Origin of the sequence: Gottfriedia sp. S16(2024), from assembly GCF_050473765.1 — a bacterium.
Classification (GTDB): Bacteria; Bacillota; Bacilli; order Bacillales; family Bacillaceae_G; genus Gottfriedia.
In genome coordinates, this window is the sequence record NZ_JBFLUO010000001.1 from 2,533,944 (window position 1) to 2,591,614 (window position 57,671).

General features: G+C 32.0%; 58 protein-coding genes, 1 tRNA gene and 1 other annotated feature (1 of these 60 only partly in view). Of the genes, 39 read left to right on the forward strand and 20 right to left on the reverse strand.

From position 1 onward, the window contains the following. Positions 1–721, forward strand: the 3' portion of a protein-coding gene (locus AB1282_RS11860; RefSeq protein ID WP_056473606.1) for a YitT family protein. It extends 131 nt beyond the left edge of the window; only the last 721 of its 852 coding nucleotides appear in the window; its start codon lies beyond the left edge, outside the window; its stop codon occupies positions 719–721. Positions 722–1,967: 1,246 nt separating this feature from the next. Here the strand turns inward: AB1282_RS11860 and AB1282_RS11865 are convergent. Further along, positions 1,968–2,096: a DUF3941 domain-containing protein gene (locus AB1282_RS11865; protein WP_082459548.1), complete on the reverse strand. Its 129-nt coding sequence runs from the start codon at positions 2,094–2,096 to the stop codon at positions 1,968–1,970. Positions 2,097–2,309: 213 nt separating this feature from the next. Between AB1282_RS11865 and AB1282_RS11870 the strand changes: the two genes are divergently transcribed. Next, a complete protein-coding gene (locus tag AB1282_RS11870) occupies positions 2,310–3,119 on the forward strand; it encodes a YitT family protein (RefSeq protein ID WP_056474230.1) in 810 nt (269 codons plus the stop codon). A gap of 59 nt (positions 3,120–3,178) precedes the next feature. Here AB1282_RS11870 and AB1282_RS11875 read toward each other — a convergent pair whose 3' ends face one another. Further along, positions 3,179–3,769 (reverse strand): DUF421 domain-containing protein, encoded by a 591-nt coding sequence (locus AB1282_RS11875; protein WP_429901129.1) that lies wholly within the window; start codon positions 3,767–3,769, stop codon positions 3,179–3,181. A gap of 241 nt (positions 3,770–4,010) precedes the next feature. Here AB1282_RS11875 and AB1282_RS11880 point away from each other — a divergent pair, with 241 nt between their 5' ends. Then, the gene (locus tag AB1282_RS11880) at positions 4,011–4,514 is read left to right on the forward strand and encodes a BsuPI-related putative proteinase inhibitor (RefSeq protein WP_056473608.1); all 504 of its coding nucleotides are present in this window, start codon (positions 4,011–4,013) and stop codon (positions 4,512–4,514) included. 101 nt (positions 4,515–4,615) lie between these two features. Here the strand turns inward: AB1282_RS11880 and AB1282_RS11885 are convergent, their stop codons facing one another. After that, on the reverse strand, positions 4,616–4,759 hold the full coding sequence (locus AB1282_RS11885) for a hypothetical protein (protein WP_165347023.1): 144 nt from the start codon (positions 4,757–4,759) through the stop codon (positions 4,616–4,618). Positions 4,760–4,949: 190 nt separating this feature from the next. Beyond that, positions 4,950–5,765, reverse strand: a complete 816-nt coding sequence (locus AB1282_RS11890) for a Cof-type HAD-IIB family hydrolase (protein WP_429899155.1) — start codon at positions 5,763–5,765, stop codon at positions 4,950–4,952. Positions 5,766–5,917: 152 nt separating this feature from the next. On the opposite strand from AB1282_RS11890, the gene AB1282_RS11895 reads away from it, so the two are divergent. After that, complete coding sequence (locus AB1282_RS11895) at positions 5,918–6,100, forward strand: YjzC family protein (protein ID WP_056473610.1); 183 nt, start codon at positions 5,918–5,920, stop codon at positions 6,098–6,100. A 231-nt stretch (positions 6,101–6,331) separates the two neighbouring features. Here AB1282_RS11895 and AB1282_RS11900 read toward each other — a convergent pair whose 3' ends face one another. Further along, positions 6,332–6,520: a YjzD family protein gene (locus AB1282_RS11900; RefSeq protein WP_056473612.1), complete on the reverse strand. Its 189-nt coding sequence runs from the start codon at positions 6,518–6,520 to the stop codon at positions 6,332–6,334. A 164-nt stretch (positions 6,521–6,684) separates the two neighbouring features. On the opposite strand from AB1282_RS11900, the gene AB1282_RS11905 reads away from it, so the two are divergent. From AB1282_RS11905 to AB1282_RS11930, 6 genes are all read left to right on the forward strand, one after another. Next, positions 6,685–7,410 (forward strand): hypothetical protein, encoded by a 726-nt coding sequence (locus AB1282_RS11905; RefSeq protein WP_056473614.1) that lies wholly within the window; start codon positions 6,685–6,687, stop codon positions 7,408–7,410. A 47-nt stretch (positions 7,411–7,457) separates the two neighbouring features. Then, positions 7,458–8,264, forward strand: coding sequence for a hypothetical protein (locus AB1282_RS11910; protein ID WP_429899156.1), 807 nt, complete (start codon positions 7,458–7,460; stop codon positions 8,262–8,264). A gap of 318 nt (positions 8,265–8,582) precedes the next feature. Further along, positions 8,583–9,518, forward strand: a complete 936-nt coding sequence (locus AB1282_RS11915) for a beta-ketoacyl-ACP synthase III (RefSeq protein WP_056473618.1) — start codon at positions 8,583–8,585, stop codon at positions 9,516–9,518. 26 nt (positions 9,519–9,544) lie between these two features. After that, positions 9,545–10,783 (forward strand): beta-ketoacyl-ACP synthase II, encoded by a 1,239-nt coding sequence (gene fabF, locus AB1282_RS11920; protein WP_056473619.1) that lies wholly within the window; start codon positions 9,545–9,547, stop codon positions 10,781–10,783. 188 nt (positions 10,784–10,971) lie between these two features. Next, on the forward strand, positions 10,972–11,709 hold the full coding sequence (locus AB1282_RS11925) for a DUF2268 domain-containing protein (RefSeq protein WP_429899157.1): 738 nt from the start codon (positions 10,972–10,974) through the stop codon (positions 11,707–11,709). Between the two features lie 215 nt (positions 11,710–11,924). After that, a complete protein-coding gene (locus tag AB1282_RS11930; protein ID WP_056473623.1) occupies positions 11,925–12,677 on the forward strand; it encodes a YjbA family protein in 753 nt (250 codons plus the stop codon). Positions 12,678–12,875: 198 nt separating this feature from the next. Here AB1282_RS11930 and trpS read toward each other — a convergent pair whose 3' ends face one another. Together trpS and AB1282_RS11940 are read right to left on the reverse strand one after the other, a co-directional pair. After that, the gene (trpS, locus tag AB1282_RS11935; RefSeq protein ID WP_429899158.1) at positions 12,876–13,874 is read right to left on the reverse strand and encodes a tryptophan--tRNA ligase; all 999 of its coding nucleotides are present in this window, start codon (positions 13,872–13,874) and stop codon (positions 12,876–12,878) included. Between the two features lie 62 nt (positions 13,875–13,936). After that, positions 13,937–14,166: a binding site (T-box leader), on the reverse strand. 58 nt (positions 14,167–14,224) lie between these two features. Further along, positions 14,225–14,599, reverse strand: coding sequence for a DUF3899 domain-containing protein (locus AB1282_RS11940; RefSeq protein WP_429899159.1), 375 nt, complete (start codon positions 14,597–14,599; stop codon positions 14,225–14,227). An 815-nt stretch (positions 14,600–15,414) separates the two neighbouring features. Between AB1282_RS11940 and opp3b the strand changes: the two genes are divergently transcribed. Genes opp3b through AB1282_RS11960 form a run of 4 tightly spaced genes read left to right on the forward strand, consistent with a single transcriptional unit; the run spans position 15,415 to position 19,360 of the window. Next, positions 15,415–16,341, forward strand: a complete 927-nt coding sequence (opp3b, locus tag AB1282_RS11945) for an oligopeptide ABC transporter permease (protein WP_056473628.1) — start codon at positions 15,415–15,417, stop codon at positions 16,339–16,341. Positions 16,342–16,344: 3 nt separating this feature from the next. Next, positions 16,345–17,364: an oligopeptide ABC transporter permease gene (gene opp3C, locus AB1282_RS11950; RefSeq protein ID WP_056473631.1), complete on the forward strand. Its 1,020-nt coding sequence runs from the start codon at positions 16,345–16,347 to the stop codon at positions 17,362–17,364. Positions 17,365–17,385: 21 nt separating this feature from the next. Continuing rightward, on the forward strand, positions 17,386–18,435 hold the full coding sequence (locus AB1282_RS11955) for an ABC transporter ATP-binding protein (RefSeq protein WP_056473632.1): 1,050 nt from the start codon (positions 17,386–17,388) through the stop codon (positions 18,433–18,435). Then, positions 18,425–19,360, forward strand: coding sequence for an ABC transporter ATP-binding protein (locus AB1282_RS11960; protein ID WP_056473634.1), 936 nt, complete (start codon positions 18,425–18,427; stop codon positions 19,358–19,360). Before AB1282_RS11955 ends, AB1282_RS11960 begins: the two co-directional genes overlap by 11 nt. Positions 19,361–20,310: 950 nt before the next feature. On the opposite strand, the gene AB1282_RS11965 is transcribed toward AB1282_RS11960, so the two are convergent. Further along, complete coding sequence (locus AB1282_RS11965; protein ID WP_429899160.1) at positions 20,311–20,514, reverse strand: hypothetical protein; 204 nt, start codon at positions 20,512–20,514, stop codon at positions 20,311–20,313. A gap of 528 nt (positions 20,515–21,042) precedes the next feature. Here AB1282_RS11965 and spxA point away from each other — a divergent pair. Next, positions 21,043–21,441: a transcriptional regulator SpxA gene (spxA, locus tag AB1282_RS11970; protein ID WP_056473638.1), complete on the forward strand. Its 399-nt coding sequence runs from the start codon at positions 21,043–21,045 to the stop codon at positions 21,439–21,441. A gap of 135 nt (positions 21,442–21,576) precedes the next feature. Here the strand turns inward: spxA and AB1282_RS11975 are convergent, their stop codons facing one another. After that, entirely contained in the window at positions 21,577–22,248 is a 672-nt protein-coding gene (locus AB1282_RS11975) for a TerC family protein (RefSeq protein WP_056474234.1), read from the reverse strand. Between the two features lie 319 nt (positions 22,249–22,567). Here AB1282_RS11975 and mecA point away from each other — a divergent pair, with 319 nt between their 5' ends. The 4 genes from mecA to pepF all read left to right on the forward strand — a co-directional run bounded on the left by mecA (position 22,568) and on the right by pepF (position 28,097). Further along, on the forward strand, positions 22,568–23,239 hold the full coding sequence (gene mecA / locus AB1282_RS11980) for an adaptor protein MecA (RefSeq protein ID WP_429899161.1): 672 nt from the start codon (positions 22,568–22,570) through the stop codon (positions 23,237–23,239). Positions 23,240–23,289: 50 nt separating this feature from the next. Then, positions 23,290–24,837 (forward strand): cardiolipin synthase, encoded by a 1,548-nt coding sequence (cls, locus tag AB1282_RS11985; protein ID WP_056473642.1) that lies wholly within the window; start codon positions 23,290–23,292, stop codon positions 24,835–24,837. Between the two features lie 180 nt (positions 24,838–25,017). Continuing rightward, positions 25,018–26,223, forward strand: coding sequence for a competence protein CoiA (locus AB1282_RS11990; RefSeq protein WP_429899162.1), 1,206 nt, complete (start codon positions 25,018–25,020; stop codon positions 26,221–26,223). Positions 26,224–26,276: 53 nt separating this feature from the next. Next, complete coding sequence (gene pepF, locus AB1282_RS11995; protein WP_056473646.1) at positions 26,277–28,097, forward strand: oligoendopeptidase F; 1,821 nt, start codon at positions 26,277–26,279, stop codon at positions 28,095–28,097. A 275-nt stretch (positions 28,098–28,372) separates the two neighbouring features. Here the strand turns inward: pepF and AB1282_RS12000 are convergent, their stop codons facing one another. Continuing rightward, complete coding sequence (locus tag AB1282_RS12000; RefSeq protein WP_056473648.1) at positions 28,373–29,245, reverse strand: DsbA family protein; 873 nt, start codon at positions 29,243–29,245, stop codon at positions 28,373–28,375. A 390-nt stretch (positions 29,246–29,635) separates the two neighbouring features. Beyond that, on the reverse strand, positions 29,636–30,226 hold the full coding sequence (locus AB1282_RS12005) for a CYTH domain-containing protein (protein ID WP_429899163.1): 591 nt from the start codon (positions 30,224–30,226) through the stop codon (positions 29,636–29,638). Positions 30,227–30,361: 135 nt separating this feature from the next. Here AB1282_RS12005 and AB1282_RS12010 point away from each other — a divergent pair, with 135 nt between their 5' ends. From AB1282_RS12010 to AB1282_RS12025, 4 genes are read left to right on the forward strand one after another with little or no spacing between them, the layout of a single operon-like run. Continuing rightward, positions 30,362–30,742, forward strand: a complete 381-nt coding sequence (locus AB1282_RS12010; RefSeq protein WP_390311021.1) for a hypothetical protein — start codon at positions 30,362–30,364, stop codon at positions 30,740–30,742. Between the two features lie 15 nt (positions 30,743–30,757). Next, positions 30,758–31,381, forward strand: coding sequence for a GTP pyrophosphokinase (locus tag AB1282_RS12015; RefSeq protein WP_056473653.1), 624 nt, complete (start codon positions 30,758–30,760; stop codon positions 31,379–31,381). 15 nt (positions 31,382–31,396) lie between these two features. Then, positions 31,397–32,188, forward strand: coding sequence for an NAD kinase (locus AB1282_RS12020; RefSeq protein WP_056473654.1), 792 nt, complete (start codon positions 31,397–31,399; stop codon positions 32,186–32,188). Positions 32,189–32,202: 14 nt separating this feature from the next. Beyond that, positions 32,203–33,090 (forward strand): RluA family pseudouridine synthase, encoded by an 888-nt coding sequence (locus tag AB1282_RS12025; protein WP_429899164.1) that lies wholly within the window; start codon positions 32,203–32,205, stop codon positions 33,088–33,090. Positions 33,091–33,318: 228 nt separating this feature from the next. Here AB1282_RS12025 and prpE read toward each other — a convergent pair whose 3' ends face one another. Next, positions 33,319–34,077: a bis(5'-nucleosyl)-tetraphosphatase PrpE gene (prpE, locus tag AB1282_RS12030; RefSeq protein ID WP_056473656.1), complete on the reverse strand. Its 759-nt coding sequence runs from the start codon at positions 34,075–34,077 to the stop codon at positions 33,319–33,321. A 166-nt stretch (positions 34,078–34,243) separates the two neighbouring features. Continuing rightward, complete coding sequence (locus AB1282_RS12035; RefSeq protein ID WP_056473658.1) at positions 34,244–35,404, reverse strand: FtsW/RodA/SpoVE family cell cycle protein; 1,161 nt, start codon at positions 35,402–35,404, stop codon at positions 34,244–34,246. 379 nt (positions 35,405–35,783) lie between these two features. Here AB1282_RS12035 and fabI point away from each other — a divergent pair, with 379 nt between their 5' ends. Continuing rightward, complete coding sequence (gene fabI, locus AB1282_RS12040; RefSeq protein ID WP_056473660.1) at positions 35,784–36,554, forward strand: enoyl-ACP reductase FabI; 771 nt, start codon at positions 35,784–35,786, stop codon at positions 36,552–36,554. A 595-nt stretch (positions 36,555–37,149) separates the two neighbouring features. Here fabI and AB1282_RS12045 read toward each other — a convergent pair. Continuing rightward, positions 37,150–37,815: a hypothetical protein gene (locus AB1282_RS12045; RefSeq protein ID WP_056473661.1), complete on the reverse strand. Its 666-nt coding sequence runs from the start codon at positions 37,813–37,815 to the stop codon at positions 37,150–37,152. 379 nt (positions 37,816–38,194) lie between these two features. Further along, the gene (locus AB1282_RS12050; protein ID WP_056473663.1) at positions 38,195–38,668 is read right to left on the reverse strand and encodes a hypothetical protein; all 474 of its coding nucleotides are present in this window, start codon (positions 38,666–38,668) and stop codon (positions 38,195–38,197) included. Positions 38,669–38,910: 242 nt separating this feature from the next. Here AB1282_RS12050 and AB1282_RS12055 point away from each other — a divergent pair, with 242 nt between their 5' ends. Beyond that, positions 38,911–39,417 carry a CotO family spore coat protein gene (locus AB1282_RS12055; protein WP_056473665.1) on the forward strand — a complete coding sequence of 169 codons (507 nt, stop codon included), beginning with the start codon at positions 38,911–38,913 and terminating at the stop codon, positions 39,415–39,417. 61 nt (positions 39,418–39,478) lie between these two features. On the opposite strand, the gene AB1282_RS12060 is transcribed toward AB1282_RS12055, so the two are convergent. Continuing rightward, the gene (locus tag AB1282_RS12060; RefSeq protein ID WP_056473666.1) at positions 39,479–40,024 is read right to left on the reverse strand and encodes a CotY/CotZ family spore coat protein; all 546 of its coding nucleotides are present in this window, start codon (positions 40,022–40,024) and stop codon (positions 39,479–39,481) included. A 293-nt stretch (positions 40,025–40,317) separates the two neighbouring features. Between AB1282_RS12060 and AB1282_RS12065 the strand changes: the two genes are divergently transcribed. Both AB1282_RS12065 and AB1282_RS12070 read left to right on the forward strand, forming a co-directional pair. Beyond that, positions 40,318–40,668 carry a DUF1360 domain-containing protein gene (locus tag AB1282_RS12065; protein WP_056474236.1) on the forward strand — a complete coding sequence of 117 codons (351 nt, stop codon included), beginning with the start codon at positions 40,318–40,320 and terminating at the stop codon, positions 40,666–40,668. A gap of 68 nt (positions 40,669–40,736) precedes the next feature. Then, complete coding sequence (locus AB1282_RS12070) at positions 40,737–40,943, forward strand: hypothetical protein (RefSeq protein ID WP_056473669.1); 207 nt, start codon at positions 40,737–40,739, stop codon at positions 40,941–40,943. Between the two features lie 69 nt (positions 40,944–41,012). Here the strand turns inward: AB1282_RS12070 and AB1282_RS12075 are convergent, their stop codons facing one another. From AB1282_RS12075 to AB1282_RS12090, 4 genes are all read right to left on the reverse strand, one after another. Next, the gene (locus AB1282_RS12075) at positions 41,013–43,307 is read right to left on the reverse strand and encodes an ATP-dependent helicase (RefSeq protein ID WP_056473670.1); all 2,295 of its coding nucleotides are present in this window, start codon (positions 43,305–43,307) and stop codon (positions 41,013–41,015) included. A gap of 211 nt (positions 43,308–43,518) precedes the next feature. Continuing rightward, positions 43,519–43,950: a GNAT family N-acetyltransferase gene (locus AB1282_RS12080; RefSeq protein ID WP_056473672.1), complete on the reverse strand. Its 432-nt coding sequence runs from the start codon at positions 43,948–43,950 to the stop codon at positions 43,519–43,521. Further along, complete coding sequence (locus tag AB1282_RS12085) at positions 43,947–44,462, reverse strand: YjcG family protein (protein WP_056473673.1); 516 nt, start codon at positions 44,460–44,462, stop codon at positions 43,947–43,949. Before AB1282_RS12085 ends, AB1282_RS12080 begins: the two co-directional genes overlap by 4 nt. Before the next feature lie 113 nt (positions 44,463–44,575). Further along, on the reverse strand, positions 44,576–45,304 hold the full coding sequence (locus tag AB1282_RS12090) for an alpha/beta hydrolase (RefSeq protein ID WP_056473676.1): 729 nt from the start codon (positions 45,302–45,304) through the stop codon (positions 44,576–44,578). A gap of 117 nt (positions 45,305–45,421) precedes the next feature. Between AB1282_RS12090 and AB1282_RS12095 the strand changes: the two genes are divergently transcribed. The 12 genes from AB1282_RS12095 to AB1282_RS12150 all read left to right on the forward strand — a co-directional run bounded on the left by AB1282_RS12095 (position 45,422) and on the right by AB1282_RS12150 (position 57,585). Next, complete coding sequence (locus AB1282_RS12095; RefSeq protein ID WP_429899165.1) at positions 45,422–46,336, forward strand: DMT family transporter; 915 nt, start codon at positions 45,422–45,424, stop codon at positions 46,334–46,336. 177 nt (positions 46,337–46,513) lie between these two features. Further along, positions 46,514–47,830 (forward strand): TrkH family potassium uptake protein, encoded by a 1,317-nt coding sequence (locus tag AB1282_RS12100; RefSeq protein WP_429899166.1) that lies wholly within the window; start codon positions 46,514–46,516, stop codon positions 47,828–47,830. Positions 47,831–47,844: 14 nt separating this feature from the next. Continuing rightward, positions 47,845–48,501, forward strand: coding sequence for a potassium channel family protein (locus tag AB1282_RS12105; protein WP_056473680.1), 657 nt, complete (start codon positions 47,845–47,847; stop codon positions 48,499–48,501). 99 nt (positions 48,502–48,600) lie between these two features. Then, entirely contained in the window at positions 48,601–49,824 is a 1,224-nt protein-coding gene (locus AB1282_RS12110) for a DUF6944 family repetitive protein (RefSeq protein WP_429899167.1), read from the forward strand. Between the two features lie 317 nt (positions 49,825–50,141). Continuing rightward, positions 50,142–50,336, forward strand: coding sequence for a hypothetical protein (locus AB1282_RS12115; protein ID WP_056473683.1), 195 nt, complete (start codon positions 50,142–50,144; stop codon positions 50,334–50,336). A gap of 132 nt (positions 50,337–50,468) precedes the next feature. Continuing rightward, positions 50,469–50,541 (forward strand) — tRNA-Val (locus AB1282_RS12120). Between the two features lie 602 nt (positions 50,542–51,143). After that, positions 51,144–52,190 carry an FUSC family protein gene (locus tag AB1282_RS12125; RefSeq protein WP_429899168.1) on the forward strand — a complete coding sequence of 349 codons (1,047 nt, stop codon included), beginning with the start codon at positions 51,144–51,146 and terminating at the stop codon, positions 52,188–52,190. 122 nt (positions 52,191–52,312) lie between these two features. Continuing rightward, entirely contained in the window at positions 52,313–52,441 is a 129-nt protein-coding gene (locus tag AB1282_RS12130) for a hypothetical protein (protein ID WP_286131746.1), read from the forward strand. Positions 52,442–52,684: 243 nt separating this feature from the next. Further along, complete coding sequence (locus tag AB1282_RS12135; RefSeq protein ID WP_056473719.1) at positions 52,685–53,389, forward strand: aspartate/glutamate racemase family protein; 705 nt, start codon at positions 52,685–52,687, stop codon at positions 53,387–53,389. Positions 53,390–53,504: 115 nt separating this feature from the next. Continuing rightward, positions 53,505–54,377, forward strand: coding sequence for a LysR family transcriptional regulator (locus tag AB1282_RS12140; RefSeq protein ID WP_429899169.1), 873 nt, complete (start codon positions 53,505–53,507; stop codon positions 54,375–54,377). A gap of 179 nt (positions 54,378–54,556) precedes the next feature. Next, entirely contained in the window at positions 54,557–55,129 is a 573-nt protein-coding gene (locus AB1282_RS12145) for a TetR/AcrR family transcriptional regulator (RefSeq protein ID WP_429899170.1), read from the forward strand. A 77-nt stretch (positions 55,130–55,206) separates the two neighbouring features. Then, entirely contained in the window at positions 55,207–57,585 is a 2,379-nt protein-coding gene (locus AB1282_RS12150) for a YhgE/Pip family protein (protein WP_429899171.1), read from the forward strand. Positions 57,586–57,671: the final 86 nt, after the last annotated feature.

Genomic DNA, 57,671 nt, shown 5'->3' on the forward strand with positions numbered 1-57,671 from the left:
GTTACTTACTAATTTATTAAATGATTTTACACCTTTTAGGGCTTCTACTGGTATCTTACTTGCAATATTAAATATTCCTGTAATCATTTTAGCATGGAAAAAAATAGGTCGATCTTTTACGTATTTTACGATTTTAAGCGTTGGAATAACTACGCTATTTTTAGAAGTAATTCCAGTAACGCCTCTATTCTCAAAAGATATTTTACTAAACGCAGTATTTGGTGGATTAATTGTTGCGGTTGGGATTGGATATACTTTAAAGTTTGGTGCTTCAACAGGTGGGTTAGATATAGTTGCTCTAGTATTATCACGTTCGAAAGGAAAACCCGTTGGTACATACTTCTTCCTGTTTAACGCGTTAATTATATTAACAGCAGGCTATATTTATGGAATGGAAAAAGCACTTTATACATTAATTAACCTATATGTAACGTCTAGATTCATTGATGCAATTCATACAAGTCATATTAAAGTAACTGCCTTTATTGTAACGACAAAAGGTGATGAACTGCGTAAAGAAATTCATTCGAAGCTAGTGCGCGGAATTACTGCAATCAATGCAAAAGGTGCCTTTACGAATCAAGATAAACAAATTTTAATGATGGTACTATCACGTTATGAGCTATATCATTTATCGAAAGTCATTAAATCAGTTGATGAAAAGGCGTTTACAAATATCGTTCAAACAATTGATGTGTTTGGAGAATTTAGGAAGTTTTAAGAGTGAAAATAACCGCCCAAAAATTAAATATTTACACTCTCCGAATGCTAGAAAAGACTCTTTTTTTAGTTCTTTAAATGAGTGACTGTAAGTAAAGTGACATGTAGGCACGATACATCTAAAATTAGATATTAATAATGGTATCGATCAAGAGAAAACTAAAGTAGGTGTCAATGCGTTTCAAGAGAATAATGATTTAGTTGTTGATGTAGTTGTGTGAATTAGAACTGGAGTTAGTTGTTTTAAGATATTTAGGAGAAGTCAAAAAATAGCGTGACTTCTCCTAAAGAAATTTAATTAATTATTTTATTCAGTAGCATTGAAATATCTTTTTTAAAAATTGATATTAGAGTTAATAAACAGATAGAAGTTATGAATAAAAAATATCTATCAAAATAATGATCTGTATGGATAACAATGCTTCCAAATATAAATAAAACTATTGCTCCTAGGAAGTACTTCGAGCTATTTGGAAAGAATTTTGTTAAATAATAGAATCCTAGAAGGAGAATTAGGAAAAGAATAACTTGTGCTAGCATTGAACTCAAGATATATCACCTCATTATCTTATCTTTGCATATACTGATGGTGGTGCCCATTTTAATACTAGAATTGAACATTTGGAACTTGTGTTATCTCTTAACTCTTTATAAATATAGTAATTACCAGCTGCCATTATTAACAGTAGCTTGTTTAAATAAATTTTTCATGTAATACTTCCAACTTATAATTTTTTGTATAGATTATCCAATGAAAACATTACTATATTATTTGAGGTATCGTGAGCCTTTATTTGATATATTGCATTTCAAATAAGGACAGTACATGTTGATTAATACTTGATATTATTAATGTGTTGTTGCAGAGGCTTTTTATATGATTCATTAAAACTCAAAGTAAAAAAACCATTCCAGTAATGCTGGAATGGTCCTTTTTTTCATTTGTTTAGATTTTGTATTGTTTCTATTATTATGCAAAAATTATTCCTCAAAAACCTCACCCAATTTGTGTAGGGTAGTTATCTTTTGTTTGGCAAATTTTTAAATTTGTTAAAACCTCTAAAAACACTTATATAATAGTGTTTCTAGAGGTTTTTTTAAAATATTTACATCGGTTAAATATTCTTAATAATAAGGCTTTTTCAAGTTTAGAAAGTTCTTATTGTCTTTCAGAAAGATTTAAATATACTTAAACTATTAGATGAAATTTTACATGTTTTTTATTCAATTAAACCGTTTTAAAAATATTAAAGATGATCGACACTTTTAGAAAAAGATTTCTTACCAGCCTGTGCATTTTTACTTTCTTGTGCATTTTTCTTTTCTCTTACAGCGTTATTATCTTTTGCTTTTTTGTCATTATCACTAGTAGGCATATTTAAGCTCCTTTATAAGAAATGATAATGTTAGGTTTGCCTTTATCACTTTAATTATGTATGAGTGTTCGTTTTTACATTTGGCTTTTGTTAAACAAGTATGATGTTTTTACAGAGGCAATTTTTAATTTAGAGAGAAGTTTTATTTTTTTTGAGGAGGAAGCAGAGTTGGTGGAAAGAAATAAAGAGCTTTTATTTAAGCTGGTTGTAGTAATGATTGGTGGTTTCTTAAATGCGTTTGCAATGAATTGTTTTTTAATCCCTGCTAATGTTTATTCAAGTGGTTTCGCAGGTTTAGCGCAGTTACTTTCAAATATTATAACTGACTACACTCCGTTTACAGCAACGACGGGGATTCTTTTAGCGTTATTAAATGTTCCTGTTATCGTCTTAGCATGGAAAAAAGTTGGACGTTCTTTTACGTATTTTAGTTTCTTTAGTGTAGGGGTAATGACGTTATTTTTAGAAATCTTACCTGTTAAACCGATTTTTTCAGATGATATTCTTCTTAATGCAGTTTTTGGTGGTTTAATTGCTGCGATCGGTATTGGAATGACATTAAAATTTGGTGGGTCTACAGGTGGATTGGATATTATCGCCTTAGTTCTTTCAAAATCAAAAGGGAAACCGGTTGGAACGTATTTCTTTTTGTTTAATGCAATTATTATTATTACAGCTGGCCAGTTATATGGAATGGAAAAAGCTCTTTATACTTTAATCAATTTATATGTTACTACTCGTGTGATTGATAGTGTTCATACAAGTCATGTTAAGCTAACAGCAATGATTGTCACTACAAAAGGTGAAGAGCTTAGAAAAGAAATTCATGCGAAACTTGTGCGAGGAATTACACAAATGAATGCTACTGGAGCATTTACTAAGCAAGATAAAGATATCTTAATGATTGTATTATCTCGTTATGAATTATACGATTTGGAAAGAATTATAAAAAGGGTAGATCCTAAAGCTTTTACGAATGTGGTACAAACCGTTGATGTATTAGGGGAATTTAGAAAGATATAAATAGATAAAGACTAGCAAAAAGCTGAAATTTGCTAGTCTTTTTTTGTTAATGGATCGATTTATTTAAATTTAGGATTTTCAGGTTTTTGTTTTCCTTTTAATTCATTAAAAATTGAAGCAGAACTTTGAGTATTCTCGCTTAAATGATTATTTTTAAGATGAAATCCGTACGAATCCATAAGCGTTTTAAACTCTCCAATTGTTAATGGTTTCGCATCCTCGGCTAATTGGAATCCTAATAAGCCATTTGGTTCAATTGTAGCAAACTTAATATCATCAAATTTATTAATTCCTTCATTTCGAATACGCATTTCTAATTGATCAACCGTTAACCGTAGCTTTTTTAAATTTTTAACATTCAACTTCCCGTTTTCTACTACAATTTTTGATTTTCCTGTAAAAAATTTTTCAAGAGTATTCGATTTCATCTGCAAATATTCTAATACAAGTAGAGTTAATACAAAAACTGTGGCAGCAACAATTGTTTTAGTTAAGCCTTTTTCAATAATTGGAGTAACGATAATTGTACCAATCGAAATCATAACAATTGTTTGGGGCAATGTCATTTGTGAAATTGATTTTCTTCCAGCTATTCTTAATAGTAAAATGCCAGCTAAAATTAATATGAATGAATGAAAAATAGTATGCATCATGTTAATTCCCCTTTCAAATATGGGTAAGGAGTACATATATATTTGATAAAGCTTAATTATTTTTTATAGACAATTAGATAAATACTTAATTAATTTTTCTTTTAATTTTAAGATTTATGCATTTGTTTCTAAATGAACAATGCTACTAATCACAACAATATTTCGCTGGAATTTTAAAGTAATTTCTCAGCTTTTTGGTATAATTTAGGATAAGGATACTAAAAAGGTGGGGATTATTTTGAAAAAGGGAACGATTCTCTTATTAGCTTGTTCGCTACTTCTTTCTGGTTGTGGTGCAAAGAGCGACAAGGAAATAAAACAAACACCAAGTACAAAACAAACTGTAGGTCAAATTAATGAGATCGACGTTGAAAAGCTTTCACCAACACTTGAGATTACAGAAGCTAACGGGATTGTGAAGATGAAATATTCAATACGTAATGATAATAAAATCCCTGTGAATTTTACATTCCCTTCATCGCAAACAGTTGATTTTACAATTAAAGATGAGAGTGGACAAGTAGTTTATCAGTCATCTCGAGAAATGGCGTATGCACAGGTCATTACAAATGTTGCAATTCTAAGTGGAAAGGCGCAAGTTTGGCAAGAGCAAGTTAATTTTGTAGATAAAAAACTTCCAAATGGGAATTATGAAATAACTGCAATTTTCGTTGCAACAAAGGTTAATGAGAAGGATCTAAATGGAGAAATTAAACCAGTTACCCAAACAGTTTCTTACTAGAAACTTTCTCCAGTAAATAAGATATAAACAGAGTGTTTTCATAAATAAAAAACAACCAAAGGATTAATCCAATGGTTGTTTTTTGTTTTTAATGCTTTAAATTAAGCATTAAAGCTTTGTCTATTATTAGCTTTTCGCTCTTCTGCTTCAGCTAATGTAAAGTGATAAGGGAATTTTTCAGAGTACTTTGTAACAGAATCAGAACTTTGTTGAATAAAGCGCTTAGACTTATTACCTTTGCCCATCGTGATTCCCTCCTAAATAGGAAAGCTTTTTGTTTTTGACTTCTTAAGAAATTCCAATAGTAATTGATCAATATCAAAAACTGGATAATCCTTATTGGTGAAGTCCTTAATAGAATGCACAATTAGCAAATTGTTATAAGTGGTTATTATTAGTTATCTTTGAAATTAATGACAACGAAAGTGCTATAAATTATAATTTTAAGTTGAAAAAATCTTCAAGAAAAATCGCGATTCCATCATCTTGATTAGATAATGTTGTGTGGTTTGCAATATTCTTTAATTGATGAATAGCATTATCCATTGCAACACCATGGCCCGCATATTCAATCATTTCCAAATCATTGTCCTCATCACCAAAAGCTATAATGTTTTTTCGAGGAATATTATAGTATGATGCTACTTTTTGTAGTCCTATTGCCTTATTCATACCAGCTTTAACAATTTCGATTATATGATGAGGTGCTGCCCAGCGGCGGTGATCAATTACCTCAGCATGGACATTTGATAAGTGCTCACGAATACTTGCAACATGAGACTCTTCACTATCGATTAGAAGACATGTTGGAGCTTGAATAAGATTTTCAACTAAATCTCCATGGATAATATCTTCTTTTAAATAGTGGAAAAGTGGGAGTATCTCCTCTTCGTGTTTATCAGCGTATACATCGTCCATTACTTCAGCATACATATTTTTTAATTCATACTCTCTACAAGAACTAATTACCTCTTTTGCTACTTCTAAAGGTAATGATTCGTGATAAACTCCCCATGAATCATCTAGAGGGTGATGAACATAAGCACCATTAAAGTTTACAATTGGAGTTGTAAGGTTTAATTGTTCATAATACATTTTACTAGCTCTAAAAGGTCTACCTGTTGAAATACATACTTCATGACCCTGAGTCTTTAACTGTTGGATCACTTTTAAAGTACGTTCGGATATTATTTTTTCATCCGTTAATAAGGTGCCGTCTAAATCTAGTGCAATTAAGTGTTTTGTTTTCATATTCATCACCTTTTATTTTTTAATGTGAATCTTTTTAAGAAAAAATATTATTGGGTAAAAAGCCAATAATTACTAATGATACCATCTTTTTAAAAGAAAAAACTTTATTTTTAGAGGAACAATAAGAACCTAAATAGAAGGAGGAATGAATTATGGGTCAAGCACATCAATTTCGACCAGGCGACAAAGCACCAAATAATGGGGTATACGTGGAAATCGGTGAAACAGGAAGCAACGTAACTCGTCCAAAACAAATTAAGCTTCAGGCTGGAGAAGTTTTTCCAGATACACAAAACCATAACAGAAAATGGACATATAAATCTAAATTTAAATAATTGATTGTAAATTTAGCATAATGGGCTCAATATTAAAAACTTAAAAAAGATAAAAAAAGCGCTTTCGATTAATTGATCGAAAGCGCTTTTATGTGTTTACAATATACAAAATATTGAATGTATTTATCAAAATTTTAGTATTTTATAAATTATCTAAAACTATAAATCATGACATATGTATATACCAAGTTGAACGTTTTTGGGTGCTACAACATATGTTATATATAGATTTTAGTGGTGTTTTGCAACAGGTTCATTAGGAATTATTGCTTCGCTAAGAACTGAAATAGCTAATGATAATACTACAGCCATAACTGAAGCAGTTGTGAAATTATATACTCCGCCAGTCATTGAACTTAAAACGTAAGCTCCCATTTGGCATAAAACAAAGCTCCAGAACAATGTCATAATAAAACGCACTCTAATCACTCCTATCTAGTTAGTTCTTATCATATTATATACCTAGAAATTTGATAATTGAAGTTATAATTAAAAAGTTTTAATTAAAAAAAGTAACTTAAGAATTTTTTTATACCTATTTTATAATTCCCCAAAAATACTACATTAATAATAAGGTGATAAGAATGCCTGTAACTGAGAGGTTTTTTAAACAAGAGGATCAATATGCAGTTATTCATCTACCTATTAGACCGAATGGTTTCGGAGTACTCTATGTCGGTGGGAATACACATTACGTAGATAATGCACATAGTTGCTTATTGCAGCATTTTGATAAAAGAAAGCTATTATCAACTTTAACAGATGAAGGATACACAGTATTCACTTCAAATTTATATGGGAAAAATTGGGGTTCTGATGACGCTGTCGATTTAGCAGAAAGCTTATATCATTCAGTTATGAGAAAAGAAATTTTGAATCCATCAATTCATATAATTGGTGAAGGTACTGGAGCATTAGTCGTTTGTAAATTACTTGGCCTCTTAAAAGGAAAAGTCAGAAGTATTTCATTATTAAATCCTTCGTTAAATTTAAAAAATGAATTAGATTTAGAAAGAGAAAATAAACTGTTCTATAAAAGAACAGTTCATGAAATTTTAAAAGCATATAAAGCTTCGGATATATATATGGTTATAGATAGAGAATGTTTTTTTTATGAAACAATCTCACCAATTAAAATTTACACAACAACGAGAAATCATTATAAATGGAAAAGCGATATTAGACTTTTAGAAGAAGAGCGACATAAAAATAATTTACCGCTTTCGATTTTGATATCATTAGAAGAGAAAAAATTTGATTGTGGAAAAAACTTAATAAGGTTTTTAAAAAAATATCAGGATGTTTTATAGTCTCTATATTTTTTTTGAATAAATTTCCTAAAAGAAGGAGGTTAATAATGAAAAGGTGTGCTGTTATTGGATCTAGTGGATTTATAGGATATGAGTTGGTTTGCCAACTAATGGAATATAATGATGTTTCAGCCGTTGTGATGGAACAAGGAAATGAAAGTGATTTAATAAGTGAAGAAAAGATCTTCTCAATTGGAAGAAATGCAAGGGTCATCTTTTTGGATGAAGAGCAATTTTTAGTAGAGAATGAGCAATATGATACCATTTTTATTTGTCATTTTTATGACGAACTTAAGTTAAAAGGTACAATTAATAGTATAGAGTTTACCGAAAAACTGTTTAACAAGATGATTGGCAAAAGTAAGGATATTATCTTTTTATTATCTTCAAAAAAAGAATTAGCAGATTTAGAAAGAACAGTTAATGAATTGAGTAAAAATATAGATTGCAATATTACTTATATTGAAATTCCATCTTTATATGGACCCTGGGAGCCATCTGCCGGCTTAGTACATGAATTAATTGTTCAAGACCTAGGAAAGAGAAATGTTTCGATTAAAAATGTATACGGTTCTAATGAAATTTTATTTGTAGAAGATGTAGGGAAAGCGATTCGGATCATTTCTGAGAAGGAATTAAAAGAACATAAATATATCATCACAGCTAAACAATGTATGTTCTTACCAGAGGACGGGAATTTCACTGGATTACAAAATATGATCGAAGGAATAAAGTTCGCTCAAATGAGAAACTATATTGATGCAACTCCTTTTGTTATTATTAATACAACTTCACTTGAGGACGGTATACAAAAGCAAAAACAGCAAATTCAACAGCATTTTCATCTTTACTAATGAAATACATTCCCCCTATATAGACTTCATGAGTATGAAGAAAATACTTCCTCATCCAGCATATAAAGAATGATAAAAGGAAATAGTTCGTTTTTGAACTATTTCCTTTTTTGTAGTAGAATACATTAGTTTAAAAATTCGCTTTGGATTTAAAGTTCGTCCAAAGTGGTATTCTTTTTAAGAAATGATCTAACTTTTTTACATAGCCTAGATTTTAAAAGATAAAAATGTAGACAAAGTACATATTATTTCATAAAATTAGTACCAGGTAATAATATGAAGAAGACATAAAAATAATAAAGTAAGGCGGGGATATTCATGAATGCTGGAATTTTAGGTATTGGCTCATACGTACCCGAAAAAAAATTAACTAATTATGATTTAGAACAAATGATGGATACTTCAGATGAGTGGATTGTTAGTCGAACTGGAATTAAAGAAAGAAGAATTGCTAGTGACGAACAAGACACTTCTGATTTAGCATATGAAGCTGCGGTAGAAGCTTTAAAAGATGCAAATGTAAAAGCAGAAGAACTTGATTTAATTTTAGTTGGAACTGTTACTCCAGATAAGTCGTTTCCATCAGTTGCATGTGTAATTCAAGAAAAACTTGGAGCTAAAAATGCTGCTGCAATGGATATTAGTGCAGCTTGTGCTGGATTTATTTATGGTGTTGTTACTGCAGCTCAGTTTGTTAATACTGGAACATACAGTAGAATTCTTGTAATCGGAGCTGAAAAGTTAACTAAAATTGTTAACTGGGAAGATCGAAACACGGCAGTTTTATTTGGTGACGGTGCAGGTGCCGCGGTTATCGGACCAGTAAGTGAAGGCAGAGGAATTCTTTCTTATGAATTAGGTGCGGACGGTACTGGTGGTAAACATCTTTATAAAGGTGGAGATCACTTAATAATGAACGGACGAGAAGTGTTTAAATTTGCAGTTCGTCAAATGGGAGATTCTTGTGAAAGTGTATTAAAATTAGCAGGATTAACGAAAGAAGAAGTGGATTTCCTAATTCCACACCAAGCGAATACTCGTATAATGGACGCAGCTAGAGAAAGATTACAGCTACCTAAAGAAAAAATGAGTGTAATTATTGATCGTCATGGTAATACATCTTCATCTTCAATTCCAATTGCATTAGTTGAAGAATATAAAAAAGGTAATGTTAAAGAAGACGATGTATTAGTATTAGTTGGATTTGGCGGCGGATTAACTTGGGGTGCAATTGCACTTCGATTCGGAAGATAATCTAATTGAAGGAGGATTTTTTTGATATGAAAAAACGAGTTGTTATTACAGGTTTAGGTGCAGTATCACCTATTGGTAATGATATAAATACAGTATGGGAAAGTTTAATGAATGGAAAGAGTGGAATTGGTGCTCTGACTCGAAAAAATCCTGATAATTTCCCTGTTAAAGTTGCGGGAGAAGTAAAAGACTTTGATCCTGAAAAATATATTGATAAAAAAGAAGTAAAACGCATGGACCGTTTTACTCACTATGCGATTGCAGCTTCAAAAATGGCTATAGAAGATGCAAACTTTACGATTGACGAAGAAATTGCGCCAAAAGTTGGTGTTTGGATTGGTTCTGGTATCGGTGGTATGGAAACATATGAAGAACAGTTTAATACTTTCCAAACAAAAGGTGCACGTCGAGTAAGCCCGTTCTTTATTCCGATGTTAATCCCTGATATGGCATCTGGACAAGTATCTATTTTAACAGGTGCTAAAGGTCCAAATGGTTGTACAGTTACAGCTTGTGCTTCTGGTGCAAGTTCGATTGGTGATGCGTTCAAAATTATTCAACGTGGCGATGCAGTTGCAATGATTACTGGTGGTGCAGAAGCACCGATTACTGATATGGGTCTTGCTGGGTTCTGTGCTGCAAGAGCTTTATCATTAAATCCAGATCCAGAGAAAGCATGTCGTCCATTTGACAATGCTCGTGATGGCTTTATTATTGGTGAAGGTGCTGGTATCGTATTCCTTGAGGAATTAGAACACGCATTAGCTCGTGGAGCGAAGATTTATGCAGAAATCGTTGGATACGGAACAACAGGTGATGCACACCATATTACAGCACCAGCTCCAGGTGGAGAAGGTGGCGCACGTGCTATGAGAATGGCACTTGATGATGCTGGTTTATCAGTTGAAGATATTCATTATATTAATGCACATGGAACAAGTACTGAATTAAACGATAAATTCGAAACGATGGCAATTAAAGAAGTATTTGGCGAACATGCATACAATGTACCAATTAGTTCAACAAAATCTATGACTGGTCATATGCTAGGAGCAGCAGGTGGAATTGAAGCAATTATTACAGCATTAACAATCCATAATAAAGTAATTGCTCCAACGATCAATCACCAAGAAACTGATAGCGAATGTGATTTAGATTATGTACCAAACGTTGCTAGACCATTTAATGTAAAAGCAGCAATTTCTAATTCATTAGGATTTGGTGGACATAATGTAACTTTAGCATTTAAAGAATTCTCGAAATAAGTTAAAATTCATTTTTATAATGTATGGATACGGAGCTTAGGTATATACCTAAGCTTTTTTTATTTGAAATCATAATGTAAAAAAAAGTAACTTTCACTAGTTGATTATCATACTTTATAGTAAATTGAGGTGATTAACTTGGGATAATACCAACTTATAAATGGGTTGATTTTATTGAAGATAAACAAATGGTAATGAAAAAACTTTTACCATATTTTCCGAAATATAATGAGGAGAGTCTATATAAATATCTTCTTTCCCACGGTTTATCGAGACTGTCACCATTGAGTAAAGATGATCTGAAACAACTAGATGAAAAAAGTGTATGGAAAAGCCTTTCTGAAGAGTTTGAGAAGTTAAAAAAAGAATTTAATGGACCTGACCTACCTATAATTATTTTACCTTGTCATAGAACGGGAAATCTGTTTAGAAACACGACTTATCAAAGAGGCGGAATCGCACATAAAAATTGTATTTGTTTATTTTTGTCTCCTTTAGAAGGAATTTTACAACATAAAGCAGTATTATTACATGAGTATCATCATATTGTAAGATTGACAAAACTATATAAAAACAAAAAGGTCACATTACTTGATGCAATGATTTTAGAAGGATTAGCCGAAACTGCAGTTTTAGATAAGTATGGAAAAGCAGTTCAAGCACCATGGACAAATCAGTATTCTTCCAAGCAATGTGAATTATATTATAAAAAATATTTAATTGATAAACTTGAGATAACAAGTAATGATGATAATTTTTCAAAATACTTGTATGGTGGGAACGGAATTCCAAAATTATTGGGTTACAGTGTTGGATATGACATTGTTAAAAGTTGTACAGAGCAGACAGAATGGTCAACTGATATCCTTTTAAGAACGCCAAGTAAAAAGATTAAGGAAAATACAATTCATTATATTTCGATTTGAATGCAAATGATTCCAGAGCACCTTAGATTGTATATAATGTATTGCTTAGTATTAATGTATCAGAGCAGCTTTAATCTGTGATATTTTAGTGATTTATTGACGATTTTTCATTCAGTTTGTTAAACACTTTTTGTAATTCAGTGGAAAATGGAATAAATTAGTGAATCACTGACCATACTGAAAGTTACATACAGTTGTGAAGTGAGGGGTAGTAAATGTTGTATTTACATGATGTATGGGTCAATTGGTTTGAAGGTGAAGAAAATGGTTACAATGTCTGTCATTTTTTTGAATGGAGAAAAGATGATAGTGTTGAATTATTAGACCAAGTTCCAGTCATTAAAGTTACTCCAGAGTTATATCAGTATATTGAAAATGAACTATTAGAGCTTCCTTCCGGTCTATTAACTGAAGTGTTTCAAAAGTCTTATGTAAGAAAGAATCATGAGCGTATTCAACTAGATTATTGCTTTGTAGTAACTGACGGCAATGGTATTATTGCGGTTGACACAATTGGGTATAATATACCAATTCGAAAAAGTCGTTTAATACCAAGGCAAGAACAAATGGTGTATGATATGACAGCCGAGATTGAAGAAAGTCACTATAGTCTTCAAAACGTAGTAAATGATGAAACAAAAGAACATCATATACTGTCACCGTCGCCAATTATTATGAGCGGACTAACAAGAAAAGAAAGACAACTAAAGCAGTTATTATTTATGGCGTTAGATCAACTCCATTCATCAAAAAATCCTTCGGAGATTCGATATTGGTACACTGAGTGGAATCCAAGATCGTATCAACAAATTCAGGATTTGTCATTTGAGGATATTTGGTCCCAATTATATGACGAAATAAAGAGTGGTTGGTCAGAGCGACATGAGCAATTATGTGGAAGAATCGTTAAAGGTCAACCTTTCTTTGAAAAGCTATGGGAAATGGAACACGAACAAAAAGTAAACTAAAAGAGGTTATTTTAAAGGGCCTCAAAACGAAGAAGACCCACAAGGTGATAAAAGTTCCTTGTGGGTTTTTTAGTGATTTCTTGACTACATAAACTCATCTATTTCGTCTTTTTCCTTAATATAAAGAAAAAGGTGTCCTTAAAGTTCTTTGACTATTAAGACACCCATTCCTATTTTCATTTTTACGGAAAACCGGGGTTATTTTTTTCTCTTGCGACCTAATCCCATAGCGTTTTCCATTTTTTTAATCATTTTAGTTGCAACGGCATTTGCTTTTGCAGCTCCTGCATCTAAAATATCATCTAATTCAGTCGATGTAATAATTTCTTTATAGCGTTCTTGTAATGGACGTAAACCGTTTACTACTACATCTGCAACATCTTGTTTGAATTCTCCATAATTTTTACCAGCGTATTTATCTTCTAATTCTTGAATTGTTTCACCAGTAAATGCTGAGTAAATGCTTAGTAGATTTGAAATACCAGGCTTATTTTCTTTATCATACTTAACAATACCTTCAGAATCTGTTACAGCACTTTTAATTTTCTTTTCAATTACTTTAGGATCATCTAAAACAAAAATTGTAGCTTTTTGATTTTCATCTGATTTACTCATTTTTTTAGTTGGATCAGCTAAACTCATAATTCTAGCTGCATCTTTACTAATTCTAACTTCAGGAATTGTAAAGATATCATTATATTTCTTATTAAAACGGTCTGCTAAGTCGCGAGTAAGCTCTAAATGTTGCTTTTGGTCATCTCCAACTGGAACTAAGTGAGTACCGTATAAAAGTATATCTGCGGCCATTAAAGGTGGGTAAGTTAACAAAGCAGCTGATACACCGTCTTTACCAGAAGATTTATCTTTAAACTGTGTCATACGCTCTAATTCACCGATATAAGATACACATTGCATCATCCATCCTGCTTGTGCATGTGCAGGTACTTCAGACTGGATAAAAATAGTTGATTTTTCTGGGTCTAATCCAGCAGCAACATAGATTGCAGATAGACTTTGAATGTTTTTACGTAAAGCGAGTCTGTCTTGCGGTACTGTTATTGCGTGTTGATCAACAATACAGAAATAACAGTTATAATCATTTTGTAATTCAATAAATTGTTTAACGGCACCTAAATAGTTACCTAAAGTAATACCTCCAGATGATGTTGGTTGAATTCCACTAAAAATAGTTTGCATCTTAAATCCTCCTAAATAAAACTAAATAAAATAAAAAAAAAGCGGCATAATCTCTCTATATACATAGAGACGATTAAACCGCGGTACCACTCTAGTTATTCCAAATAAGGAATCACTCATGCATGAAATCATGCTCTCATCTATCGTTTGAGTTACGTCGAAGCCTACTTATACTAGATGTTCGGTTCGAAGCTCAGAAGTCCATTCGACAGGTCACATGACTTGTTTTCACCATCCACAAGCTCTCTTAACATGCTAAAATCTGTTTACTACTCTTCATCATAGCTAATATATACTTTCTATAGATAATATCTTAATTATATTCAACTTTCAAGATGTTGATACATCATTTAAGAAATAATGATAAAACTGAATAAAAAAGAAACAATAACTAACGTGATTGAAGCCATTAGTAATGGTTTTGTAACTGAAAATTTATATCTTCTATAAATCATATCCTTTTTAACAGTAAGTGATTCATCACCAGTCATTTCTGCCATCTGTTGGTCTCTCGTTCCGAAAACTTTACGCATTCCAAAGCGAGTGATATTAAAAAATCCACTTTGTACAATTAATAAGAAACCACCAATAACAAATAATGTTAGTCCAATATAGAATATTGTGTTCGTGAAATGAAGGAAAAAGTTTAATGTTCCTTGGATAAAAGAAAAGATTGCTGCTAGTACTATCGCTGATAATAGTACAATAATATAGTGTTTCGACATTTAATTTGTGATCCTCCTGTTGGAAAGAATTATATATTGTAGACTTAATAATGCTATACTATAATAACATTGTAAACAGTTTCAACTAATCGTTACAAAATATTTTTAAATTGTTAGCATTTTTAAGACAATTCTCTTTATTTTAACAAATTATTTAATTTTATTTGTCAAAATTGTTGTAAAACTCTCATAAAAATGTATAATAAAATTTGTAGAAAAAAATCGATACTTATCGAAAATTCTACTATAAAAATTCAGAATTGTATATTAACTTTCTGCATTTTAACCTACATTGCTTTAGCATCTTAGGGGGTATACATCATGGATTGTGAGATATGTTTCGATAAATAAATTTGTTATACTGAAATTGCAAATATAAGCATTCATTTTTTTACTAAATTTATGAATAAATATCTAAATAAGTTATTTTTTATAAGGATCCCAGCATATTTTTAAAAGGGAGAATTAGTTGGAAATAATCTGTTTAGAATAATAATTTAGAATTTTCCAGTAAAAAAATATTGACCAAAAGCGTCATTACGAATACGCTTACATTGTTGGAAAAAAAGCTTAAGCAAAAATCTACACCATTTTTACAAGAAATGAAAAAACTGGATTAAATGATTTAACCCATCTTTGAGAATAATATGGACAAGAAGTAAAATCGATCGAAAAAATTACAGAATTATAATTGGTACTAAAGAGTATGTGGAAAGATCCAAATAGGGAAAAATCCAAATGCTCTCATTTTTACAAAAGAATTATCAAAAAATAAAAAAAATAAAATTTTTTTAAATTAATAAGGGGGTGCAGTTGTGGGACGTTACGTGCTACAGAGATTTATTTACATGTTAGTCACACTATTTTTAATTTGTACTGTTACATTTTTCTTAATGAAGTTGTTACCAGGTTCTCCATTAAAAAACCCAGAGAAATTAACACCTGATCAAAAACAAATTATCTTCGCTAAATTTGGGTTAGATAAGCCAGTTCCTGTACAATATGCAAAGTACATGGAGAATTTAGTTAAAGGAGATTTAGGAGTTTCATATAAATACGATAATCGTCAAGTAACTGATATGATCAAAACTCGTATTGGTCCATCAGCTCAATTAGGTGCTCAAGCACTATTATTAGGAACATTTATCGGATTAATCTTCGGTATTGTTGCTGCATTAAAAAAGAATACTATATGGGACTATGGTTCTACTGTTCTAGCAGTTTTAGGTATCTCGATACCATCATTCGTATTCGGGGCAATCTTACAGTATTATTTAGCAGTAAAATTACATCTGTTCCCGGTAGCGTATTGGGAAAGCTTTAAATACACGATTCTACCGACAATTGCATTGTCAGTATTCGTAACAGCAACTGTAGCTCGATTCTCAAGAACTGAGTTAATCGAAGTTATGAACTCAGAGTATATCGTAACAGCAAAAGCAAAAGGTATATCTCAAGTAGGCGTAATCATTAAACATGCCCTGCGAAATGCATTAATCCCAGTAGTCACAATTTTAGGTCCTATGGCTGTAAACTTAATGACTGGTACTTTAGTTATTGAAAATATGTTTGCTGTACCTGGATTAGGTTCTCAATTCGTTCAATCAATTGTCACAAATGACTATTCAGTAATTATGGGTACAACAATTTTCTATAGTGCATTATTATTAATCGTAATTTTCGTAGTAGATATTTTATACGGTGTAATTGATCCACGTATCCGTTTAGCAGGAGGTAAATAAATAATGAACAACAACACAGCTCAAAAAATTTCATCTGATTTATTCCAACCTGCAAATGTAGATTTGAATAACGCGGATAAAATTTCTAGACCTTCAGATTCATTCTGGAAAGACGCTCGTAGACGTTTTAGGAAAAATAAAGGTGCAATGTTAGGCTTTATTGTCCTAGGCATCTTATTATTCTTCACATTATTTGGTCCAATGATGAGTGGACATTCTTATAAAGACCAAGATTTAAAAAGATCGAAATTACCACCAAAAATTGGTGTATTAGAAAATGTAAAATTCTTACCATTTGATGGAATTGATCAATATGGAAATGACGTTTATAAAAACAAAAATATTAAAGAAAACTTCTGGTTTGGTACTGATGATTTAGGTCGTGACCTTTTCACAAGAACTTGGGCGGGTGCTCGAGTATCGATTTTAATTGGTTTATTAGCAGCAGTAATTGATATGCTTATCGGTGTAACCTTCGGAGGTATATCGGGATTCTTTGGCGGTCGAACAGATACAATTATGCAACGTATTGCTGAAGTCTTAATGGGTGTTCCTTATCTAATCGTAGTAATCCTATTCATCTTAGTATTTAAAAACCCAGGTATTCTTTCAATCGCTTTAGCGATGGTAATCACAGGTTGGGTAGGTATGTCCCGTATCGTTCGTGGACAAATGTTAAAATTAAAAAATCAGGAGTTCGTTTTAGCTTCAAAAACATTAGGTGCGACTAATGCTCAATTAATTGGAAAACATTTAATTCCAAATATTATGGGTCCAATCATTGTAATGATGATGTTCACAATTCCAAGTGCAATTTTCGCTGAAGCATTCTTAAGCTTTATCGGTCTAGGTATTGCACCACCGAAAGCATCATTAGGTTCTTTAGTAAGTGATGGCTTCAAGTCACTACAAACTTTCCCACATATGATGATTATTCCGGCGGTTGTAATCAGCTTATTAATCTTAAGTTTCAACTTAATTGCTGACGGGTTACGCGACGCTTTAGATCCAAAGAGTAAGTAATATTTGAGAGGAGAATGAACTATGAGTAAATTATTAGAAGTAAAAGATTTATGTGTCTCCTTTTATACTCATGCTGGTGAAGTTCAAGCGGTACGCGGAGTTTCATTTGATCTTAAAAAAGGTGAGACATTAGCAATTGTAGGTGAATCTGGTTCAGGTAAATCAGTAACATCAAAAGCATTAATGGGGTTAATTCCAAACCCGCCAGGTAAAATTAAGAGCGGTGAAATCTTATTCGATGGAAAAGATTTAGCTAAATTAAGTGAAAAAGAAATGCAAGGTATTCGTGGAAAAGAAATTTCAATGATTTTCCAAGATCCTATGACTTCTTTAAATCCAGTATTAACAATTGGATATCAAATTACAGAAGGTCTAATAAAGCACCAAAATATGAGTAAAACTGAAGCAAAGAAAATTGCTTTAGAGTTAATAAATCTTGTTGGAATTCCAAATGCTGAAGCACGTTTCAAACAATATCCACACCAATTTTCAGGCGGTATGAGACAACGTGTAGTTATTGCAATGGCGTTAGCATGTAATCCAAAATTATTAATCGCCGATGAGCCAACAACAGCTCTTGACGTTACAATTCAAGCTCAAATTCTTGAGTTAATGAAAGAAATTCAAAGAAAAACTGATTCAGCAATTATCTTTATTACACATGATTTAGGTGTAGTTGCGAATGTTGCAGATAAAGTTGCAGTTATGTATGCTGGTAAAGTAGTTGAAATGGGAACTGTAGACGATATTTTCTACAATCCAAAACATCCTTATACTTGGGGACTTTTAGCTTCAATGCCTGACCTAGATAATGAACAAGGAGCAGAATTAGTAGCAATTCCTGGTACACCACCAGATCTATTAAATCCTCCAAAAGGTGATGCGTTTGCACCACGTAATCCAAATGCTTTAAAAATTGACTATGAAATGGAACCTCCTATGTTTAAAGTGTCTGATACACACTACGCTGCAACATGGTTATTACATGAGGATGCTCCAAAAGTTGAACCACCTGAAGCCGTTATCAAGCGTATTCAACGAATGAAGGAAGGTGAAGTAAATGTCAAATAAAGCAGAAAAATTAGTTGAAGTTAAAAATTTAAAACAATACTTTAATACAGGTAAAACAACTGTTAAAGCAATCGATGATGTTACATTTGACATTTTCCGTGGAGAAACTTTCGGTTTAGTAGGTGAATCGGGTTCTGGTAAATCTACAACTGGACGTTCAATCATTCGATTATATGATGCGACTGATGGACAAGTAATTTTCGATGGTGAAGATGTACATGGTAAGAAAAGTCGTAAAGAGTTAAAGCAATTTAACCGCCGTATGCAAATGATTTTCCAAGATCCATACTCTTCATTAAACCCGCGTATGAAAGTTGCAGATATCATTGCAGAAGGTATTGATATTCATGGCTTAGCTCGTAACAGAGAAGAGCGAATGAAAATGGTTTATGACTTGCTTGAAACAGTAGGTTTAAATAAAGAGCACGCTAACCGTTTCCCACATGAATTCTCAGGTGGACAACGTCAACGTATCGGTATTGCAAGAGCACTTGCTGTACAACCAGACTTTATTATCGCCGATGAGCCAATCTCAGCTCTTGACGTGTCAATTCAAGCTCAGGTTGTAAACTTAATGAGAAAGCTTCAAGAGGAAAAAGGTTTAACATATCTATTTATCGCCCATGATTTATCAATGGTTAAGTACATTAGTGACCGTATCGGTGTAATGTACCACGGTAAAATTGTTGAGCTTGCAGATAGTAATGAATTATATGATTACCCTATGCATCCTTACACAAAATCATTATTATCAGCAATTCCGCTTCCAGATCCTGTTTATGAGCGCAATCGTAAACGTATCGTTTATGATCCAAAACAACACGATTATTCAAATGAACAACCACAATTACGTGAAGTTCGTCCTGGACATTTCGTACTTTGCTCAGAAGCAGAATTTAAAAATTATCAACAAATGTATAAATAATAAATCAATCCTAGTGAGGTTATCACTAGGATTTTTTTATTGGATTAGGAATGTAAGGGGAGAATAGGTAGGGAATGGTATTTAGACCAAGATCGCGAGGATAAATGAAATTTGCTAATTTAAAAGTGGTTAGATCATGAGTTCATGAGTAAGTAAAACAGCAAAAAGAAGAAGAAAGATTACTCATGAGAGGTTCATGAGGAAATAAAACAACAAAAAGAAGAAGAAAGATTACTCATGAGAGGTTCATGAGGAAATAAAACAACAAAAAGAATCAAAATGGTTACTCATGAGAGGTTCATGAGTAAGTAAAACTACAAAAAGCTGTAAAATGGTTACTAATGAGAGGTTCATGAGGAAGTAAAACAGCAAAAAGCTGCAAAATGGTTACTCATGAGAGGTTCATGAGGAAGTAAAACAGCAAAAAGAATCAAAATGGTTACTCATGAGAGGTTCATGAGGAAGTAAAACAGCAAAAAGATTCAAAATGGTTACTCATGAGAGGTTCATGAGGAAGTAAAACAACAAAAAGAATCAAAATGGTTACTCATGAGAGGTTTATGAGTAAGTAAAACAACAAAAAGAATCAAAATGGTTACTCATGAGAGGTTCATGAGTAAGTAAAAAACAAAAAATCCGTAATTTCTTACACATTAAGAATTCGATCAAGTTAAGGGAAAATAAAGGTGGAGGTTTTATCATATTAAGTGTAGATAAGGCTAGGTATATTAATGGTAGGACAAGCTTAGAAGAAAATTAATCCAGAGTGTACAATGATAACCAATTTTTTAATTCAAAGCCCCTGAATTTAATATTTCAAAATACTGTACATGAGGATGAACTAGTGACCTTAATCAATTCTACATTGGTTATACACTAAACCTTATCAAAGCAAAAAAAGAAAGGGCTTTTGCCCTTTTTTTAATCGTAAATTTCTTATAATGCTGCTCTTAATAAGTTTTTTTACGGAACTTACCTTGGCCACCAACTTGTTTGAAGTTTGCAGACATTCTGTCAGACATTTCAACAAATTGCCTTTTTTTACTTCTACCAAATATTTTTTCGCCGATCGCGTTTGTAAACACACCATTAAGTGCAGTAATTCCAATTACTAACACTGCAACAATCAATAGATCAGTTATGTAAGCTGCCATTAGATTAGCCTCCTAGGAATGTAAGCGTTACTATTATTGTATTAAAAAATTGATGAAATAGAAAGAATAAATAAACTTTTTCATAATAATTATTTTCGGGCTATTTATAAAGCAATCAAGCTTTTAGTATTGTAATTTTTAGGATTAAAGTTGTGTGAAATGAAAGGCGTACTTGACTACTTTGGATAATGTTGTGGGGGAGGTTATAGAATGGAAAAGAGGATGAAATATGGATGCAGGTTTGACTCACAGTTAGTGAGGTATATGATGAGAAAAATCAGCTTTCACATACGTAAAATAGATGAAAGAAATTAGCCTATATTTTACTTAAGAATTTACTGAAAATTGTACACCTTTTGTATAGGTTTTTTTAAATTTTTTTACAAATTTGTATATATTTATTTAGCACAATACTGTATAATGGTGAACATAGTGGTAGATTAAACTAATTATAATTAACCAATTCTTATAAATTAATACACATAACTATATTCCTTTTTTTAAAAGAGTAGTTAGGGGGAGAGCAAAATGGTAATTTTGTATAATTCACCAAGTTGTACGTCTTGTCGAAAAGCAAAAATGTGGCTAGAAGATAATAATATTCCTTATAAAGAAAGAAATATTTTTTCAGAACCATTATCAATTAATGAGATTAAACAAATTTTACGTATGACTGAAAGTGGTACTGATGAAATTATATCAACAAGATCAAAAATTTTCCAAGAATTAAATGTAGACTTAGAAAGTCTTCCTTTACAAGACTTATATGAAATCATTCAAAAATACCCTGGTTTACTTAGAAGACCGATCATTATTGATGAGAAACGTTTACAAGTTGGTTATAATGAAGATGAAATCAGAAGGTTTTTACCGCGTTCAGTTCGCACATATCAATTACGTGAAGCACAACGTTTAGTTAATGAGTAAATCTTTGTTTTGAATTGTGAAAAAAATTACAATTCTTGATTAAGATTCTCAATCATATTGAACAAATACTTATTCATATTATATAAAAAGCTGTAAAAAGTTAAATGCATACTTTTTACAGCTTTTTTTTAACAACTAGGATGTTCGCTTTCGGTATCGAATATTATTAAAATAATAACCTATGACAATGGTAAAGATTATACAAGATGAGCCGACAATTAATTCCATATCGTTTCGTCCGTTTATATATTGACTGATAAATGGCTCGTCTATTAACATTTTGCTAGCTGTTATTGAAAGAACAGAAGCCCCTACAAAACTCAAAATTGGATATCTTTCTAAAAACCATAAAACGATTTTACTTCCCCAAATAATTATTGGAATTGAGATGGAAAGACCTAAAATGACTAATGATGGCTTTCCGTTTGATGCCCCAGCTATTGCTAATACGTTATCAATCCCCATAACTAAATCAGCAAATACAATTGTACGAATTGCATGGAAAACTGTGTAGTTCTCCTTTATAGAAGGGTTGTCATCCTCCTGGATAATTAATTTGCAAGCTATGTACAAAAGTAATATTCCGCCAATTAAATGTAAGAATGGGACTTTAAGGACGAAAATTGCACATATTGTTAGGATAATTCGTAAAACAATTGCGGTAATACTACCGAAAATTATCGCTATGTTACGTTGCTTATATGGTAATTTTCTACATGCTAATGCAATGACAATAGCATTATCTCCGCCTAAAACAATGTCGATAATAACAATCATTAAAAAGGACCATATATAATGAAGATCTATCATGAATTCACCTCTCTTATTAAAAGCTTTAAATGATTGTCCTAATATTAATAGGTATATGATGATTTTTAAAAAATAGGTGAATTTTATTTCCAAAATTTTAATTTGTATCATAAAATATAATTGTAGTTACTATTCGCATTTAATAAATTTTCATGGTAAGATAGATAAAAATTTACTTATTAAAGCTAAATTTTTAAGAGTATTTTTCTAATTTACTATTTCAGAATTTTATATTTAACATAAAATTCTTTTACTTTATTTATTCTATTTCGTCTAACGCAATTACTTGTTGTTCATTAAAGGAGGGGGAAAACAAATGGAAATAGAAAGAATTAATGAAAATACGTTTAAGTTCTCCATATCCTACTTAGACATCGAGGAGAGAGGTTTCTCTAAAGATGAAGTATGGTTAGATCGAGAAAGAAGTGAAGAGCTTTTCTGGGAATTAATTGATGAAGCGCATTTGACTGAGGAATTCATTGCTGGTGGCCCCCTATGGATTCAGGTACAGGCACTAGACAAGGGTTTAGAAGTTGTGGTAACAAAAGCTGTGATTTCTAAAGACGGCAAAAAAGTAGAAGTGAATTTAGGTGAAGGAGAAAAGAATTTAGAAATTCCATTTATCTCTGTAGATGATGACGATGATTCAGATGAAGATGATGATGACGATATTTTTGAATCGATGGATGAAGAGGAAACTGAACTTATTCTTTCCTTTAAAAATCTTGAAGACCTTATTTCTTTATCACATGCTGTTAATCAGGAATCATTTGAAAGCACACTATATTCCTTCCAAGATTATTACTATCTTTATGTTAAATTTGAAGAAGAATTGCTTGATGAAATTCAAGTCGAATATTTATCATCTATGTTACTTGAATATGGTCATCGTTCAAAAGTAACTATACATGTTTTAGAGGAATACGGAAAATTGATTTATGAAAAGACAGCTTTACCTCATTTTAAATCAATTTTTCCATTATTGTAATAGCCGATGCCTTAGGGATCGGTTTCTTTTCTTTATAAAGGAGAATATTGATGCAATTTCGATTAAAGATTTTAATATTTTTATCAATTGTAGTATGCATTTTATATTTTGCTTCTCCAACTATTAAATTCATTTGGTTAATGAATTTTGCATTTTTTGAGAAATCTACTATTTTTAGATTAATAAGTATCATGTTCTCGATAACAGCTATAGGTGTATCGATTATTATTTTCCTTGAAAATAGAAATCCTGCTAGAACTTTAACATGGATTATACTTTTAGCTATTTTCCCGTTATTTGGTTTTGTTTTTTATTTAATTTTTGGACAAAATTACAAAAAGAAAATGGTCTATCGAAAAAAGGCAATTAATGATCAAAATGCAAATGGTTTAATTAGTGGATCCGAAGATGTAGAAGTGAAAGATTTTATAGCGCAAAATCAAAGATTAGAGTATCTAATAAATATTGCAGCTAAACAGAGTAATACTCCAGTCACAATGAATACTTTTACAAAAGTTCTTACAAACGGAAGTGAAACCTTTCCAAAAATAATTGAGGAACTTAAAAAAGCAAAGCACCATATTCATATCGAATTTTATATAGTAAGAAATGATGAGATTGGTAATCAACTAAAAGATATTCTAATTGAAAAGGCACAGAATGGAGTAAAGGTACGATTTCTCTATGACGCTGTAGGCAGTTGGAAATTATCAAGAAATTTTGTTAAAGACTTACGAAAAGCTGGTGTAGAAATACTACCATTTTCTCCAGTTAAAATTCCAGTTTTAAATGATACGATTAATTACCGAAACCATCGGAAAATTATCGTTATAGATTCGAATGTAGGATTTGTTGGAGGATTAAATATTGGAGATGAGTATTTAGGGAAAGACCATTATTTTGGAAAGTGGCGAGATACCCATCTATACCTTAATGGAGAAGGTGTACGAACACTACAATTCATATTCTTGCAAGACTGGTATTATATGACGAATGAGTTAATTGATGACAAAGAGTACTTTGACATTAATGCTAGTAGTTATTCTTCAAAAGGAGCAATTCAGCTTGTTTCTGGTGGACCAGACCGAAAGCATGAAGTGATAAAAGAGTTATTTTTTGCGATGATTACAAGTGCAAGGAAAAGTATATACATTGCTTCACCGTATTTTGTGCCCGATGAAGATATTTTAACTGCTCTTAAAGTTGCAGCAAATGGTGGGGTAAAAGTAAAAATTCTAATGCCTGATCGTCCTGATAAGAAAATCGTATTTTATGCCTCACGTTCGTATTTTCCAGAGTTATTAGAAGCAGGTGTAGAAATCTATGAATATAGACAAGGATTCTTGCACAGTAAAATATTGATTGTAGATGATGAAATCGCATCTGTTGGCACGGCAAATATGGATATGAGAAGTTTTCGTTTAAACTTCGAAGTCACTGCATTTTTATATTTAGAAGAAAGTATTAATCATTTAGTTAATGATTTTAATAATGATATCCGCGATTCTGAAGCAATTATATTTAAAGATTTTAAAAAGAGACCTATATACAAAAGGATATTTGAATCATTATCAAGATTAATGGCACCACTTTTGTAATGAGCTATCTTATTGATAGAACATTGATAGAACATTTTTATAATATTTCATATAGTCAAAAAGCCTACCGAATAGAAATTCAATATTTGGTAGGTTTTTTATTTGAAAAATCGTTTTTAATTTTTTTGAAGGAAAATACGAAAAGGATAGTGAAGTTATTTGGAAAGGAGGTAGTGAAATATGATCGTCGCATTAAATACAGCAGAGCATACTATTAATTTATTTGAAGTTAAAAAGACAGAGGAATTATTAAGATTAAAGCAAAACGGACCATATTTTTGCCCAATTTGTAAAAAGCAAGTGAGGCTTAAAATTGGAGTAAAGAAGGTAACTCATTTTGCACATATAGATTTGTCTGAATGTGAAAATGAAAAAAAAGAGAGTATTGACCATTATAAAGGGAAGTTTGCCTTGTACCAATTTTTTAAAAGGTTTAATGTAAATGTTGAGGTAGAAAAATATATACCTGAATTAAATCAAAGACCTGATTTATTAATTAGATTAAATACTGATCAAATATGTGTTGAATATCAATGTTCGGTTATTCCTTTAGAAATAATGATAAAGAGAACAAACTCTTTTAAAGATAGTGGAATGAAAGTTTTGTGGATCTTACATGACAAACTATTAAATCAAAAAAGATGGTCATCTTTCTATATTAATTCCCTTTCTATTTATTCACTTGTTAGAATTAACGTTTTTTCACTTCTCTTCTATAATCCTACATTACAATCATTTATAGTGCTTTCCTCATTAATAGCATTTTCTCCAGTCCAATATATTGGTCAAAAGAATGTAATTCCAATCAATAATTTCAGTCTTAAGGAATTTTTATCTCCAAATAGAATTGATAAAAAGGTATTTGTCTCTAAATGGAATCGTTTAAAAAAGGATTTTAGACTATATCAACATTTGCATACTAAAGGTAATTTAAAGATTTTTAAACAGTATTTATACAATGCAAATATGAATTATTTTCCCGCGGTAATTGGGGTTCCTTTAGAAAGTAACTGCATAATTAAAGAACATTGTATCTTTTGGCAGGGGCAAATATATTTTAAATTTTTTCATGAAGTAGAAATTGGACAACTAATCTTTACTGATAAAATAATTCAGTCTGTAAAAATGGAAGTACAGTATGGTAATTGGAGAGTTAATCAATTTCAAGATAATGAAATTGATAATTTGGAGAAATGTGTAGAAAAGTATATTGACTTTTTAGTAAAAATTAGAATCGTAAAACGTATTAAAAATGGTAAAATAATGAAGATAGCTAATGCTATTATTCCAACATCATTCCAACAAGCATTGGATGAAGACTGTCTGAGCGCTAATACAGCATTTGATTTGTTGTTTAATGCAAGAACTGATTCAAATGATTATTAATATCAGACGCTGGAATGTTATTAATACTAATAATAATTTTAGGGGGATCAGACATGCTAGAACAAAAAGCTGTTAAAAAATTACCAACTAGAAGTGAAGTTCAAGAAGAATTAACTTGGAAGTTGGAAGATATTTATGAAACAGATGCAAAATGGGAAGCAGAGTATAAAAAAGTACTTGAATTAATCCCATCGTTTTCAGAGTTTAAAGGTAAATTAGGTGAGTCATCACAAACACTTTTAAATGCATTAAAAAAACAGGATGAAATTTCGTTTTTATTAGGTAAATTGTATACATACTCTCATATGCGTTACGATCAAGACACAACAAATTCTACATACCAAGCTTTAGATGATCGTGCGAAAAATCTATACACTAAGGCTGGAAGTGCAATGTCATACTTCGTGCCTGAATTATTAACAATTTCAGAAGATACATTGAAAAAGTTTATTAAAGAAAATGATGAACTGAAATTGTACGAGCACTCTTTAGAAGAAATTTTAAAGCAAAAACCACATGTTCTTTCAGCAGCTGAAGAGGAAATTATGGCACAAGCATCTGAAGTGTTATCTTCTTCTAGCAATACGTTTGGAATGTTAAATAATGCGGATTTAAAATTCCCGACGATTGAAGACGAGAATGGTGAAGAAGTAGAAATCACACATGGCCGTTATATTCATTATTTAGAAAGTGCAGATCGTCGCGTTCGTAAAGAAGCTTTTGAAGCGGTTTATCATACGTATGATGCGTATAAAAATACTTTTGCAAGTACTTTAAGTGGTGCTGTAAAGAAAGATAATTTCAAAGCAAAAGTTAGAAAATATGATAATGCTCGTCATGCAGCATTAAGTAATAACGAAATTCCTGAAGTTGTTTATGATCAATTAGTGTCTACAGTAAATGAGCATTTAAATTTATTACATCGTTATATTGCTATTCGTAAAAAAGCGTTAAAGCTTGATGAAATTCATATGTATGACTTATTTACTCCATTGGTAGAAGAAGTAAAAATGGAAGTTAAGTATGATGAAGCAAAAGAAATTTTATTAAAGGCATTAAAACCATTAGGTGATGAATATGTTGAAATTCTAAAAGAGGCATATGAAAGCCGTTGGGTAGATGTTGTAGAAAACAAAGGAAAACGAAGCGGAGCATACTCTTCTGGTGCGTATGGTACGAACCCATATATCTTAATGAACTGGCAGGACAATGTAAATAATTTATTTACATTAGCACATGAATTTGGTCATTCAGTGCATAGTTATCATACTCGTAAAAATCAACCTTATGTTTACGGTGATTACTCAATCTTCGTAGCTGAAGTTGCTTCTACTTGTAATGAAGCTATTTTAAATGATTATTTACTAAAAAATACGGAAGATCCTAAACAAAGACTTTATTTACTAAACCACTATTTAGAGACTTTTAGAGGAACTGTATTCCGTCAAACGATGTTTGCAGAGTTTGAACATCAAATCCACGTATTAGCTCAAAATGGTGAGGCATTAACACCAGATCTATTAACAAAAACATATTACGAGCTTAATAAAAAATATTTTGGTGACGAGATTGTAATCGATGAGTTAATTGGTTTAGAGTGGAGTAGAATTCCGCATTTCTATTACAATTACTATGTTTACCAATATGCAACAGGATTCAGTGCAGCGACAGCACTCTCAAAACAAATTCTAGAAGAAGGCGAACCAGCAGTTGAGAGATACCTTGGCTTCTTAAAAGCAGGAAGCTCGGATTATCCAATTGAAGTATTGAAAAAAGCTGGCGTTGATATGACTTCTTCACAACCCATCGTAGAAGCATTGAAAGTATTTGAAGAAATGTTAAACGAAATGGAAGAACTTCTATTTAACAAATAACTTACTTAAACAAACACATGTAGCATCAAACCTATATGTGTTTGTTTTTTTAACCTAACTTTTTCTATATCTTTATACCTACTATTTTGTGTCTAAAATGTGAAATATTTCTCAAATGGTTGCCAAACTCTAAAATAAATTGTATTATAAGGGTGTGAATTACTTCACAAACACAAATACCCCTTTGTTGAACGTGAAAATTTCTCCCATCCCCTTGATGTAAAATATTACATCAAAAAAATGACCTAGCGAAAGCTAGGTCTTTTTTTTATTTCTTAAACAACATACTGATAATAAATTTGATCTTTTTGGACAATTTTCTTAACTTTTCTACGTAGGATTAATTTTTTTAATTCTAACTCCATACATTGAGTGGATTGTTCGTAAATCATACATAGTTCTTTAATCGTAACAAATGGTTGAAATTTAATAAATTCAGCTAAATCAGGTAGTTCTCGTTTTTCTAACTTTTTATTAGTCATTAGTTCTAATATTTTTACATAAGTCTGATAGCTTTCAAAACCAGAAACTTTCAAGCCTTCTTCTTCAATATTTTCATTAAAAAATACAACGCTTGGAATTTCAGTTACATGCATTTCTTTCGTAACTTTAATATCACATTGCAAAGCTTTAATAGAGTGTGTACTGTGTAAATCTTCCATAAACTCTTTTACATCAATATTTATATCTTTAGCACATTCGATAAGAACATCTTGATCTGTAATGTCTAAATCCTTCAAGAAATAATATTCTTGTAACTTCTTTAAGTAGCTAACGCCAGCTACTCTACCTTGAAGCTCAGCTGCTTTTAATGCAATTGCAGAGTAGTATGGGTAAAGTTCTTTATTATCAATCCATAAGTGATCGTCGCAAAGGATATCCGATCTGCTAGCTGTCTTCTCCCACACGAATGCAAGCTGTGAAGGTCGTTTTTCTAATAGTTTTTTAGTAGTGTAATATCGATTAACTGGAATATAAGTAGATGAAAAATATTGACCATATTCTAAGTGAAACTTTTTTAAAATTGTACTAAAATCCCAACAATTTCTACAAAGTGGATCTATGAATACATACAATTCAATCGATTTTTTTGTACAATTCTGCTCGGGAAGCGTGATTGATTCATTTTTATATTGTTTGTCATTCATATATTTCACCCTTAATGCAATTCATTCGTCCGTACTATAACAGACTTGAAAATTAATTTGTAAGATATAACACGTTTGTTCTCTAATGGTATTGTAGCAACGGATAGTTAATATTTCAAATATGATGCACTATTTTTCATTAATCTATTAATATTTCCTTAATTCATTTAAGTAAGGTGGTAAAATGGGGCAGTCCCAAAAGCCTGATTGATTTCAAAATCAATTACTGAAATGGATATTAAAAACTAAAAATGTAGTCTGGTTTACAAGTAAGGAGTTTTTCTAAATTGCTCATACTAAAAAAACGCCGATATATACCCTTTTGGTTTTTTCGACGTTTAAAAGTAACTAATTACGTTGTGCTATTTAAATTAAAATGGTACTCAGATGTCAGTTAGTCTGATTTCCTTGTTTTACATTAAAAAAGCGTCTAATTTTATTTAATGTTTTACGCCTAGGAATTTGAAGATTTTTTAACAGATTGATAAACTGTTGTTTACCAATGTTTTCATCCGAAACTTCGAATTCTAACTCAAAATCCTCATGATTTAAATATGTACTGTGGTCTAAAACTAATAGTCCGTTTTCGTATGGAAATTCTGCTCTGTTTGTTGTTAAGTCACCTATTAATACTAGGGAATTTAAGTTTAATTTTACTTCGTTAATATATTCTTTTACTTCTCCTTCTGGAAGAACGTATGTTTTTAGCATTGCTGATGCTTCAGTTTCACTAATTTTTTGATTAATTTCTAAATGTCCGACTGCTTGTTTTATTTTTAAAGTTAATGTAAATGAAGTTAGGGACTTTTTGCGGATTCTTAACGCTCCACCATGTTCTTTAATTGCAAAATCAGGTGTCTCAAAATAATAATTAGTTTGTGATTGGAAACTCGACTCGTTAATTTGGAAATAGGATTTTAGCTGTTCAAATTCCTCTTTTGTTAATAAGTTCTTAAATTCAATTTCAATTTCTTTAGCCATAATTAACTCCTTCTATTTAGTATTATTTTTGTTATTGAATGTGCTAGTCGTCGTCTATTTTCTATTTGATATGTTACAATAGAAATGGTCAAAATTAAATAAAATACATACATTAAAAAGGTTGAGGTTTCAGTGATGAGAAAAATGCTTGAAATAAATGGAATAAATATAAATGAAGATGGTTTATTTTTATTAATCGACGATACAAAAATGAATTTAGAACAGTGTCATGAAGTAGGAACAATGATTGCAGACTCAGATCAAAGTTCACTATTGTATATATTAGAAGAAAATGAAGAATTTGTATATGTTACAGTTCCTTCTGAGTATTGGTCGGACTTGAAAAAAGCAAATGATCAAAAGTTAAACGTATTTTTAAAGGTCGGTGAAAAGAGTCTTTCACTAAATAATTGGAATGATGAGTTAACTTATTTAATCCAAAATGTTGAAGGGAATTTTAACTATGGAGAAGAATTTGTTAAGCAAGTTCAAAGCGCATTTTTAGAAGAGAAGTAAGTTGGTGGTGATTGGATGAATGGTCAATGGGAAAGTTTTTTAGCACCTTATGAACAAGCAGTAAGTGAATTGAAAGTAAAGTTAAAAGGGATTAGAAAACAGTTTGAAGAAACTAATCAGCATTCCCCAATTGAGTTTGTAACTGGGAGAGTTAAGCCTATTCATAGCATTGTTAATAAGACGATTAGAAAAGGTATTCCATTAGCGAATTTAGAAACTGAATTACAGGATATTGCCGGTCTGAGAATGATGTGCCAATTTGTAGAAGATATTAAAAATGTAGTTGAGCTTCTTCGCAAACGGAAAGATTTTACAATTGTAGAAGAGCGTGATTATATTACAAATAAAAAGGATAGTGGATATCGTTCTTATCATGTAGTTGTTGAATATCCAGTTCAAACAATTGAAGGTGAACGAAAAGTTTTAGTTGAAATTCAAATAAGAACACTTGCGATGAATTTTTGGGCAACAATAGAGCATTCTTTAAATTATAAGTACAAAGGGAAATACCCTGAAAATATTCATGAACGATTACAAAGAGCGGCTGAAGCAGCGTTTCTATTAGATGAAGAAATGTCTCTTATTAGAGGAGAAATTCAAGAGGCGCAAGCAGAGTTTTCGAAAAAAAACGACCAGTAAGGAAAGGACGAGAAAATGAAATTCGTAATTATGTCTAAGGGCGATCAAGAGTCCAATGAACTGATGAAACGAATGAGAGATTATTTAGAGAGTTTTAATTTTAAATTTGATGAAGAAGAGCCTGAAATCGTCATATCTGTAGGTGGCGATGGGACTTTACTTCATGCTTTTCATCATTACACTCATCTTCTCGATAAAGTTTCTTTCGTAGGGGTTCATACTGGGCATTTAGGGTTTTACGCAGATTGGGTACCAAGTGAGGTAGAAAAGCTTGTTATTGCAATTGCGAAGACTCCATTTCAAGTAGTTGAATATCCTTTATTGGAAGTGATCATCCGTTATAAGGATGGAAGAAAAGAAATGCAAACATTAGCTTTAAATGAATGTACGATAAAAGGTCTTGAAGGTACATTAGTGATTGATGTTGAAATAAAAGGTCAGCATTTTGAGACATTTAGAGGTGACGGTCTTTGTATTTCTACACCTTCAGGTAGTACAGCGTATAATAAAGCACTTGGTGGAGCAATTATTCATCCATCAATTGAAGCGATTCAAATTGCTGAGATGGCATCAATTAATAATCGAGTTTTTCGTACAATTGGTTCACCTCTTGTTTTACCGAAACATCATACATGCTTACTGAAGCCTGTAAGAAACGCAAATTTTCAAATTACATTAGATCATAAAACAATAGTGCATCAAGATGTTAAATCGATTCAATGTCGAGTAGCTCATGAAAAAGTCCGTTTTGCACGTTTTAGACCTTTTCCATTTTGGAAGCGTGTCGTTGATTCTTTTGTTAAATAAAAATGGTGAAGAATATGAAGCGATTTAATTTATCATGGGAAGTAAAAAAAGAGCATAATGGAATTTTACTTAGAGAGTTTCTTAAATTAAAGGAGCTCTCTAAACGTGCTCTCACAGATATAAAATTTCAAGGTGGAAAAATTACCGTAAACGGTGAGGAAAAAACTGTCCGTACAATTTTAAAAGAATTAGATCTTGTACAGATCTATTTTCCAATCGAGAAACCAAGTGAGGAACTTATAGCTGAAGATATTCCTTTTGAAATTGTTTATGAAGATGACGCTGTATTAGTCATAAATAAACCTTTTGGAATACCAAGTATACCTTCTAGAGAGCATCCTAGTGGAACCCTTGCAAATGGATTATTATTTTATTATCAAACAATTGGGCTCCAATCTACCATTCATATTGTAACTCGATTAGATAAAGATACTTCGGGATTAATGTTAATTGCTAAAAATCGTTATATTCATTTTTTGTTTTCGAAAAATGAATTAAAAAATGTACAAAGAAAATATTTAGCAATTGTTCATGGACAAATGAATGATACAGAAGGGGTAATACGAGCAAAGATTGCTAGGAAAAGTGATAGTATTATCGAGAGAATTGTTTCTGAAGAGGGGCAAGAAGCAATCACACATTTTAATGTCCTTCTCGTAAATAGAGACAGCTCAGTTGTTGAATTAGAATTGGAAACAGGTCGAACACATCAAATCCGCGTACATATGGCTTCGATTGGACATCCATTAGTCGGGGATGACTTATATGGAGGGAATACTGATCTATTAAAAAGACAGGCGTTACATAGTTATCAATTGTCATTTATTCATCCGATTGATCATACGGAAAAAAACTTTGAAATCGCTTTACCTGTTGATTTAAAGAGCTTATTGGAATCGTGAATGTCAAGTAATAAATTTGTCTAAATTTTGTATAAATTATTGACAATTTATGAAATATAGATTATTTTTAGTATGTAGTGTTTCTCCATGGGGATGGAAGAGACTAATATATTAAGCTGATAAGTGAGCGCTTACATTATCAGCAAAAAAGTAGGTTCCGATTAGAAACCTACTTTTTTTGTATCTATTTAAGCTAAAATATTCTATTAAAGGGTCAGCATGACTTTCCTAAACTCTGCTTTCTTTTTCTTCGTAAAAACTAAATTTTTCTTCAATGTATGGCATTGAAGATTGTACTTGAGTATATGTACGTTCTGGATACGAAAATGCTGTTAGTTTACCACCAAAGACAGCGCCAGTATCAATATTAATTGTATTATTTAATTCTCTTGGTTCCTTAATAGGAGTATGACCATATACAATTAATGCTTTACCTTTATACTCTTTAGCCCAATCTTTTCTTACGGGCATTCCATTTGGAAGCACTTCACCGTTAATATCTCCATATAAAACGAATGTTTTAACATTATTTGAATGCTTACCAATCATGTCCTCACGTATACCAGCATGACTAACAACTAATTTTCCATTGTATAAAACATTATAAAGTGGAGAACCTTCATAAAGTTTTATAAACGATGTTTGATAATGGCTCCTCTCCTTATCACTAACTGACTCTAATTCAGCAACTGTTGTTTCAAGTCCATGTTGAATTTTTACGTTGCGACCAAGAAAATAACGATAAAGTTTATTACAATGATTCCCTGGTGAATAATGTGCTTTCTTATGCTTCATCACAAGTTCATATACTACTTTTATTACTGCAAGCGAATTAGGTCCTCGATCCGTTAAATCACCAACAAAAACTAACTTTCGATTTTCAGGGTGAACAGGAATATTATTCTCCCACGAATAACCAAGTTTTTTAGTTAATTCAACAAATTCATTATAACAACCATGAATATCACCTATAATATCGTATTTCATTCTATCAATCCTTTTAGTCTGTTATTTCAACAAGTAATATTCGTAGTATGCCCCAAAAAAAGCAGCGTCAAAGAACTTTCCAAGTAGCGATATTGCTAAATAAAAAAAGAAGGGGTAAAGATCTTCATTAGATCTTTACCCCTGTCTTTTTTGTTTCTCTACTCTATCAGAACATATATTTATTTGTTCTAGATCTTACATTAAGGATGAATCCAATTGCAAGTAGGTTAGTTGCTAGAGAACTTCCTCCGTAACTTACGAATGGTAGAGTAATCCCTGTAATCGGTAGTAGACCAATCGTCATACCAATATTTTGGAAAATCTGGAAAGTAAACATTCCGACTACACCAGCACAAAGATAACTACCAAATTTGTCGTTACTTTCTAAAGCAATATGAATCATGCGATAAATTAATAAGAAGAATAATGAAATTACTATACTTGCTCCTATGAACCCGTATTGTTCACAGATTACTGTGAAAATAAAATCTGTATGTGGTTCAGGGAAGTATGCTTCACCGTGATGGAACCCTTTACCAGTAAGTAAACCAGAACCAGCTGCCATTAATGCTTGAGTAAGCTGATATCCTTGAGAAGGATATTCATACGGTGCTAACCAACCGTAAAAACGATTTAACTGGTATTCCTCAAGTATATGCGAAGTGAAAAATTCAAAATGATAAAAGTATAGATAAACCATGAAAGCACCAAGACAAATCGTTAATACAACTAGTCCAAGAATATAGCGCCAACGAATTCCAGAAACTAAAATCATTGTTGCGATAATTGCGCACATAACCATTGTATTTCCTAAGTCAGGCTCTTTCGCAATTAGTAGTAAAGGAGGTAATGAAATACCGAATATTTTACCTAATAGTAAAATATCTTCTCTTTTTCCACGAACAGCGTACGTTTCATTATGTCTTGAAATAATCGTTCCTAAAATAATGATCATAAAAATTTTCATTAATTCAGATGGTTGGAAGTTACCGATACCAGGTAATGTGTACCACGCCGTTGCACCTTTGATAGTTTTAGCACCTGGGATATGCAGTTCTAATCCAAGTAGCAGGAGTAGTCCAATTCCATACATATACCAAATAACATTTTTATATCGATCAAAATCAATAATCATAATTAAAGCAATACCAACAAGTCCAATGATATACCATTTAATTTGTTGTCCAGCGAAATTGATGTTTCTTAGATTTGCAGGAAGGCTTGGCATTGCACTAGTAATTGCAAGGTAACTTACAGCGGCAATACAAAAAAGGATAAAAAGTAATTTGAAATCAATTTGAAAGGGAGATGTACGGTCTTCCTTCATGTCCTCACCTCTCTATAATAAGTATTATTAGTATGCTTTTAAATAGGCACATTTAATGTACGACAATCATCATTATAATTTATTTTCGTCCTTAAAGGAATTCAAAACTATAAACTCTTTTTAAATAAACTATTATATTTATATTTTTCACTTTAAAATATAAATCGGCAGCTAGGAATAGTACTCGACGTGGTAGCCAATTCTAGGAACAAAGTATAAGTGCAACTACGCCTCTGACTTCGCCTAAAAGGCTCGTCAGTCGACGAGTTTTCTTTATGTGGATAAAGCTAGATATAACTTTACTATTTTCAATTCATCGTATTTGTGCTACTATTTTAGTATCTAGTACTAATAACTAATAATAAAGGAGATGAATAATATGATTTCATTGCAAGGCAAAACTTTTGTTGTTATGGGTGTTGCAAACTTCCGTAGTATCGCTTGGGGTATTGCACAATCATTACATAGCGCGGGAGCAAATTTAATTTTTACATACGCAACTGAAAGATTAGAAAAAGGTGTTCGTGAATTATCTGACTCATTAGAAAATCCAAACAATCTTTTAGTTCAATGTGATGTAACTAGTGATGAGGATTTAGCAAAATGTTTTGCATCAATTAAAGAGCAAGTAGGCAAAATTCATGGTGTAGCACACTGTATCGCTTTTGCTAATAAAGAAGATTTAAAAGGTGATTTTGTAGACACAAGCCGTGATGGGTACTTACTATCACAAAACATTAGTGCTTACTCTTTAGTAGGAGTAGCTCGTGAAGCAAAACCATTAATGGTTGAAGGTGGAAGCATTGTTACGCTAACATACTTAGGTGGAGAGCGTGTAATGCAAAACTATAACCTAATGGGTGTATCTAAAGCAGCTCTAGAAGCTTCTGTACGCTATTTAGCAAACGATTTAGGGAAAGACAATATTCGCGTAAACTCAATCTCTGCAGGGCCAATCCGTACGCTTTCTGCAAAAGGTGTTGGCGACTTTAATACAATCTTAAAAGAGATCGAAGAAAAAGCTCCATTACGTAGAAACGTAACACAAGAAGAAGTAGGAGATTCTGCCTTATTCTTATTTAGTGACTTAGCAAGAGGTATTACTGGAGAAAACATTCATGTTGATTCTGGATACCATATAATGGGATAAGAAGAGCAAGAAAAATAGAAGTCTTTAATGGCTTCTATTTTTTTTCGTGTTTTTAATGAACATACTTTAACTAAGGTTCTTGAGTAAGTAAGAGAGCGAGAAGACGAAAATAACATACTCATAAGGTGTTCATGAGTAAGTAAGAGAGCGAGAAGACGAAAATAACATACTCATAAGTGTTCATGAGTAAGTAAGAGAGCGAGAAGACGAAAATAACATACTCATAAGGTGTTCATGAGTAAGTAAGAGAGCGAGAAGACGAAAATAACATACTCATAAGGTGTTCATGAGTAAGTACAACAGCGAGAAGCAGAAAGTAACTAACTCATCAGATTAGAACGGATGTTGCTCATCTCAAATTGGAGATGAGGGAAGGCTAAAGATCCCTTTGGAACGAAATAGCTCAGCTCATGCTCCTATTTAAAGCGTACATCATGCAGTGGAAAAAAGCGTCCTTCCTTTTCCTTATATAGGTAAACATTCGGTTAGGGAAATTAACCTGACATATTAGTCAAATAAAAAAAGTGCCTTCTTATGATGGTCATAAATAGGCACTTATCTATTTTAAATGTGGCATTTTAATTTTAATTAATTCTTACGGAATAAAAATTGATTTTAAGTGACGAAGACCTACTAATTTGCTTTCTCCTCTAGATGTAGTCAACTCTATGAAATTTGAGTCAATGGAACTCAACTTACCTATATATTCGTAATTTTCTCCACTGTTCATTACGACTAATTCACCAATCAACTTATTTAATTGAACGTCTAACGTGCGTGCTAAAGGGATATTAGAAGGATTAACAGGTAATAAATTATGACTTAACATATAAGGGGTTTTTTCAGTGAGATACGGGGTTAACCACTTTAAATGCTGTAGGGATATATACATGATTTTATAAATCGGTGAATAGAATACGAAGTAATTATTCATGATGGTTGTAATAAAGCCATGAAAAGAACGATTATTTGAGAGATTAATTTCTACAAAAATCCCTTTGGCAGCAGTTAATACTTTACGTAAAGATAACTCATCTTTTTCGTGTTCTAATTCTTGTAGGGAAGGGACAACACCAAAGGATTCTTCGAGTGTACTTTCACTAAGATTATGAATATGAAGTAGTGGAATATAAAGGAAATTTTCACCATTGAAAACAACTAATAAATCATTTCCAACTTCAATTAAGATTCCATCAACATTACTGTTACCAGATATTTCAATTGTAACTTGTTTGTTGAGAAAATTTTTGAAACTTGCCATGATTTTCTCCTTTCTTAAAAAGATAAATCATTATTATTCAGACATGTTCATTTCTGAAAAAGGATTTTCAATTTTATTAATATGGACATATCAATTAGGATGATAGTTTGTCTAAATAAAATCAATCATTTCATCTAAAGGTTGGCAAGGTAGATAGTGCCTGTCTTATATGAATGAAAAAAGATTATTAAGTTTGAAAATTTTATAGATGGATCAGTTATTTCATAACAGCATACTTCCAATGATCTATTGATTACCACTCAAAATTAAGTATAGTTTCAAATTACTTTATAATGGTTTTACATAATTAGAATGGCATCGAGGGTCAAAGTTTTATAAAAAAGGGTCGTTTTATTTCATAAAACGACCTTTCTAAACATTATTTTCTTCTTCTTAATGTTTGGCTTGTCGTATTACTTCTTTCGTAAACTTCAAATTTTTCTCCGAAACTTACACTTTTTACATGATAAGTAGCAATATACACTAGTTCATCGTTAAAAGAAATTTCTACATAATCATGGTTTGCATCAAGAAGAATGCCTTCAACTTTGTCGTGGCCACCGCGATTAATTTTTACCCATTGTCTAACTTGAGAATTTAATAAGTCTACAAAACTCTCGTTTGGTAATAATTCAATCGTATTGTACATTTCATCAAAAGATAATTTACCTTTAGCAAATGAAGTTACGCTTTTAATATGAGTATAAGGGAAGTAGATTACACCTTCAGCCTCTGTAAAAAGAGCAATATGTGTTCCAAATGCACCAATTAATAAACCTTCTTTAGATTCATGACCTCCTCGACCAATTCTAACTCCTTTACCTACGAATACTGAGAATAACTCTTTATTCACTTTTTCATCGCTCCTTGTTTTTTCTGTGCGGTTACAATGTATTTATATGTGCCCTGTCAATTGTTTGTACTAGGATATTTGTCCAATTTATATGAATATGTATAAAATTAGTCAAGTGTTGATAGGCAAATATTTCGTATTTCTATCAAATTTGTAGGTTACTTGTTTGAGAAAAAAGTAACATGATAAATATTGTCTGTTCATATAATTTATGAGAGCACACTTACGAGGGAGGAACAACAATGGCAAGAAAAGAGTCTAAAGAAGGTGTAAAGCCATTATTATATATTGCGCAGCCGGATTTTCAAGAAGCCAAGTTGAACGTACAACACTCTTATGTGGTCAAAGTAAATAATCAGGATCAAAAACAAAAGGATAAAAAATATGTAGCTCCTAAATACGAAGAAGTTGAAGAACTAGAAGAAGTAGAGGAATTAGAAGTTGTTGTGAATTTAGATGAACAAGAAGAGCAGCAAGAAGAACAGCAAGAAGAACAAGTCGAAGCAGACAATGCTTGGATGAAAAAACCATTTAAAGCTATGACGAATGAAGAAAAAGTTTTATTTATGATTAATAAGCCTCATTATATTCCAAAGGTTGAGTGCCGAATTCGAACAGAAAAAGATTTATTTATTGGCTATATTATGGGTTACAACGAAGGAAAGGTTTCAATTAAGGTTTCTTCAAAAATAAATGATATCGAATTGGATATTCAAAGTATTGTAAGTATTCAAATGGTAGGTATTTAAGGCGTTAAAAAGGTGGTAGATACATGATCTACCACCCATAGTTTTTTAGTTTACATTAAACTTACAGATTTGAAACGTGTACGTCACGTAAGCATTGGATTGCACAGAAGCAATCTAAGTCAACAGTTACACAAGTGTTTGAAGCAACAAACATGTCAGATTCTACTAATTCGCAGAAAGTATTTTGATTTTGATTTTTGTTTCCGCCGCCTTGGTTTTGTTTAACTGGAACTAGTGCTCTTAATACTGCACAGCAATCTTCATCTACACTTTCAACACGGAAAACAACTGTATCTTGGCAATTGTTGACTTGAGCGTTTTTGTTTTGGTTTTGATTGCCGTCTTGATTTTGATTATTAGCTTGTTGAGCCATAACTGCCATCATATTATTATTAAATGCTGGTACTCTAAATAATTCACCGTTTGCTAAATACAATAGGAAAGGGCGAGTATTTGCAAGAGGGACATTAGGGTTAGCACCTAAGAATGGAACGTCACAACCTGTTGGGCAAGTGTGTGTTGCGCAATCTTGTAGATCGTTTATGAATTTTACAACGTCACATACACAGTGGTTTCTTTTTTTGTCGTGGTTGTCTTTGCAACTCATCTTTTTCACTCCTTATCACTTTTAGATGGATATTACATTAACTATGATATTAAGCAGGCGAAAAACGGTTACTGAAGATTATTGCTTTTTTAGATAAATGGGCTTAGGAGCAGAGTAGTACAGTTAAAGCTAGAAGGACAAAGAAGAGATTAGATCTGTAAAAGGGGAATAGGGAGAGTAAAAAAGAGAAGGGGAGGAGAAGGGTTGGAAGGGATTAGAGGAGCATAAACGTAGGGTAAGGAAGTGAGATTATTTACCCCTTGCATCCATATCCCATGTCCTTCGTACTTAACATGGATATAAGTTGGTTGTTGCTATTCATCTTAATTTTGGCAAGCTTTCGATTGACTCGTTTAGTTGTTCACGATAAAATAACAGCTTTTCTAAGAAGACCTTTTATTGATGAAATAACTCTTGAAGAAAATGGGATGCCAGTTACTTATACAAAGATTAAAGGAAGTGGAATTCAATACTTTTTTGGTGAGTTATTAAGTTGTACTTGGTGTAGTGGAATTTGGTGTACAGCGTTTTTACTATTAATATATGTGTTCTTCCCACATGTGGGAGAGTTCATCATCATTTTATTAGCTATTGCAGGGGCAGCAGGCGTAATAGAAACGATTGTTAATAGACTGAATTCGTAATTTTAGGTAGAACGATTGAAAATTCCTTTCATATACTATTATGAATAGACTTATATAGGAGGGAAGATATGTATAATCAAGGTCAAGGTCAAATGACTCCTTATCAATGGCAACAACAACAACAACAGTACCAAATGCAACAACAAATAATGCAACAACAACAAATGCAACAACAAATGAATCAAGCGAACTATAACCCATATTACCAAGGCGCTCCGGCCGGCTATGTGAAAAAATCAGGTTGTGGCTGTGGCAGTAGAACAACTAGACGATAATCCATAAAAATAGGTGAGCATATTTTGCTCACCTTAATTTTTTGTACTTATTTATGATAGTTGGCAATATTATTTTTTATTAATAAAACGTCGAATTAATCTTGATGAATTAGCTTTTTTCCCTCTTCTTTTTTGAAGAATCGATAAGTATAATAGCTTTCTAGCTCTTGTACATGCCACATAAAGAAGGCGACGTTCTTCTTCTAGTTGATCTGAGTTGCCATTTTTTAAAGATTCTAAAGCATAATCATGAGGGAATCCGCCGTCTACAACACCTAGAATATAAACATAATCATACTCTAATCCCTTTGAACGGTGAGCTGTTAAAAGCGAAATATTACCTTGTGATGACTGATTTTTTTTCTGCTTATATTCTTTAAATTTAGCAGAGATATGAAATGCGTGATCAACAAACTCTCTAATTGATTTGAAATTTTTGCTTACGACTTTTAAATCTCTTAAATCATCAGAAGGTCGTTCGATTTTATTAGACTCATTTCCACGTTTTTTAATATAGTCCATAAATGCTGGACTTTCTTCAATTCGCTCAATTGCATCTAAAGGAGATGCATGTTTTAAATAACGTAAAATCTTTATAAGGTTTTCAATTTTTTTAATTTGAAATGGTGCTGCACTTTTAATAGTAGTGAATGCCTCTAAGAAAGATAGATTTTGCATAACACTATTCATTTTCGCATCTTGAAATGCTTGTTGTTTTAGAAAAAAGACAGGTAATATTTCCTTCAATGCTGCTTGGTGATCCTCATCTCCTATTAATAGTAGGAAAGAGATCATTTTTCGAATAATCGGTCGATCATAAAATGAGTCACCATCTTGATCGATTGTAAACGGTAAGCTTGTTCCAATTAATCGTTCAAAAACAGCCCTTGATGCAGTATTAGTGCGATACAAAATTGCAAATTGTCCTGGATTTGCACCGTTATTAATTTTTTCTTTCATATCATTAATAATCATCGTTGCTTCTTCTTCTTCATCGTATGGAAAGAAGAAAGAAGGTACTTGATCGTAGTCATATTGAGCATGCATTGATTTGACAAAGCGGTTTTTATTAGGCTTAATAACTTCGTTTGCTAATGATACAATCCCGTGGGTGGAACGATAATTTTCACTTAAATGATAAATTTTAGATCCTTGGAAATGTTCTTTAAAGTCTAAGATAAACCTAGGGTCACTTCCTCTAAACGCATATATTGACTGATCATCATCACCAACAGCTGTAATGTTTTCTGTATGTTGAAATAGGATTTTTAGAATATTGAATTGGATTTTATTAATATCTTGAAACTCATCCACTAATAAACATTTAAATCGATTTTGATAATGTAAAAGTAATTCATTATTTTCATTTAACATTTCAAAGCAACCGAGTAACATATCGTCAAAATCAAATTGACCGTTTTGCTTTTTTAATGATTCATAGCCTTCATAAAGAGAAGTAACTTGTTCTTCCCAAGCATCTTTTGATCTAATCTCATGTGGATAAACACAAGAGTTCTTCCATAAGCCGATTTGTTGAATAGCTTGGTCGTATGCAAATGATTTTTCATCAATTTCAAGTCGTCGACCAATTTGCTTTAACATGATCTCCTTTTGAAAATCCGATTTAATTAATCGACTTGAATCCCATTTTGCTCGATCAAACCGTAAAAGCATTTTATAGAAAATACTATGAAAGGTACCGATTTCCATTTGTTGAATAGGGTAACCTAGACCTTTCATTCGTTCTTTCATTTCTGCAGATGCTTTTGACGTGAATGTTACGAGCATCATTTCATGCGGGAGTATACCGCTATTCATTAAGTGCATTGCTCGTGTTGTAATGACTCGTGTTTTACCACTTCCGGCTCCAGCAAGTACAAGTAATGGCGAACCGATATGTGTAACAGCATTCCATTGTTGTGAATCTAATGAAATTTGATTGATTACAAATTCATCCGTTTTTTGTTCATTTTTTTTATATGGTGGAATATTGTAAAAAGGTAGTCTGTTAATAAATTGATTTTCATCTATTTTTTCGATTGTAGCTGTATTTGAAATCGAACGCTTAGTAGGTAGTTTAATAATACGATCGTTAGTATTTTCGGTAGTAGAATTATTATGTTCAAATCTAGCAACAATTTCTTGCTCCAACTCTACGGTATGATTTATACATGCTAGATTTTGCTCTTTGTTTATATGATAAAAATGAGGAATATCATAAATAGTTAATGTGAAGCTTAATTTTTGATGGCAATTAACACATTTAACTTCCCCGCGAATACTGGCTTGATATATTTCCTCATATCTTGATCGAGGGAATTCTGGTAAATAGATTGATTGATTTTGATAGTTTGCAATTTTCATTATTTTCCCCCTTAAAATTAAAGCAGACTCATCTATGTTACCAAAAAGATTTGTGTACGAAAAGTGAATTTTAATGGGAAAAAAGTATCTTTTCATCTGGATAGAACTAAATACATTAGTATGATCGTTATTTGTCACATAGCCTCGAGTATAGTTTTTTATTTTCCCATGAAAAAACTATGATTCAATTGAATCATAGTTTTAAGTGTGTTTAATTTAATTTTAGTTTCATTTCGGCATGTGGAATACCAGCTTCAAAAAATATTTCGGAAGAGATTGCATAACCTAATTTTTCATAAAAAGGAATGGCAGATTCTTGTGCGTGTAGGACTAATTGATTTAAGCCTTTTTCCTTTGCAGTTTTATGAATTAAGTACATAATTTCATTCCCAATTTTTTTTCCTCGATAGTTACTTAAAACGCAAATTCGCTGAACTTTTCCAGTCGATTCGATTAATCTAAGTCGACCTGCAGCAATCGGCTGTTCTCCATCGTATGAAACAAAATGTATACATTCTTCGTCAAGGCCATCAAACTCTAATTCTCTTGAAATTTGTTGTTCCTCTACAAAAACTTCTACTCGTACTTTAAGAGCGTCTTGTATACTTGAGTCTGTTGCTGCGACTATTGTGCGAATGCTCATTTTTTTGCCCCTAATTTAAATGTTTCATACACTTCCCAAGCACCGTTTTCTAATTGGTAAACTAATTTAAAGTTATCTACTACTTCATTGTAACTAAATTGAATCATGCGTAACTGGCCTAGAATATCAGCAAATTCAGCATCTTGTAATTGCTGACCGATTGTAATATGCGGTATGAATGCATAATCTTTTATTTCTGGGAAAGCGCCAGTGTGCATTTTTTCATGAAGCTCTTTTAATGCTTCAACAGGTGTAACTTTTAAATAGATGACATTATTAACTGGTGCAAAAGAACTTACTTTATTAATTTCCAATTCAAATGGTTCAATTTGACTCGCAATTTCATTTAATTGTGAAATAATATTTGGAAGTTGCTCTTCGTTTAATTCGAATCCACTTCTTAATGTAACATGAGGAGAGATTAACGTATAAGCTGGATCAAAACGTTTTCTATACTCATTAGCCTTTTCTTGAACGAAATTAGATGGGAAAATAACAACGCCACATTTCATAAAAATTACCTCCTGTTTGTAATACTTTATATTTTAATTTGAAAAAATTAACAAAATAAAAATAACTAATTTTAATTATACCAAATTTTTTGAAAATCGCTAAGTTTCACGAATTATTTTGCTAAACTAATTTTTAATACATCTTCAAGTTGCTTTTCCCAGTTTGTCCAAGTATGGTCACCTTCATATTCTGAGTAATGTAATTCTACAGGGAAATTTGCTAAATATTCCTTTAACTGTAAACCACCTTTGACAAAATTAACCCATTGCTTACTTGGTGTGAAAACATTATCTTCTTGTTTTCCAACAGTTTGAACAATAGAAAGAATCGAATTTAATTTTGTATTCTTTAAAAATTCTATTACATCATCGTTCACAAATGGTGATTGCATAATGACTTGTCCAAATGTATTAGGATATGTAAATGCAGCTTGTAATGAAACAGTACCACCTAATGAATCGCCGATTAATGTTCTGCTATGGGCTAATCCAAGTAAAGGTAAATGATCATCTAAATATGGAAGTAATTCTTCAGCTAAAAAACGAATATAGTTTTTTTGACCAGGTTGAGAAGGGTGGTATAGTTTAAAGCGCTCATCTGGTGAAGAATATGGTATACCCACTATAATTGTAGGCTGAATTGAACCTTCTTTTGTTAATTTTTCAATTACTCGATGAACTTTTCCTAAATTAAAATAATCTTGTCCATCTTGGGCAATTAATAAGTGATGTTTTATTAACGGAGTGTGCATGCTTGAATAGTATATTGTAAATGTTATTTCTTTTTTAATGTGCTCACTATATAATGTATGTTCTTCTCTAGTACCATTTGTTTGAATCATAAAATGTCTCCTCTTCTTTTCCCTAGGATGATATAATTAGATGTTACTTCATACAAAAAATTTAGAAAAGCAAAATGTATTAAACGCTTACAAAATAAGTCTGAAAAGAGGTGAAACATGAGTAAAAAACAACCTAATGCAATGATGTCTTTATTAATTTTGTCCATTGTTGCGATTTCAACTTCAGCTATATTAGCTAAATGGACGAATGCTTCTCCATCTGTTTTAAGCATGTATCGCCTCTGGTTTACATGTATATGGATGCTACCATTTGTATTGAAACGAAAAAATGAATTAAAAGCTTTAAAAAAATCACATTATAAATCATTCGCTTTAGGTGGGTTAATGTTAGCTATCCATTTTATATTATGGTATGGTTCATTAGTTTTCACTTCAGTGGCAAGCTCAACTATCATATTAGCTCTTCAGCCATTAGTGGCAATGATTCTTGGATACTTTGTATTTAAAGAGCGAACGTCTATGCAATCTAAAATATGTATGATTATCGCTATTATTGGCGTATGTCTAATAGGATTCGGTGATATCGGCTTAAGTATGTCAGCGTTTAAAGGTGATATTCTTTCATTTTTAAGTGTAATTGCTGCAGTGCTCTATTTAATGGTTGGACAAACAACCGTAAAAAATACATCTCATTGGGTGTATAGTTTTTGGGTATTCGCATTTTCAGCTGCATTTTTAACAATCTATAATATCGTAACGATGGATAATTTCTTTGATTACCAATCAAAAGATTGGATCATATTTATTGCATCTGCCATTATTCCTTCATTAGCACATATTATAAATAACTATTTATTAAATTACGTAAATGCTACGACAATATCAATGAGTATCCTTGGGGAACCAGTTGGTGCATCGATTTTAGCAGTTTTCCTTCTTCACGAAATGTTATCATCATTTCAGCTAATTGGAGGCACAATCGTAATTGTGAGTGTATTCTTGTACCTATATCAACAGCAAAAAGAAGTTTCATCAATACAAGTCAAAACAGATAATTCTTCATCAGCTTAGAGAATCACGAAAAGTTATTAAATTAAATTTAAAAATCACTTCAAAAAACTTTCAAATCTATCTTTAGATTGAAAGTTTTTTTGTTTTTTAACTAAAAATAGGTAGAATAGATAATAGCGACTAGAAAAATATTCCAAAAACTTTTATCTAGCAAATAAAAGGAGAAAAGAGCTACTTATGAAGAAAAGGAAGAAAAAGGCCAAGAATCCTCTCCATTACATCTTTATTTCTTATATAATCATTACATTTTTATTTTCATTCTTATACTATCTCCCATTTACGCGAATTTCGAATATAAGTTATATAGACAGTTTATTTGTTTCAACGAGTGCGATTAGTGTGACTGGATTAACAACAGTAAACTTAGTTGAGACATTTAATGTATGGGGAAAAATATTATTAATGATTCAAATGGAAATTGGTGCAATCGGAATTGTTGTATTTATTAGTTATGGTTTTATGCTACTCGGTATTCGGATGACAATTTCAAATTTACTAGTCATATCGAAGGATCAAAATCAAAGTAGCTTTAAGACAATTAAAAGATTAAGTTTGTCAGTTTTATATACATCATTATTTTTTCAATTTATAGGTGGACTCTTTTTTTATAGTCAATTTAGAGGAAAGTATCATACTGCATTAGAAACTTTATTAGTTACTGCTTTTCATTCCGTTGCAAGCTTTACAAATACCGGTTTTGATTTATTTGGAAATAGTTTAATTTCATTTCAAAAAAATAATGTAGTTTTAATTGTAACAGCAGCGCTAATTTTTATAGGTGGATTAGGCTATCCGACTATTATGGAATATATCTATAAATACAATAAGAAAAAATCCTTATTTACAAGAATTAATATGCGCCTGCATTTTTCGTTTATGATTATTGGGACAATTGTTTTTTGGCTTTTAGAAAGACGACATGCGTTTAAACATTTAAATTTTTTTAATCAACTAACAAATTCATTTTTTTTATCAGTTACGAGTCGAAATGGTGGGTATGCACCGCTTGATATTGCAGAACTAACATTGCCCGCAATCTTAATACTTTTAGTGCTGATGTATATCGGTGGAGCTTCGTCGAGTGCAGCAGGTGGGATTCGTTTAACAACCGTTTCGGTATTAGCTGCAAAGATGTTTTCCGTTATTAAGTCACAGGAAGATACAATTATTTTTAGAACAAGCGTAAAGAAAGAAGTAGTTGACCGTGCATTTGTTATTGCGATGAGCTTTATCATTTTAATCACATCTGCAACAATTTTTATTTCGATTTTTGAACCATTTCAGTTAGATTTAATATTACTAGAAGTCATTTCGGCCATCACAAATACTGGATTATCATTAGGGATTACAACAAATATTCATAGCGTGTCAAAAATAGTCTTAATTTTATTAATGTTTATTGGAAGAATTGGGATTTTCACGTTAATTTATTTCGTACTTCGAGTAGATAATCAAAAATTAAAATATGTTGAAAAAGACTTAGCAGTTGGGTAAGGAGGAAATTATATATGCCAAAACAATATTTGGTAATAGGTGCTGGACGTTTTGGGAGAGGAATTGTAAAAGAATTTGATCGGTTAGGTCATGAAGTTGTTGTTTGTGATAAAGATAAAAAGACATTAGACCAATTAGAAGAGTACACAGAGTATGCAGTAATTGGCGATTTGCGTGAAGAGTCTATTCTAGAGGATTTAAATGTAAGTCAATTTGATGCAGTATTTGTAGCGATTGGAACGGATTCTTTAGCCTCTATCTTAATAACGAGAAGATTGAAAGAGAGAAAAGTAAAAAGAATAATTTGTAAAGCAAATAATCGTGAAGTTGGTGGGATTTTAGAAAGCATTGGAGCGGATTTAGTAATCTATCCAGAAGAGGAAGCTGGACATAAAGCAGCACGTATGGAAGCGATGAGTGGGATAATTGAATACATAGAAATTACAAAGAACGTTGCAGGAGTTGAAACGGTCATCCCTGAAAAATTAGTTGGTAAAACATTGAGAGAAATGAATTTTTCAGTGAAATTTGGCATTACGGTTGTCCTAATCATCCGTGACAGTGAGCCAATGGTATCACAAATTGGAGACGTAGTTTTTCAAAGTGGTGATTTAATTTTTATTGTAGGAGAAAAATCAAAAATTGAATTGTTTAAGAAAAAAGTTGGGTAAATCAATTAGGGCTTAATTATATTTACCTATTTGGAACGTTTAAACGTTATAGTTGAATATACTAATCCTAAATGACTAATCAAGGATTGGTGTTTTATAATGAGCCAAGTTATGGAGGTTATTGGGTCATGGGTGAATGCGATTGGAACAATCAGTTCAGCAATCAGTAGTACACCCATGAGAGGATTAAAAGGAGAAGACCGAAAAGGGTGGGAGGAACTAAGTTTTCATCTAGATTTTGGCGGTAATGCCTTTCAAGCAATCGGAAATATAATAGAAGCTTATTTAGGAGAACCTAGTGTATTAGAAGATGCAGGTGAAATTATCCAAGCTTCAGGTAATGTCACTGTATTATTTAGTTTATTAGCTGCAGAAGCAGAGGAAGAAAAAGAAGAAGAAGAAAAAAACCCAGATCGAGCGATAAAATTAAATATAACAGGGAATGCTCAACAAGCTTTCGGTGGATTAATCGCAGCTTTAGACGAAGTAAGTTCAGGAGATTTTGATGTATCTGGTTTTATGGGAAATTTTTTACAAGCGATTGGAAACACATTACAATCATTAGCTGGTTTCGTAGAGCTAGAAATAGAGGATTTAAAAGACTATTTAGAAGAAACCGGGCAAGTAGAACAACCTAGCGATTTATCAGATGGAGTCATATTTGACGTACTGCAAGAATATCATGGCAGTGCGCCAGTATCTGAGGCTAGTGAACTATCGGATGGAATTATTTTTGATGAAGTACAGGAATATACTGGAAGATTACCTGAAGATGATACCGTTGAACTTTCAAATGAAACTGAAGATCATAATGGAAAAATATCAGAACTAGTAAGTGAATCTTCTAATGATGAAAAATTGAATGAAATTGAATATCTTTTTGGTAGATTACCAGATTATGAACCAATTGATGAACAATATGAAACGATTCCAACTCAACAGGATGAATCAATTTTTAGCCAACAAAGCGAGCCTAGTGATCTGGCAGATGGAGTCATTTTTGATGTGCTTCAACAATATGATTCAGAAACTGAAACAAACCCATTAGTGAAGGAATACGAAGAACTAGCATTACTATTAAAATATAGTGGAAGTTGGATTCAAGCTGGTGGTTCAATCATATCCGTATACGCTGAACAAAAAGAGTTATTTAAAAGGAATTCTGAACAAGATGATCAAGATGACAAAGAGGAGAAGACATTCGAAAAGAAGAACAATTCTAAAAGAAAAAATAAACAGAAAAAATCAGCGGAGAATAATATAGAACAAAATCAAAAGAAAAGCATGTCCTCAGAATATACAGAGATAAAGAAAAAGAGCTAACAAAAATAAGCAATAGTGTGGATGTTAGTTCTAGATACATAGATTAAAGATTAAAAAGAGTTCCTCATATAAAGCTGTTTCTTAAAGGAGCTTAAAAGAATCTTGTAGAGTATATTATTAAATAGAAGATATATGTCAGCAGTACAGTACTTGCACTCTTACAAATTTAGTAAAATACTCAATAGTAAACGATTTTAAAAATTTTTGATTACATAATAGGCAAACAGGAAAATATTAATAGTAAAGAGGGTATACCTTCACCATGTTTAGTTAAGGAATATGGGAATATTAATTTTTAACTATTGGAGAGATCGCCTATGAAAAGTAGAATGATAAAAATCGTTAAAAACTATAAAGTTCAGACATTTGTATTTGGTGTGGGTGTTTTGCTATTGTTCTTAACAATTGTGATTGGTAGTATTCTATTAAGCAATATACCGAAAGACAAAGATTTGAGATGGAAAGATTTAATGCATACAATTGGTGAAATCGAAGCAAGGTCGAATAAATGAGTATTTTTCAAAATTAAAACTACAAACTAGTGGACTTATATTCGAAATTTTTTGTTAAATATTGGTTGAAGAGTTTTAGACAAAACAGTATAATAGACTTAATTAGAGAGAATGATCTCTCACATATATTACGATTCCATAGCTCAGCTGGGAGAGCACTACCTTGACAGGGTAGGGGTCGCTGGTTCAAGTCCAGTTGGGATCATACAAATGAGAAGGCTCAAACCTAAGTGAATCAGAGGTTTGGGCTTTTTATTTTATTTCTGATAACTAGTAGTGTTTGAAAAGATAATTCCAAACTGCACTGCAGATGGAAAATTTAAGGAAGTCTCAAAAGGTGTTTATAAAGGAAAGTGAAATTACCGATGGATGGCTTATGGGGTAAGACAATTGTATTAAAACAAGAGATATTTGTTCGTAAAGTGAGTGGGGCAACTTTTAAGTAATGAAATAGTTTCATAAAAATATCTATATGTATGTAAAAATGATAAAACCTTTTTCAACTACTATGGAAGTACGATATAAACTTCCATTCACTGTGGTGAATCTGAGGATTCATGTTGGCTAACGCATACGTTATTTGAATATGGACACTGACGCATTGACATCAACTTAAGAAATTGCAATTCCCCATATCGAAAAAATGAGCTGAATTATTATAAATAACTCTGGAAAGATAAAATTTTCATTTTGGGGAAACTTTAAAATATTAGCCTGATGGACATAAATATCACCACTTGTTCATGGATGAAAGAAAGAGCCATATTAAACTGTACCCTACTCTTTGGGTCGAAAGAGGTGCAATAGATGAATGTAAAGACATATAGGGCGCTAGTGTTTTCTTGGTCTAAGGAGGAAAAGGTAGAAATAGTAGAACTCATTTCCGCCGGCTTAGGTATGGCCGGACCTGTTGTATTCGCCACAGTTTTAGGCTATCCCGCCCTTGGTTTTGCTGCAACGATCGGCAGTTTGGCAGTCAGTAGCGTGAAAGTCGGTTCGAGTTTTATAAATCACGGGAAAAAATTGGCATCAGCGCTGATATCAGTAGTGCTCGCTGCGATTGCTGCTATTCTCTCTTCCGGACATGGCTATCTGACATTTGGAGTCTTGATTCTGCAGGTAAGCCTTGCTGCGTTAATTGGCGGATATAGTCGTGCCTTCGCGGTGACAACAACACGCTTTGTCGTATTCCTTATCATCATCCTCAACATGGTCGACCAGACGGAGTACCGTATGGAACTAATTTTTTCAATCCTAGCTGGGGCGATTTGGACCGTCAGTGTCAGCTTGGTGCTAGGCATATGGGTACACCGTTGTTTTAAATCATCGCTTGATGTAGCTGTGAAAGAGCCAACATCGAGAAAAATCTTTCTATGGCGGAATTCTATTGCACACCTATCCGGTTGGCAATTCCCAATCAGGCTCGCATTATGTCTAGGTATAGCTGAGGGATTGCGAATACTTTGGCCCGAGCACCACTTCTATTGGATTGCAATTACCGTAGTGATCCTTACTCAGCGGAAAATAGAACTCTTACCAATCAAAACAACACAACGAGTGCTTGGTACAGTAATCGGCGTGATAGTTGCGAGCTTGCTTCTCGCAACTAGGCTACCGATTTGGGGGTTAGTTATAAGTATCGGGCTATTCGCAGGTGTTCGACCTCTTCTAAAGGTTCGAAATTATCTTGTATACTCTGCAACCATGATTCCGCTCATTATTTTGATCATGGAAGCCGGCAAGCCGTTCCAGTTTATCATTCTGTTCGACCGTATATTTGCAACCCTTATCGGTGCAGTCCTCGTGATTGCAGTGAACTTGATATTCAGTAGAGCGATGGCGAAAAGAGTGTAAAGGTGGTTATCTAGTGAAAGATGCCTTAAGGTTTCGGGTATCTTTTCCAGTTGAACCCCCCCCTAAAATGGAAAAATACGCCATTCTTTCTGTAGAATCATAAGAAAAGAGGGCGTTTTTGTATGGCTATTTCTGTAACTGATAAATTACAACTATTTGCTCAAGATATTCAAAGCTTATCTCTAAATATTTTACGAGTTTTTGCTAGAGATGTTGGTTTAGTACAACGAGTTTTCAAAGTTATTAATTAGATAAATTAAATATGCTCAAGCCTATTCCTTTGGTTGCAGGATTTTTTTGTTATTTGATTTAATATTACTAATTTTTTATGTACTTACTTTTCTTTCGCTTCATTAAATTAACTATTAACTGCTTTAGTGAATACGCTAACCATTTCAAGATACAAAGATTCTATAACTGTATAGATTATTTCTATAATTCATCACATAAAAGAAAAACTATAATAAAGAAAACATTTAAAAGTGGTGAAAGAAATGCAGAAAGTAGTTGGAATTATTGGTGGAATGGGTCCAATGGCGACAGTTGATTTAATGAATAAAATTATTTTTTATACGCGAGCAAAAAAGGATCAAGACCATATCCATATCATCGCTGACAACTATTCTCAAATACCTGATCGAACAACGGCTATATTGGGTAAGGGAATAGATCCAACCCCATATATTATACAATCAGCAAAACGACTACATAACGCTGGAGCGGATTTTCTAGTTATTGCGTGTAATACAGCACATTTTTTCTTTGGACCAGTTGAACAATCTGTTAATGTTCCTATTTTGCATATGCCTGCAGAAACAGCCAAGTTTTTACATGAAAACAAATTTAAAAAGGTGGGCTTATTAGCAACGGATGGAACTATTAAAACAGAATTGTATCAACACAGCTGCCAAAACTATGATATTGAGGTTATTGAACCAGATGTTGAAATGCAAAAAGAAGTGATGAAAGGAATATATGCAATTAAAGGCGGTGATTTAGTAACAGGATTTTCATGCTTTTCAACAGTCGCTAATCAATTGACAAAGGGCGGGGCAGAGGCTATTATAGCAGGTTGTACAGAGGTTCCCCTTGTACTTAAATCATCCAATGATATTTGTGTCATTGATCCAACGGAAATTTTAGCTAAAATGGTGGTTAAAACAGCTACTGGAACAAATAAAGAAATACAATTTGTGTAATGGAAGAAAAGAGAATATGTGAATACTAATACTCTCTTATCTTTTATATGTACAATGTAAATGTTGAAATATAGGTAATAAAAATACTGGTGAACTAAAATAAGGAGCAATTGATATGAATATTGAAAATATTGAAGCCTTCATCTATGTTTGTCAACTGGGGAGTTTCAATAAAGCAGCAGAGGCTCTTTATTTATCTCAACCGTCTGTAACAGCACGTATTCAATCCCTTGAACGTGAAATTGATATAAAGCTTTTTCATCGAAATGGGAATAAGATTTCTTTAACTGAAAAAGGAGAATATTTTTTTCCACACGCACAAAAAATTCTCCAATCTTTTCAAGAAGCAAAGTATGGATTACATCAAGTAACCATTCCTTATGAACTAGTGATTGGGAGTGCTTTGTCAATTTCAAATAACGTTCTCCCTAAAATTTTACCTGCTTTTAAATCTGAATTTAAGGATGTCAAAATAAAGATTATGACGGGACATTCTAAAGATATTCTACACAAGGTCATTAATAAAGAAGTTGACTTTGGTATTGTCCGAACTGAAACACATCCTCAAGTAGAATCAATTCGTCTTTATAATGATCCTATTAGTCTTTTTGTTCCTAGAAATCATGCTTTTTTAAAAGAAAAAGTAACAATTGAACATGTAAGTAAACATCCTCTTATCTTTTTTGATTATGGTTCAATGGATTGGCTTATGATTCATCGGCTATTTTCAAGTAATGATTTAAACCCTAATATTTCCATTGAAGTTGATAATATGGAAACAGCAAAAAAATTAGTAATACAGGGAATGGGCATTAGCTTCTTACCTGAACATTGTGTCAAACAAGAAATAGAAAATGAGGAGTTATTTCGAGTAGATATGACACCACCTGTGAAAATAAATATTAGTATTGATTTTATTTATTTAAAAGGTAAACCTAAATCTGTTTTTATTGATTTTTTACAAAAAAAAATGTTTGAACAAAAATAAACAGGTTTGATACAATGATTCAATTAATTTGCTGTTCTCTTAAATAACAACAAAGATTACAAAAAAAAAGTAAATTTTTTTAAATCAAAGTTGAAAAGATGAAAAAGGTATGTTAAATTAAGAACATCAATTTGACCGAAATACATTTTCAGTCAATTAGTCAAAAGGAGCGTAATACGTTGAGTACAAGTAAAAAGAAAGGTATCTTAGAGGCAGCGACAAAATCTTTTGGAACATTTGGTTATAAAGCTACAACAATGAGTCAAATTGCAAAGCAAGCAAATGTTGGAAAAGGAACGATTTACACTTTTTTCAAAAATAAAGAGGAATTATTTGATGAAATTATCGATAATCTAATTTTAGATATGAAAAGTGTAGCGGAAAATGCCATTTGTGATTCTGACTCTTTTATTACCCAAGTTCATAAAGGAATTGAAACAATTACGGAATTTCAAAAGGAACATGATTTAACGATTAAACTTCTTCAAGAACAACGCGAAATTGGAACAATTGAGGTCCAAGACGCAATTAAGAGAATTAACAATGTGATTATTCAATATCTTAAACGTAAGATTGAAGAAGCGAATAATCGAAATGAAATCGTTCAATGTGATGCAGAAATCACTGCTGTAGTCTTATATAAGTTGTATACAACACTAACGATTGAATGGAGTAGAGATCACAAGCCTCTAGATAAGCAACGTATTACAGAACTATTTAATTTCTATATTTTAAATGGATTGTCAAAATGATAATCCATTTTTAAATAAATAAAATTGACCGTTTGAACAATATGGTCAATTGTTCAATTTAAGAAGGAGAGAGAGACGTGTTTTCACAATTTGGAAAAGAATTAAGTCATATTGTACGAAACAAAAAGCTTTTAATTCCAGTGATTGCAGTATTGTTAGTGCCATTATTATATAGTGGAATGTTTTTATGGGCATTTTGGAATCCGTACGGAAGTTTAAAGAAATTACCAGTAGCAGTTGTAAATTTAGATGAGGGAACAACAGTTGACGGAAAGTCTTTAAACATAGGAAAAGATTTTGTTAAGAATCTTAAAAAAGATCACAATTTCAAATGGAAGTTTGTTAGCAATGAAAAGGCTATGAAAGGTTTGAAAAATCAAGAATATTATATGGCAGTTCGTATTCCTGAAAACTTTTCAAAAAACGCTGCTTCTGTTTCTGAAAAAAATCCAAAACATTTAACAATGGAATATATTCCAAATGAAGGATTCAATTTTCTATCAGCACAAATTGGAAATTCTGCATCTGAAAAAGTAAAAGAAAAAATTTCTAATACAATAACTCGAAATTATGTAGAAACGATTTACGATAGTATTGGCGAATTAACTGGTGGCATTGCTCAAGCTAGTGATGGGTCAGGAAAATTAGATAAAGGTGTTGGAACTGCTAAGGATGGCTCAGAGAAACTTGCAAATGGACTTAAATTATTAGCAGGTAAATCAGTTGAATTAAAAGAAGGTGTTAGTAAATTAAATGATGGTTCTCAAAAAGAGAAAAATGGTTTAGTAGCATACACAAATGGTGTAGGACAATTATCACAAGGGATTAACCAACTTCATAATGGTGTAGGACCTCTTTCAAAAGGTGTAAGTGATTTAAACGCTGGAGCGTCTAAGTTAAATACTGGTATGAATTCTCTGTCAAATGGTCTAGATCAATTATATTCAGCAAACGGTCAACTACTTGACGGCTCAAAACAAGTGTTAGGCGGGTTAAATTTATTAAACGGAAATCTTCCTCAATTAAAAGCCGGTACTCAGCAATTAGCAGATGGTGCAAATTCATTATCAACTAATTTAACTACATGGCAAAATAAGGCGAATGAAGCGAAAATAGGAGCTAGCCAAGTAGCAGATGGGCTATCTCAATTACAGAAAGAAGTAGCACCATTATTATCTTCATTACCTAAGGAACAACAAGATGCTTATAATGCAAAAATCGAAGCGTTAGTTTCAGGTAGTAAGCAAGTTGCAAATGGCGTAGGTGATTTATCATCTGCAGCAGGGCAACTAGGCCAAGGTGGTAAGCAAGTAGCAGCAGGAGCAACTACTTTAAATGAAAAAAGTAATGAACTTGAAGCAGGTGTAGGTAAATTAGCTGCTGGTCAAACAAAATTGACAAATGGCTTAACTCAATTTGGAGAAAAACTCGGAGAAGCAAATAACGGTGGAAAACAGCTTGCTACAGGAACTCAAGCTTTAGCAAATGGAACAAATAAACTGTCGGAAAGTTCACCAGTATTACTGTCCGGTATTAATCAACTAAATGATGGAGCAAATAAATTAAGTAGTAATTCACCAAAATTAGTAGATGGTATGAGTCAAATTGCAGGTGGAATAGGTCAAATAAGTGATAATACACCAGCGTTAGAAAATGGTGTGAATCAACTGGCAGATGGATCTAATCAACTAAACAGCGGATTAGGTAAAATTAAGGATGGATCACATGAGTTATCAACAAAATTAGGTGATGCGAAAGAGCAAACAAAAGATGTTGGTGTAAATAATAAACAATTAGATATGTATTCAAATCCAGTTAAATTGAAAAAAGAAAGTATAAATAATGTTCCTAACTATGGAACAGGTTTCACACCATACTTCCTTTCAATGGGATTATATGTAGGTGGTCTATTGATGTCGGTTGTTTACCCAATGAGAGCTGCTGCATCACGTCCTAAAAATGCTTTTGCTTGGTTTACTGGAAAAACAGGTGTTTTAATGGTGGTAGGAATCATCCAATCAGTTATAGCAAGTGTTGCATTAATATGTATATTAGGTCTAGAAGTTAAATCTTTACCTTACTATTTATTAATTAGTCTTGTTTCGAGTTTTGCGTTTTTAGCGTTAATTCAATTTTTAGTAACTGTTTTTGGAGAACCAGGAAGATTTCTTGCTATTATTGCGTTAATTTTACAGCTAACAACAAGTGCTGGTACATTCCCATTAGAACTAGTTCCGAAATTCTTACAACACTTTAATGCGATTTTACCAATGACATATACTGTTCAAGCATTTAAGGTAGTTATTTCCACTGGAGACTATAGCTTAATGTGGCATAATGTAATAATCTTATTAGGCTTTATTGTCTTATTTAGTGTATTATCTTTAGTATACTTTGCTGTAGCTTTCAAAAAGCAATACGGAAGTGGAATGGATCAACATACTGTAGAAGCATAATTAATCAAACGACATGTAGCATTTGCTATGTGTCGTTTTTTACGTAGTTGAGGTAAACATTGTTCTATGGCAAGCATGTTTACGAT

Coding starts and splice junctions, on each gene's coding strand:
- AB1282_RS12105 (WP_056473680.1), top strand. CDS start 47,845: ATGCCAAAACAATATTTGGTAATAGGTGCTGGACGTTTTGGGAGAGGA.
- trpS (WP_429899158.1), bottom strand. CDS start 13,874: ATGCAAACTATTTTTAGTGGAATTCAACCAACATCATCTGGAGGTATT.
- AB1282_RS12140 (WP_429899169.1), top strand. CDS start 53,505: ATGAATATTGAAAATATTGAAGCCTTCATCTATGTTTGTCAACTGGGG.
- AB1282_RS11875 (WP_429901129.1), bottom strand. CDS start 3,769: ATGCATACTATTTTTCATTCATTCATATTAATTTTAGCTGGCATTTTA.
- prpE (WP_056473656.1), bottom strand. CDS start 34,077: ATGAAATACGATATTATAGGTGATATTCATGGTTGTTATAATGAATTT.
- AB1282_RS11990 (WP_429899162.1), top strand. CDS start 25,018: ATGATCGTCGCATTAAATACAGCAGAGCATACTATTAATTTATTTGAA.
- AB1282_RS12020 (WP_056473654.1), top strand. CDS start 31,397: ATGAAATTCGTAATTATGTCTAAGGGCGATCAAGAGTCCAATGAACTG.
- AB1282_RS12125 (WP_429899168.1), top strand. CDS start 51,144: ATGAATGTAAAGACATATAGGGCGCTAGTGTTTTCTTGGTCTAAGGAG.
- AB1282_RS12025 (WP_429899164.1), top strand. CDS start 32,203: ATGAAGCGATTTAATTTATCATGGGAAGTAAAAAAAGAGCATAATGGA.
- AB1282_RS12010 (WP_390311021.1), top strand. CDS start 30,362: ATGAGAAAAATGCTTGAAATAAATGGAATAAATATAAATGAAGATGGT.
- AB1282_RS11965 (WP_429899160.1), bottom strand. CDS start 20,514: ATGGCAGCTTACATAACTGATCTATTGATTGTTGCAGTGTTAGTAATT.
- AB1282_RS11865 (WP_082459548.1), bottom strand. CDS start 2,096: ATGCCTACTAGTGATAATGACAAAAAAGCAAAAGATAATAACGCTGTA.
- AB1282_RS11905 (WP_056473614.1), top strand. CDS start 6,685: ATGCCTGTAACTGAGAGGTTTTTTAAACAAGAGGATCAATATGCAGTT.
- AB1282_RS11910 (WP_429899156.1), top strand. CDS start 7,458: ATGAAAAGGTGTGCTGTTATTGGATCTAGTGGATTTATAGGATATGAG.
- AB1282_RS12005 (WP_429899163.1), bottom strand. CDS start 30,226: ATGGCTAAAGAAATTGAAATTGAATTTAAGAACTTATTAACAAAAGAG.
- AB1282_RS12045 (WP_056473661.1), bottom strand. CDS start 37,815: ATGGCAAGTTTCAAAAATTTTCTCAACAAACAAGTTACAATTGAAATA.
- AB1282_RS12035 (WP_056473658.1), bottom strand. CDS start 35,404: ATGAAGGAAGACCGTACATCTCCCTTTCAAATTGATTTCAAATTACTT.
- AB1282_RS11890 (WP_429899155.1), bottom strand. CDS start 5,765: ATGAAAACAAAACACTTAATTGCACTAGATTTAGACGGCACCTTATTA.
- AB1282_RS12055 (WP_056473665.1), top strand. CDS start 38,911: ATGGCAAGAAAAGAGTCTAAAGAAGGTGTAAAGCCATTATTATATATT.
- AB1282_RS11895 (WP_056473610.1), top strand. CDS start 5,918: ATGGGTCAAGCACATCAATTTCGACCAGGCGACAAAGCACCAAATAAT.
- mecA (WP_429899161.1), top strand. CDS start 22,568: ATGGAAATAGAAAGAATTAATGAAAATACGTTTAAGTTCTCCATATCC.
- AB1282_RS11925 (WP_429899157.1), top strand. CDS start 10,972: ATGGTAATGAAAAAACTTTTACCATATTTTCCGAAATATAATGAGGAG.
- AB1282_RS12090 (WP_056473676.1), bottom strand. CDS start 45,304: ATGATTCAAACAAATGGTACTAGAGAAGAACATACATTATATAGTGAG.
- opp3C (WP_056473631.1), top strand. CDS start 16,345: ATGAACAACAACACAGCTCAAAAAATTTCATCTGATTTATTCCAACCT.
- AB1282_RS12085 (WP_056473673.1), bottom strand. CDS start 44,462: ATGAAATGTGGCGTTGTTATTTTCCCATCTAATTTCGTTCAAGAAAAG.
- AB1282_RS12100 (WP_429899166.1), top strand. CDS start 46,514: ATGAAGAAAAGGAAGAAAAAGGCCAAGAATCCTCTCCATTACATCTTT.
- AB1282_RS12135 (WP_056473719.1), top strand. CDS start 52,685: ATGCAGAAAGTAGTTGGAATTATTGGTGGAATGGGTCCAATGGCGACA.
- AB1282_RS12000 (WP_056473648.1), bottom strand. CDS start 29,245: ATGAATGACAAACAATATAAAAATGAATCAATCACGCTTCCCGAGCAG.
- cls (WP_056473642.1), top strand. CDS start 23,290: ATGCAATTTCGATTAAAGATTTTAATATTTTTATCAATTGTAGTATGC.
- AB1282_RS11955 (WP_056473632.1), top strand. CDS start 17,386: ATGAGTAAATTATTAGAAGTAAAAGATTTATGTGTCTCCTTTTATACT.
- spxA (WP_056473638.1), top strand. CDS start 21,043: ATGGTAATTTTGTATAATTCACCAAGTTGTACGTCTTGTCGAAAAGCA.
- fabI (WP_056473660.1), top strand. CDS start 35,784: ATGATTTCATTGCAAGGCAAAACTTTTGTTGTTATGGGTGTTGCAAAC.
- AB1282_RS12015 (WP_056473653.1), top strand. CDS start 30,758: ATGAATGGTCAATGGGAAAGTTTTTTAGCACCTTATGAACAAGCAGTA.
- AB1282_RS11940 (WP_429899159.1), bottom strand. CDS start 14,599: ATGTCGAAACACTATATTATTGTACTATTATCAGCGATAGTACTAGCA.
- AB1282_RS12110 (WP_429899167.1), top strand. CDS start 48,601: ATGAGCCAAGTTATGGAGGTTATTGGGTCATGGGTGAATGCGATTGGA.
- AB1282_RS12075 (WP_056473670.1), bottom strand. CDS start 43,307: ATGAAAATTGCAAACTATCAAAATCAATCAATCTATTTACCAGAATTC.
- AB1282_RS12070 (WP_056473669.1), top strand. CDS start 40,737: ATGTATAATCAAGGTCAAGGTCAAATGACTCCTTATCAATGGCAACAA.
- AB1282_RS11870 (WP_056474230.1), top strand. CDS start 2,310: ATGATTGGTGGTTTCTTAAATGCGTTTGCAATGAATTGTTTTTTAATC.
- AB1282_RS11960 (WP_056473634.1), top strand. CDS start 18,425: ATGTCAAATAAAGCAGAAAAATTAGTTGAAGTTAAAAATTTAAAACAA.
- AB1282_RS11885 (WP_165347023.1), bottom strand. CDS start 4,759: ATGGGCAAAGGTAATAAGTCTAAGCGCTTTATTCAACAAAGTTCTGAT.
- pepF (WP_056473646.1), top strand. CDS start 26,277: ATGCTAGAACAAAAAGCTGTTAAAAAATTACCAACTAGAAGTGAAGTT.
- AB1282_RS11930 (WP_056473623.1), top strand. CDS start 11,925: ATGTTGTATTTACATGATGTATGGGTCAATTGGTTTGAAGGTGAAGAA.
- AB1282_RS12060 (WP_056473666.1), bottom strand. CDS start 40,024: ATGAGTTGCAAAGACAACCACGACAAAAAAAGAAACCACTGTGTATGT.
- AB1282_RS12065 (WP_056474236.1), top strand. CDS start 40,318: ATGGATATAAGTTGGTTGTTGCTATTCATCTTAATTTTGGCAAGCTTT.
- AB1282_RS11915 (WP_056473618.1), top strand. CDS start 8,583: ATGAATGCTGGAATTTTAGGTATTGGCTCATACGTACCCGAAAAAAAA.
- AB1282_RS12080 (WP_056473672.1), bottom strand. CDS start 43,950: ATGAGCATTCGCACAATAGTCGCAGCAACAGACTCAAGTATACAAGAC.
- AB1282_RS12130 (WP_286131746.1), top strand. CDS start 52,313: ATGGCTATTTCTGTAACTGATAAATTACAACTATTTGCTCAAGATATT.
- AB1282_RS12115 (WP_056473683.1), top strand. CDS start 50,142: ATGAAAAGTAGAATGATAAAAATCGTTAAAAACTATAAAGTTCAGACA.
- fabF (WP_056473619.1), top strand. CDS start 9,545: ATGAAAAAACGAGTTGTTATTACAGGTTTAGGTGCAGTATCACCTATT.
- AB1282_RS12095 (WP_429899165.1), top strand. CDS start 45,422: ATGAGTAAAAAACAACCTAATGCAATGATGTCTTTATTAATTTTGTCC.